This window comes from Serratia sp. T13T92, from assembly GCF_047530105.1.
In the GTDB taxonomy this organism is placed as follows: Bacteria; Pseudomonadota; Gammaproteobacteria; order Enterobacterales; family Enterobacteriaceae; genus Chania; species Chania fonticola.
In genome coordinates, this window is the sequence record NZ_JBLJAK010000007.1 from 1 (window position 1) to 57,671 (window position 57,671).

The following is a 57,671-nucleotide window of genomic DNA, read 5'->3' on the forward strand; positions in this document are numbered from 1 at the left end:
TGTGCGGCGATGCGAAAACTGCTGCAACTGGCCTATGGTGTGGTGAAATCAGGAAAGACATTTAATGCGGAAATACCGCTTGCCGGATAGCCGACAAGACGGTATCTCTCCCACAGGGAGAGGGGACCGATCGAGTGTGTTTTAAAGGTAGTGACTCACTTTGGCTAAGGACGATCAAGCTAGCTAAAATGACTTCTTTATTTTCAAACGAGTAGGGGCTAACAGCTCCCTCTCCCTGTGGGAGAGGGGACCGATCGAGTGTGTTTTAAAGGTAGTAACTCACTTTGGCTAAGGACGATCAAGCTAGCTAAAATGACTTCTTTATTTTCAAACGAGTAGGGGCTAACAGCTCCCTCTCCCTGTGGGAGAGGGTTGGGGTGAGGGAAACTACTCCATCACCCGGTGGATCTGCAAATACTGCAACAGCATGATGGTTTTACCATCCTTGAGGCGACCGTCGGCGATCATCGCGATTGCCTCACCAAAGGGCAATTCCACCACTTCAATATCTTCATCCTCAATGCCACCGCCGTTGGTTTGACGCTCGTCATCCTGATACTCGGCAATAAAGAAGTGGAGTATTTCCGTCACGCCGCCTGGTGACATGTAGGCCTCAAAGATCTTTTGCACCTTCGAAACCTGAAAACCAGTTTCCTCTACCGCTTCACGGCGGGCGCACTGTTCGGGCTGATCGTCATCCAGCAGCCCGGCGCAGGCTTCCAACAACATGCCTGTGGCATTGCCGTTGACGTAGGTCGGCATGCGGAACTGGTTGGTCAGCACCACGGTGCCCTTGGCGCGGTTATACAGCAAAATGGTCGCCCCGTTGCCCCGGTCATAGACCTCGCGCACCTGTTCGATGGTTCCGCCGTTTTTACGTTTTAACTCAAAGGTGTATTTATTCAATACGTACCAGTTGTCCGATAACAGCTGCTTTCTGATATTTTCAATTTTTGACGACATATTCCCTTCTTCCGTTAGCCAACGCACTGCAACCTTTGGCCACTAGCAAAGCGCAGCCACGGCGGATTTGCAACAAAAAACCCCGCAGGCCTTTCGGCACTACGGGGTTTTGTATCCACCAGAGTTAGAATCCGGTAGGGACTCCGTGCATGTCCGGCAGTTTGTGTGCGATCCCTTTATGGCAATCGATACAGGTTTTGCCTTCGGTTATTGCTTTATCATGCATCTTGGCCGCCACGGTTTTCTGCGCGGTGAAATCCATATACTCGAAGTTGTGGCAGTTACGACACTCCTGCGAGTTATTGGCCTTCATACGCGCCCATTCGTTGCTGGCCATGGTCAGACGATGCTCTTCGAACTTCTGCGGCGTGTCGATAATGCCAAACACCTTGGCGTAAAGTTCTTTACTGGCCTTCAGCTTACGTAGCATCTTTGGCCCCCACTCATGCGGGACGTGGCAGTCCGGGCAGGTGGCACGTACGCCACTACGGTTGTTGTAGTGCACCGTCTCCATATACTCTTCGTAGACGTTTTCACGCATCTCGTGGCAGCTGATACAGAATTTTTCGGTGTTGGCCGCTTCCATACCGGTGTTGAAACCGCCCCAGAAAACGATCCCGGCGACAAAGCCCAACAGCAGCAAAGTCCCCAGGGCCAGCCTGCTCGGCCTGCGCCACCAGCGCCATAGACGACGGATCGGTCCGGCCTTTTTCTCGGATGTTTCGTTCTTACGTTCGGCCATAGCTCCCCCGCTTAGTGCCCAAAGCCCTGCATAGGCTTGAAATCATTGCCGATGATTGGTGCCGCATCGGTTTGTGGTACGTGGCATTGCAGACAGAAATAACGGCGTGGAGCAACTTCCCCCAGCACCTTGCCATCGCTGTCCATAAAGTGTGTCGGGCTGATACGCGGTGCGCCAGTGGTGCGATAGTGTTCCACGCCGTGGCACTGCAAGCAGCGGTTAGTGTTTTTGCTAATCTGGTAGCCGTCGACGCTGTGCGGGATCATCGGCGGCTGGTTGACATAGTTTAGCGCCATCTTTTCCTGCTGCTTGGGCATTTTTATCTGCCCTTCAGCCGTGCCGGAAACCTCTGGCGATTGCTTGAGATCGACATCACTGGCGGCAAACGCGGCACTGGCAACTACCAGTGTTAACAGCGCGCCCCACAGGGAAAGCTGCTTTTTCAGGACATTGCTGGTCATTTTTTGGCTCCCGAATAATGAAATTTGCTCTTAATTTCGAATACGTTTTCTGCACAAACGTCGATACAACGTCCGCAGGCAATACAGGCATCACTGGCAACCCGTGGTGTACCTTTTTTTACTAATAACGGCTCACGCAGGATCTGCGGTTCTGGGCAAACATGAAAACAATCCATGCAGCGAGTACAGTTGTCACGCTTCTCCGCGCTGATCTGCACCACACCCTGGCTACCAATGACGCCATACAGCGCTCCCATTGGGCAAAGATGGCCACACCAGCCGTGTTCGACCACCAGCAGGTCGAACAGGAACAGCGCCACAATCAGCCAGATGCCAGCACCAAATGCGGCACCCAGCCCTTTCAGCCAGGCTAATGCCCCTTCCCCGCTGCTGCCGTGGATCAGCCCGCGCCCCATCAGGGCAACCGGATTAATCCATTCCCAGATCAGCGTGCCACTCACGGCACTACCAACCAGCACGACAAGCAAGATGCCGTAGCGCAGGGAGCGAGGCAGGCTGGCCGATTGACGCAGGCCTAACTTGCGCCGCAGCCAGGCAGCCAGATCGGTCACCGGGTTGACCGGGCAAACCCAGCCGCAAAACACCCGATTACCGATCAGGCCGTAGATCAGCACCACTACCGCGCCTACCCATACCAGCCAGGCTGGCCAATGCCCAGCCAACAGGCTTTGCAGCATCATCAACGGATCCGTTAATGGAACCGTCTCCGCCAATAGGCTGGCGCTGTAGTTGCCACGCAGGATCCAGATGCCCCACAGCGGCCCGGAGAGAAACATCAACAAGATCAACAGTTGGCTGCAACGGCGCAGGATCAGGAAGCGGTTGCTGCGCAACCAGCCATGGCGCAGACGGGCATCACGCCCGGCTTCAGCGACTGGATTAGCCATCATTCACCTCCCTTTACGCCGCGTGCCGGCAATGTGAGGCCTTCCGGCACCAGTGAATGCCCTGCACGCTGCTTTTCCTGCCAGCCCCAGCGATAGTGTTCCCCCAATTGGCCACGCGCCAGTTCCATCGGTAACACCTTGATCGCCGCCTGCTCAAGCACACAAGCCTGCTCACACTTGCCACAACCGGTACAATCCTGGCTGTGAACCGTCGGCAGAAACATGGCGTGCTTGCCGGTACGCTCGTTGTGTTGCAGATCCAAGGTGATGGCCTTGTCGATCTGCGGGCAAACGCGGTAACACACATCGCAACGCAGCCCCTGCCAGTTCAGACAGTTTTCATGATCCAGCAACACCGCCAGCCCCATCCGCGCCTGATCGATATCCGTCAGGTTCGGATCCAGCGCACCGCTCGGGCAGGCCACCACACACGGGATGTCTTCACACATCTCGCAAGGGATATCCCGCGCCACAAAGTATGGCGTTCCCGCGGCTCTCGGCGACAACAGCGTCGCCAGTTTCAGCGTCTGATACGGGCAGGCTTGCACACACTGACCACAGCGAATACAAGCGCTATCAAACGCCGCCTCGGCCAGTGCTCCCGGCGGCCGCAGGGCCAGGCCATCACGTGCCTGAGACTGCTTCTGTTGCAGCCCCAGCAGTACGCCTATCCCTGCCAACCCGGCCACGCTGCGAGCCGCATCCCGTAGGAAGCGACGCCGGGCCGGTGTTTTATCTCGTTGCTGGCTCATTCCGTTGGCCTTATACCTTCTCCAGTTTTACCGCACACTTCTTGTAGTCGGTCTCTTTCGACAGCGGATCGGTGGCATCCAGCGTCAAGTTATTGACCAACTGCGCGGCATCAAAGAATGGCATATACACCAGACCTTTCGGCGGACGGTTACGGCCACGGGTTTCGACGATGCTCACGACTTCACCACGGCGTGACAGTACCTTCACCTTGTCGCCACGGCGTAGATTGCGGCTCTTGGCGTCCAGCGGATGGATAAACAGCACCGCCTCAGGGAAGGCTCTGTGCAGCTCTGGCACCCGGCGCGTCATCGAACCAGTGTGCCAATGTTCCAGCACGCGGCCAGTGGACAACCACAGATCGTATTCCTGATCCGGGCTTTCCGCCGCAGGTTCGAACGGCAGTGCGAAGATCACCGCTTTGCCGTCTGGCTTGCCATAGAAGCGCACGCTTTCACCGGCCTTCACATAAGGATCGGTCCCTTCGCGGTAGCGCCACAGGGTTTCTTTGCCATCCACCACTGGCCAGCGTAAGCCGCGCGCCTTATGGTACATATCAAAGGCGGCCAGATCGTGACCATGGCTACGGCCAAACCCGGCATACTCTTCAAACAGCCCTTTCTGGATGTAGAAACCGAACTCGCGCGACTCGTCGTTTAACTGGTCGGCCGGGATCTCTTCCAGCTTGTACTTGTTCACTTCACCATTGACGAACAGCACGTCGTACAGGGTTTTGCCACGGTATTCCGGCTTCTGGTTTACCAGCTCCGCAGGCCAGACTTCTTCCACCTTGAAGCGTTTGGCAAATTCCACCAACTGCCACAGGTCAGACTTGGCCTCGCCCGGTGCTTTCACCTGCTGATGCCAGAACTGAGTACGGCGCTCAGCGTTGCCGTATGCCCCTTCTTTTTCTACCCACATCGCCGTAGGCAGGATCAGGTCGGCGGCCAATGCGCTCACCGTTGGGTACGGATCGGAAACCACGATAAAGTTGCGCGGATCGCGCCAGCCTGGCATGCGTTCTTCATTAATATTTGGCCCGGCCTGCATGTTGTTGTTACACATCACCCAGTAGGCATTCAGCTTGCCGTCTTTCAACGCACGGTCTTGCGCAACCGCATGCAGCCCGACTTTTTCCGGGATGGTACCCGCTGGCAGTTGCCATTTCTGTTCGGCAATCTGGCGGTGTTTCTCGTTGGTCACCACCATGTCTGCTGGCAGGCGGTGGGAGAACGTCCCCACTTCACGCGCGGTACCGCAGGCGGAAGGTTGGCCAGTCAGTGAGAATGGCCCACAGCCTGGCTTAGAGATCTTACCGGTCAGCAAGTGCAGGTTGTAGCACAGGTTATTGGCCCAGACGCCACGGGTATGCTGGTTGAAGCCCATCGTCCAATAAGACACGACCTTCACATTCGGGTCGGCATACAGTTTTGCCAGCGCTTCCAGTTGGTCTTTTGGCACGCCGCTCATTTCGGCGGTCTTTTCCAGCGTGTATTCCGCCACAAAGGCCTTGTAATCTTCGAAGCTCATCGGCTCAGAAGCATCGCTGCCTGGGTTCTTCGCCGCTTTCTCCAACGGGTGGGTTGGGCGCAGACCGTAACCGATATCGGTCACCCCTTTGCGGATATTGACGTGCTGCTTGAGGAAATCCTGGTCAACCGCGTTGTTCTGAATAATGTAGTTGGCGATGTAGTTCATGATCGCCAGATCGGTCTGCGGGGTGAACACCATGCCGTTATCCGCCAGCTCGAAGCTGCGGTGTTCAAAGGTGGAAAGTACCGAGACGTTGACCTTATCGTTGCCCAGGCGGCGGTTGGTAATGCGCGACCACAGGATCGGGTGCATTTCCGCCATATTGGAGCCCCACAACACGAAGGCGTCGGCCTGCTCGATATCATCGTAGCAGCCCATCGGTTCATCCATGCCAAAGGTGCGCATAAAGCCGACCACGGCAGAAGCCATGCAGTGGCGCGCGTTTGGATCGAGGTTATTGGAACGCAGACCCGCTTTGAACAGTTTGGAGGCCGCATAGCCTTCCCATACCGTCCACTGGCCGGAGCCGAACATGCCTACCGCCTCTGGCCCTTTTTCTTTCAGTGCCCCTTTGAATTTCTCTTCCATAACGTCGAAGGCTTTTTCCCAAGTGATGGGAGTAAACTCACCTTCTTTGTCATACTGCCCGTTCTTCATGCGCAGCATTGGCTGTGTCAGTCGATCCTTGCCGTACATGATCTTGGGCAGGAAGTAGCCTTTGATACAGTTCAGGCCCCGGTTAACCGGAGCATCCGGATCGCCCTGCGAAGCCACAATGCGGCCATTTTGGGTACCGACCAGAACGCCACACCCGGTGCCGCAGAAACGGCAAGGTGCTTTGTCCCATTTGATTTCGTCACCGCTGCCAACCACGGCTTGGGCGACCGTTGGGATCGTCAGCCCGGCTGCAGTGGCTGCAGCCACTGCGGCGTTCGCTTTCATGAAGTCTCGACGACTGAGTTTCATGGCATTACCTCACCTTGCTCATCCTGCTGGTGATAGACCAGCGACACTGCCAACACGCCTTCCAGATTGCGTACCGACTCAATTTTTTCCAGCAACGCATCGGAGCGCGCTGCTTGCATAACGACTACCAATTTGCCCTGCTGTTGATCCTGCGCCGGAATTTCCGTATCAGGGATTGCCAGCAGCGCCGAGATCAGCGCCGGGAATTTGTCAGGCCTGGCCTGCACCATCAACCCGCTTACGTGCCATTCACTGCTCATTATTTTCACTCCGGGTTATTGCAATCGCCGAGGTCGGGCAGCCAGCAACGCAGGCACCACAACCATTGCACGCCGCCGCCTCGAGCGCCGGTTGGGCTATGCCGCCTAACCGTGGCCGAAAACGGATTGCCTGCGTTTCACAACTGTCCTGACAGCTGCGACATTCTACCCCCTGCATCGCCAGGCAAACGGCCGAAAACGACGCCACTTGTTGCCAGGGTTGGTGCTGTGGTGGGTAAAACAGTGGGGCTTCGCAGGCATCTGCGCATTGTCGGCAAAAGGTACATTCCGCGCGTTGGAAATCGATTTCGGGATATCCGCCACTGCCGCTGATCAATACACCGGTTTCACAGGCGTTAACGCAGGCCTGACACCGGGTACAACCCGCAAGGAAGAGAGGGGCTTCACGCGACCACGGGGGACGGATCGCATCAGTTTGATGACGCCATTGTCCGCTGAGCAATCTGCGTCGCGACAATTCGGCCATTCGGGTTATCCTTCAAAGTTGGCAACACGCGCGCGTGTATAAAATTATTATAGTGTGACTTTATTATTGTTTGTCTCGCACCTCGGGTAAGAGGCAAGGATAAAATAGGCTTATCGGAGGGAGTAGATAATCACCCTTTAGGGGTAAAAGTGGGTATTACTTGCGCCAGATCAATCACTGATAGCCGATATAGGGCATTTTGCCAACAGTAGGTCACTCAATCGCTATTTACTTGATTATATAGCGAAGATTTGTTTTGGCTATGGATTGGTCTTTCGCTAAAAATCGCCATGCTTTTTGCCAGCAAAAGTTATAATTTGACGGCGCATAACACTCCGGCCAATAACCAGAAGGACGCTTAATTGCTCGTAAAACGCTCAGTGACCGGCAGCCTGGCGAAGGCGCTGATAGCCATCGTGATCCTTTCCGTGCTGTCCACCGGACTGGCACTGACCACCGTGGCCGGCAGCCTGCAAGATGCTGAAGCGATCAATATCGCGGGATCGTTGCGCATGCAGAGTTACCGGTTGGCGTATGAGCTCACTAACGGTTCCGCTGAAGTGCAGCAGCACCTGGTGCAGTATCAACAGTCGCTAACGGCTCCGGCCCTGCTTAAACTCGATCGATTTTATGTGCCTGACGATGTGCGGCAAAAATACCTGACGCTGCGCCAGGCCTGGTTGGTGCTGGAAAAACAGATCCTGGCCGGGAACCCGGAAAACTATCAGGCCAACGTGGCCAGCTATGTCAATCAGATCGACCATTTTGTCCTGGCTTTGCAGCGCTATTCCGAACAAAAGCTGACCATCGTAGCGACGATCAGCGTGATGGGCTACATCGCCATCATTGCCCTGGTGCTGTTCTGCATCCGCTTTATGCGCCGCCAAGTGGTCACCCCGCTCAAGCGCCTGGTGGACGCCAGCCTGCGTATGCAACAACGCGATTTTAATCATCCGCCGCTCGACGTTTCATTGCCAAACGAACTGGGCGTTCTGTCGCAAACCTTCACCACCATGTCTGGCGAATTGGCGAAGCTCTACCAGTCACTGGAACAGAAGGTGCAGGAAAAAACCGAGCGGCTACAGCAGGCCAACCGCACGCTGGAGGTACTTTACAGCTGTTCCCAGGCGCTGAGCGTTGGGCAGTTGGATCAGCGGGCCTTTGAGAAAGTCCTGCATATCATCAAGCTGAGCGAACAATTACATTGTATCCGGCTCAATGTGGAAGACAGTCTCAGCCAATGGCAGGTCAGCAGTGGTGAACCGGTGGCGGAACTGGCCTGGCATTCGCAGGTGATTATGCAAGACAACAAACCTTTGGGTAGCCTGAGCTGGCAACATGAGCAACAACCGCCCCACCCACACCTGATGCAAAGCGTGACCAATATGCTCAGCCGCGGGGTTTACTTTAACCGCGCACAAAAGCAGCATATGCAGTTCCTACTGATGGAGGAACGCGCCACCATCGCCCGCGAGCTACATGATTCGTTAGCCCAGGCACTCACCTTCCTGCGCATCCAGCTCACCTTGCTCAAACGTACCCTGACAGGCCATTCCTCGCAGGCAGATGAGATCATTGATGATTTTGATCGGGCGCTGGCGGATGCCTATCGCCAATTGCGCGAACTGCTGGCCACCTTCCGGTTGAGTATTCAGGATGCCGATCTGAATGCCGCGTTGCAGCAGGTATTGGAACCATTAAAACTGCTGACCAGCGCGCGGATTCAGTTACACTGTCGGTTAGCCTCACAGGCGTTGAATGCCCAACAACAGGTTCATGCGCTACAGATCGTGCGTGAAGCCGTGCTTAATGCCATCAAACACGCTGATGCGCAGGAAATTGTGATCCATTGCGAAGTCTCCCCCAGCGGTGACAACGAGATCACCATTTGTGACGACGGCTGCGGCATCGACAGCCTGGATGAACCGGAAGGCCATTACGGGCTAACCATTATGAGCGAACGTGCATCGCGTCTGAACGGTACGTTACATATCAGGCGTGGCGATGCCGGGGGCACGGAGGTCTGTCTTAGCTTCCCGCCATAAGGGCTAACAGCATTGCACGGCGGCCATTCGAGCCGAGCGACAATGCTAATTACTACTATATTTTAAGAGTCAGCTTTACTGCCGGCAGTACGCAGTGGCTTTACTCGCTACAGGGAGCACGTTTTATTGTGATGAAAAATTATCGAGTAATGATCGTGGACGATCACCCATTGATGCGCCGTGGCATCAAACAGTTACTGGGGCTAGATCCTACTTTCACCGTGGTGGCAGAAGCCAGCGGCGGTGCTGAGGCGATCGCCCTGGCTGCGCAGTTCACGCCAGACGTGATCCTGCTCGATCTGAACATGAAGGGTCTTTCAGGGCTGGATACGCTGAAAGCACTGCGCGATGAAGGGGTGGATGCACGCATCATCGTATTGACCGTTTCCGACTCCCGCAGCGACGTTTATGCGCTGATCGATGCTGGTGCCGATGGCTACCTGCTGAAAGACAGCGAGCCAGAACAGTTGCTGGAGCATATTCGCCAGGCCGCCGAGGGCCAGAACGTGATTAGCGATGCGGTAGCGGACTATCTTTCGTCACGCAGCGAACAACACGATCCCTTTGCCGCTCTGACCGAGCGTGAACTGGATGTCTTGCAGGAAGTGGCACGCGGCATGTCAAACAAGCAGGTCGCGGCGCAGTTGCATATTTCTGAAGAGACGGTGAAAGTGCACATCCGCAATATGCTGCGCAAGCTCAACGTGCGTTCGCGCGTGGCGGCAACCGTGATGTATCTGGAAGCGAAAAGCCAGTAATGCTTCCCCGGCACGCCGGGGAACTTTCAACCAATGGCCGCCAGCAGCATCTCATGATGCTGATTAATCCAGCTTTGGCTTAGCGGGCCCCAGTTTGCCAACTGGTAATAGCCATCGTTATTACGCTTCCCCTGCTGCACAAACTGCAACTCCAGGCCCAGGCCTGGCAAAGCTTTGAGTACATCCTGCAACGTACGGCGCGGCCAACCGGTCAGTTCCATCAGGCGCGGAACGTTAGGGCGTTCATTGCTGCTGATCAGCCAACACAGATAAAGACGACGAGCAAATACCGGGTTAATTTCCATGCTTAACTCCTGCTGAGGAAAACGTCCTGATTATTTCACCGTAACGCCATAAAATCGCCATAATGACGCGTTTCGTGGTGATGCAATGTGTAACTGTTGATTTCTACTACTGTTATTTACATTATCTCCTTTTTTTCTCCACGCTTTATCTGCGCTTGACGAGTAAAGTGCAGTAGCACCTTTGGGTACAATCAAATCCTGCAACAGCCCGGCCACCAGTCAGCGCCAGGCGTAAGCATAACTGATGCAGTCAAAAATAGAATAAGTCACAACGAGGTTCATGCCGCATGGCCAATTTTTTTATTGATCGCCCGATTTTTGCCTGGGTTCTGGCAATTATTCTTTGCCTGACGGGGACGTTGGCGATTTTTTCTCTGCCTGTCGAACAATATCCGAACCTCGCTCCGCCAAACGTGCGTATCAGCGCCTCCTATCCGGGGGCATCGGCACAGACGTTGGAAAATACCGTTACCCAGATTATCGAACAGAACATGACCGGCCTCGACAACATGATGTATATGTCGTCCCAGAGCACCAATACCGGCCAGGCCTCGGTTACGCTGACCTTTGATGCCGGCACCGATCCCAACGAGGCAATGCAACAAGTACAAAACAAGCTGCAGGCCGCCATCAAGCGGTTGCCACAGGCGGTACAGCAACAAGGCGTAACGGTGTCAAAATCGGGCGATACCACGCTGATGATGGTGGCCTTTGTCTCCAACGATGGCAGCATGGATAAGCAGGACATCGCGGACTACATCGTCTCCAACCTGCAAGACCCCCTCAGCCGTATTAACGGCGTGGGCAGCATGGACGTTTACGGTTCACAATACGCCATGCGTATCTGGCTGGATCCGAACAAGCTCACCAGCTACCAGCTCACCACTCAGGATGTAGTCAACGCCATCAGTTCACAGAACACTCAGGTGGCGGTGGGCCAGCTAGGCGGCTCCCCTTCCGTGGATCAGCAGGCGCTAAACGCTACCATCAATGCTCAATCCCAGCTGCAAACGCCGGAGCAGTTCCGTCAGATCACGCTGCGCGTCAATCGGGACGGCTCGCTGGTCACCCTGGGTGACGTTGCCACGGTGGAATTGGGCGGGGAAAACTATAACTACCTCAGCCGTTACAACGGCCTGCAGGCCGCCGGGATGAACATCAAGCTGGCCTCCGGTGCCAACGAATTGCAAACCGACCAGTTGGTGAAAGCCAAGATCGCCGAGCTTTCACAATATTTCCCCCACGGGCTGGAAGCCAAGATTGCCTATGAGACGACGCCGTTCGTGCAGGCTTCGATACATGACGTGGTAAAAACCCTGCTGGAAGCTATTTTGCTGGTGTTTTTAGTCATGTACCTGTTCTTGCAGAACTTCCGCGCCACGTTAATCCCCACTATCGCCGTTCCGGTGGTGCTGCTGGGCACCTTTGCCATCCTTTCGGCCTTCGGCTACAGCATTAACACCCTGACGATGTTTGCCATGGTGCTGGCGATCGGCCTACTGGTGGACGACGCCATCGTGGTGGTGGAAAACGTGGAGCGCGTGATGAGCGAGGAAGGTCTCTCACCCAGGGACGCCACCCGTAAATCCATGGGGCAGATCCAGGGTGCGCTGGTGGGGATTGCCATGGTGCTTTCAGCGGTATTTATTCCCATGGCCTTCTTCGGCGGCACCACCGGCGCCATTTATCGCCAGTTCTCGATCACTATCGTTTCCGCAATGGTGCTTTCGGTACTGGTCGCCATGATCCTCACCCCGGCCCTGTGCGCCACTATTCTCCAGCCGATCGCCAAAGGCCATCATCACGGCAAGCGCGGTTTCTTCGGCTGGTTTAACCGCATGTTCAACCGCAACACCGAACGCTATGAACGTGGGGTAGCGCGCGTATTGCATCACAGTGTCCGCTACATGGTGATCTACCTGTTGCTGTTGGCCGGTATGGCGGTGCTGTTTATCAAACTGCCGACCTCGTTCCTGCCGCAGGAAGACCGTGGTGTGTTCACCGTGCAGGTGCAGTTGCCTGCAGGCTCCACACTGCAGCAAACCACCAAGGTGGTGGAAAAGGTCGAGCACTACTTCCTGACCGAAGAGAAAGCCGACGTGCTGTCGGTGTTCTCCACCATCGGTGCCGGGCCAGGCGGCAACGGCCAGAACGTCGCGCGGCTGTTCTTGCGCCTGAAGGACTGGGATCTGCGCAGTTCGGGTGCCAATAGTTCGTTCGATATCATCGAGCGTGCCACCAAGGCCTTTAGCAATATCAACGAAGCGCGCGTGATCGCCAGCAGCCCGCCAGCGATCACCGGGCTGGGGAATTCTTCGGGCTTCGATATGCAGTTGGAAGACCACGCCGGGCTGGGGCATGACAAACTGATGGAGGCTCGCAATCAATTACTGCAGCTGGCTGGGCAAAACCCTCAGCTATCGCGTGTGCGCCATAATGGCCTTGATGACAGCCCGCAGCTGCAGATCGATATCGACCAACGCAAGGCACAGGCGCTGGGCGTGTCGATCGACGATATCAACAGCACCTTGTCGACCGCCTGGGGCTCCACCTACGTCAACGACTTTTTAGACCGCGGGCGAGTGAAGAAAGTGTACGTCCAGGCCGGAGCGCCCTTCCGCATGCTGCCAGAGGACATCAACAAGTGGTATGTGCGTAACAACAGCGGTGGGATGGTGCCCTTCTCCGCCTTTGCTACCTCCCATTGGGAATATGGTTCACCGCGTCTGGAACGCTACAACGGTAACTCCACGGTAGAAATCGTGGGCGAGGCCGCCTCGGGCGTCAGCACCGGTACCGCGATGGATGAAATGGAAAAACTCGTCAGCCAACTACCGACCGGTTTCGGCCTGGAATGGACCGCAATGTCCTACCAGGAACGCCTGTCCGGTTCCCAGGCACCGGCGCTGTATGCCATCTCGCTGTTGGTGGTATTCCTGTGTCTGGCCGCCCTGTATGAAAGCTGGTCGGTCCCGTTTTCGGTCATGTTGGTGGTGCCGCTGGGGGTGATAGGTGCCGTCACGGCCACCTGGCTGCGCGGGCTAGAAAACGATGTGTACTTCCAGGTGGGGCTATTGACGATTATCGGGCTCTCGGCCAAGAACGCCATCCTGATCGTGGAATTTGCCAACGAGCTGAACAATAAAGGCCAGGATTTGCTGGAGGCAACGCTGGAAGCCTCGCGCCTGCGTTTGCGCCCTATCCTGATGACCTCACTGGCGTTTATCTTCGGCGTTCTGCCAATGGCCATCAGTTCCGGTGCGGGTTCTGGCAGCCAGCATGCGGTAGGTACCGGGGTGATGGGCGGTATGATTTCCGCCACCGTTCTGGCGATTTTCTTTGTGCCGCTGTTCTTCGTATTGGTACGCCGCCGCTTCCCTGGTAAAGCGCAGCCTCACCATCACGATAGCCAATAGTAGGCGTAAAAAAAGCAGCTTCGGGAAACCGAGGCTGCTTTGCTAAAGACTTAATATTGTTACCCAAGGTGCTTTAAATAAAAACAAACCCAATAGCCTTATTCAAGCTTTAAACCCTATATGGTGTTAGTTACCTAACATCTCATCAATAAAGTCTTTCCAATTTTTTAACTCTCGATCAACCATGATACTTCACAACCTCCAGTTATTGGACGCAGAGATTCTACGCTGGTTTTTTGACCAAGTGAAGCCTTTTGGGAACGATGCCAGCCAAGAAAAACCAGGATGGAACATATTTTCAGATTAATCAAAAACCTACCCCGATGTTACATTTTCTTTGGCATCCTGGAACCTATGCATGGCAACGGATACCTACGCTAAGTTGAATTTATCCTACAAAATCAACACGACAATTTTAATGTGCCACAAACAAGATCATTCCAATACAGTTACCGGCATCATCCTGTTATTGGCACATTCCTTTGGTATGGCTTGAAATTGCACCTTAGGTAGCTATCCTAACGTTTCGTTAATATGACACAAGGAAGGATCTCATGGAAAAAATAACGCATAATAAAGCCACCAATGTCATTGGCGGTAATAATTTGGTGTGTGGTAACACACGCTATTTATGGATAAGAAATGACGATGGCAGTGGCAACTATATCTGCATACAGAGAGATGAGTGCAATATACCTGGCGATGATAAATTCGGTAACCCGCAAATCCACTTTAACAGAGTCGCCGCTTCATTCTGTGGGCGATAATTAACGCCCATTAATTTATCCGGTGTCCTTTTTATAGACACCGGATGATCAACGCTCAGCCTTACCCAAAAATGCGTGAGTGATTATTGTTTTAAAATAATCATGATGTGTCCCTATCCTTCTTTTTCCGGTTGCCTGCGCTTGAGAATACGCTGATACCATGGCTGGGGTACGGGGTGAACAATATGTCGCAGCGCTCGGGCGTAATCCATCACCAGCCCTGGTGTCCAGGCCATTGAGAGTGCCCGTCTGCGTACCTGCGCGGCAATCCACAATTCCGGCATGGTCAAAATGCGTAATGTGCCCAGCCAGCTTTTACTCTGTTTGGCAAGCACGCCATCCAATGAGGCTTCCAAGGCATAGGCAACACTACTGGAGCAGTTACGCGACGTCAGATTGTAGATTTTAGTCAGCTGATAGCCGCTCCAAAAACGTAGCAGTGCCGAACTGTTATAACAGTGAAACTGGATCTGCCGATTCGAATCGCACCAGTTGGCCGCCTCGGTAACATAGTCCGGCTGGAAAGTGCCGGGCACGTCATTTTCTCGCGTCGCCTTCAACACATTGAGAAACTCTGAAGGAGAACGATCGATATCTGCCGCTGGATACAGGCTGATGTAGATGCTCGGTACCAGTTCCAATGCAGCATGCCCGGTAGAGATAACCCCTTGAGCATCCACGGCCGCGATATAGCGATTAATGACTGGCCGGGGGATTGGGGCCGCACTCGCCGTTCCTTCCGGGGTCCAGATATGGACGGTTAAAGGCTGTTTAAAATCAATGCTAGGGGCAACCACCTCGGCTGGCCGAGCCGCCGATTTCTTTCCAAAGACGTAAAATATCTCGGTAGGTACCAACAATTCAAACACTGAGGTGCCGTCCCTTAAAAGGTTGGCCCGCCTGGCTAATTGCAGGATATTGATGCCACTGACAACCATCAATGTACCCAGGAAAAACGATATGGTGGCCTTGTAGTGCACCGGATAGGGGCTAAATATGAGCATGGCGAACAGTATCTGAGCAATGCCGCTGACCAGCGCATTCTTCCAGCGCGGAAACCGGACGATCCAGGCTGAAGCGATCATAAACAAGCCAATAACGAAATAGGAGAAACCGAATATGATTGCCAGTAACAGATTACTGTAGGGTTTGTTCGCCAGGATCAGCAGTGCGACAACACAAAAGATCCCGCCCTTGAAATAGAGCACCGCTTTCTGTGCCCCAACCCCGCTGGAGGCAATACTCAACGTGACCAAGCTCTCCAGAAGCATCAGAGCACCAAAAACCTGTAAGGGAAAATAGAGCACGCCATCAAGGCCATCGATAAAGATACCGATCCCCATCAGCCCCCAGATAATCCCGATTACGCCCAAAAATTTGGCTTTGGAGCGCACAAAATCAACGCCGAATAATAACAGGGCAATCTGGATCACTGCTGCAACTCTCCGCAATATGCAAATAATAGGTTCATTTAACTGTCCTGGTGATAATGGCTTGCTTGCCAGTTGCCGACAATAATGCTCTGTTCTTCCTCATCCAGCAGGACGCAGCTGTTATCCACCAACGTTAACCACTCTCCCTGTGGCATCTGGATACGGAATACCAACGGGGGGCGGGGTTGAGGACTTTCATTGAGGAGCCAATGGTCACGCAGCTTGCCTTGATCATGCGGGTGAACCCATTGCATGACGTCATCCATGGTGTCTAACTTACTGGGAACCTGCTGCTCAAACAAACTACCTAGCTCATCCTCCCAGTGCAAAATCCCGGTCCGTGGATTGAGGCTATAAATCACCCCCTTGCCGGTTATCCGGCCAGTATCTGGGTTAAAACTGTTGGTCGAGTGCTTCAACACCCTGATAAACACGATCAACAACGCCGTCGCGGAAAGGTAGCTCAAGGCTAATAACAGAGACTCATTAAGATGTAAGCCCTTTAGAAAAAAGGGCCCATGCTGATGATTGGTATAGTAAATCACTCCCAATCCAAGAGTGATAAGCGCGAGAGACCCCCCGCGATTCCCCCAGGCCACAGAAAGCATAATAGCCAGAATAATGGGGAGGCATGCCAAGGCAAAGTAGAGCGCAGCAGCGTTGTGTTGCAGCCAGAGAAGGGGGTAACCAAAGATAAACCAGATCGACACACACAGCAGCAGCCAAAGTGCCCCACCCAGAAGGCCAGTTTGCAGATTGCGACTGGCAGGTTCCAAGCGCCGATTGACAACCCCCATAATAACGGTTGTGGCAAAGATAATGCCGGTAACATCAGCGATAAAGTTCTGCCAGAACAAGCTGAACAAAGGCTGCTGGTGGATTAGGGCATAACCCCCACCAATAATTAGCGCATCCAGCCCGCTGAAGACCAAGGTTGCAGTGATACAGACTAAAATAGTATGGAGATCGTCATTAAGCCGTGCAAAGCGTCGAACGGCCCAGGCGACCGCTACATTGGCTGGCATGGATAGCAGGGCATCGATCAGCGATAGTAATGGTTTATGCTGCCAGCCCTCCGTCAACAACAAGCCTGCCAACGTCAAAATGACGAACAGGGTTAAATAACTGCGCCAGCGGGACAAAAGAAAGGCGGCAACCGCAACACCAGAGGGAAACCACACGATTGCGATCGGCGAGTTAGGGTCGTCAAATTTTAATGAGATCAATCCGGCGAGGTAATAGATTATCCCCCATAGCAGCAGGGTGAAAAGTTGTCGAACATACGATGGAACGTGGGGTGTCATTTTTTACTCACTGGTATGCACGCGGGCATTTTGTGAAAAATATCACGTGTTGCCGTCAAGAAAAGCCTGATTAACTATAGGACATTCTACATCAGCATGATGTGAACGTACTATTTCAAACTCATCGGAGATCTATCCAGGCATATATTTCTTTGCGGATGAATAGTGAAGGAGTAACGTTGCTACAGGATTTAGCGAAACACCGTTGAAAGGGAAAATCATGTCTTCGAGTATCACCATCGAGCAGTTGAAACAACAAGGTCGCTATCCAGAAGCCACCGAACTGGCCCAACAGATGCTGCAACAGGCACCGTTGGATGGCTCGCTGCATTACCAGCTGGCGTGCCTTTACGATGTACAGGGCTTTGAGCAGCAGGCGATCCCCTGTTATCTCGCCGCCTTGCAGCAAGATCTGCCCGCACAGCTTCGCCAGGAAGCCTGGCTGGGCCTGGGCAGCACCTATCGCGCATTGGGGGAATATCAGAAATCGCTAGCCGCTTTCGACGACGGGCTAAACGAGTTCCCGCAGGCCAAAGAGATCACGCTGTTCCGCGCCATGACGCTCTACAATCTAGGGGAAACCAAACAGGCGGTGGCGGATCTGCTGATCCTGTTGGCGGAGACCTCTGCGCATACGGAAATCAGCAGTTACCAGCGTGCTATCCAGCAATATGCTGCAGATTTGGATCGTATTGGCTGAGGGGAAAATTATGGAGATCATCACCGATCCGCGTAAATGTAATATCGACTGGCAACAGTTGGGCGAATTGCTGGCCGCTGCCGGACTAGGTGAGCGTGATCAACAGGTCTTACAGAAGGTGTACCAAAATAGCCAATTCTGCTATTGGGGCTTTATTGAGGGAGAGCTGATGGCCACCGCTCACGCCATCAGTGACATGACCTCGGTAGCTTATCTGGCCGATGTCGCCATCCATCCGCGCTTTCAGGGGCAAGGTTATGGTCAGCAGTTGATGGATCGCGTCATGCAAGATCTGGCACCGTTAGGTAAAGTGTTTATTTACTCGGTGCCGGACAAATTGGCATTTTATAAGCGATATGGCTTCCACGATCTGACTACCGGCATGGTGTATGCCGATGGGAGCGCGCTGGAGCGATTACAAAATAGCGGGTATGTGCGTTGAACCCCAAACTGCTAAATAGCGATTCCTAATAAACCTAGTGTATGGATAGCATGTCAGAAAAAACCATCAACCTACTTTCTTACAGCTTATATCAGTTTCAATGCCTAGCTCACATTGACGTTTAGCATTTTCTCCTTAATGAAAAACCACATCGATTTAATATAGAACCTCATTGGTGTTATATAATATGATGGGATGATTAACATAAGGAACATGAGAATGATAATCCCTAAGGCTGGGACACCATTTTTAAGCGTGGTACCAATCGTGAAGATTGTTAATATCACAGTTAAAATAACGCTCGCCCTGAAGGTTCTTTTCCCTACATCCCTTACCGAATAGATAAAATCAAGGTTGAAAATTTTAGCATTGGTTTTTGCCTGCCTGATTTCATGCCGAGTGAAACCTGACTCCAGCAGCAATCTACTCGTCGTTTTAGTTTTTCCATTAATCGATTTCATTTCTAATACATCTTTGGTTAATTAATTTAAAAAAATCACATTATAAGCTTATTTATGTAAAGTCTAATGCTAAATCTTTATGGTATGGCGGTACTTGTGAGGCCTCTAAGACAAATTTAGCGTTCTGGGATCCTAAGCTAAATAACCTTACCTAATACCGTACCACTGAAGCCTGAGGCAGTACGGTTATAAGCGATAACTTCCCCACCTTATCAATACACCCCATGAATGCATCCAAACCAATTTAATCACATGGCAAATACATAGCATGCTTTAGATACTGGATTTAAAATCAGATCCTATGTATTATAAGTTTTTCTGTACTTAATGTAAGGGATTTACATGGCTAATATAATTTACGGAACCATCCAGGGTGACAAGCAAGGGCTGATCTCTGCGGGATGCTCAACTCCAGATTCAATAGGCAATAAGTATCAAAAAGGACATGAAGATCAGATCTTCATTCTCGAATTGCTCAATCTTATGACCCGTGAGAGCAATGTACAACTCCATCCGTTGCAAATCAGAAAACCCATTGATAAAGCTACTCCACTCCTAGCCTTGGCAATGAACCAGAATGAACGTTTAACTTGTGAGTTTGTGTTTTACAGAATGAATGCATCTGGTGGGCTGGAAATTTTCTTTAAAATAAAACTAACTGGAGCGACGTTAACTGAAATCAGAATGTTTAGCCCTAACTCATTAACGCATAATGAGGTTCAATCTGATGAAAGTATTTCCATCAAATATGAATCTATCACTTGGGAACATGTTATGGCGGGAACAAGTGCTTATAGCATCTGGGATGATAGGGTGTATTAATCATGGGAACTACTGCAATAGCTCACTTGAAGTACGATTTAGATAGGCATGCTACTGACCTAAGACGTATTGCTACATTAGCCTCTGCTTACTTTATGCCTGATTACCAGACAAGAAGAGAGTATCTCAGACAAGTTGAGGAGTTTATAAACAACATCAATCGTAAATTTAAAAATACATTTGATATAAATGAACGCATGAGACTAATATATGAAATGCGTGCTGAAAGTGAATTAGCAAGTCAAGAATATCAGATTTTAAGACAAGGTAATTATACAAAATATCTTATTACCGATATATATGAAGATCAGGGAGTGGTTAAGTATGCCAAAATAGGCTGGGGAGTTGTCACTGGTTCAGGTCAAGCTGTGGGTGGTGCATTGATGGCCAACCTTGGCCGTAAACTTCATTCAAGAAAATTGAAAGGTTATGGTGCTATATTATTTGCTTATGGGCTAAACAATGCATATGAGTCTATATCTCCTCTTATTTATGAACATGAGCATAAGGACTCTGGTTTACTCAGAGATGCTTATAGAAAAGGAGCTAAATTAGCTGGCTTGGACCAAAAATATGGTGGCTTAGCTTATAGCACTGTTGATTTCGCTATAACTGCTTATGCTGGGTATCGTGGCTTAGTTTTAAAGAACAATGCTAATAGACTCGCGACAAGTGGATTGTTTGAAAAACCCGGTACTGGCATGCTATTCAATAATCTTAAACCTGATTATGGGACTAAGTGGGATACTAAAGGTGTTCCAATGAGAATTTTCATGGTAGGTACATCCATCGTTAAAGCTAAGATTCTTTTTGTCAACGGTACATATGAACTAAATGATGAATGAAAAAATTCATTTATCAATGTATTCTACTTTTGGAGGTGAAACTCGATATAAAAACATACGGAATCGAAGTCTAACCAATTTTGCTGTTAACAAGAGACTTAGCTTCATTCCTCTGCTATTAATCCAGATATAAAATAAAACAAAAATAATGAACAATACAAAATAGAAGATAGCCTGCTTTACATCATCACTAAAGAAGTAAGCTCCAAACATCATCACAAAAAAAACAGAGGAAAGAAATATCATATTTCCACCGCATAGCTCAGCAACTAGCAGAATGTAGTTTTTTAATGATTCATCATCTGTCGTTTTTACTCCTTTTCCATAGGTTTCATTCTTTTTATCTCTATACTGATTCTTTAATTTTAGTAGCTCTTGGTAAGTGAATCCATTTTTCAAAATTAATTCATTGATTTTCATAGCATTACTGTTATCTTATTGCAGCTGATATTTCTCTTATTCTAACTTAATCGATTACTATAGAACAAGCAAAACCTAAAGATTCAATTATTTTTTAAAACAAGCATTCATCATAATAGTCGTTTATGCACAATAACCACATAGTGTCAGTATAAAAACCTGTACCATACTGTAACTTTCGCTAACTGCGATACAGGTCGAACAATTCAGCAATAAGTACTGAGTGGAGCTTTACCTTTCACTCTAACAAACAAGTAAAAAAACCGCCTAAACCAGACGTATTCTGTACGTATTTTTCTTATTCTTAAAATAAAAGACTACTGACTTAGCATACCTTGGGATGTTAGTAAGGAAACATGAGAGTAATAACAAGAGCACCCAAAAAATAGAAAAAGCCAGCACTACCTTAAGTGATTTTTGTAAAAAAAGTGTAATAAAAAATGCAAAAAAAATGCCTCCAAAAATTATTATCGCCCTTAACATTCTTTTACCTACATCACTAACACCTAAAGTTAACTCTATTCCGAAAAGTTTAGAGTTTTTCCGCATCTCCTTTATCTCTTTCCTCGTAAAACCAGACTCCAAAAGGAGTCTGCAGTCACTTTTTATCTTTTTCATTAGTAAACTCTATCATCCCAAATACTGTAACCACTGGTTCCAGAAGTATGATGCTGCCAAGAAATACTCTCGTACTTTAGAGATATGCTTTCTTGCGGTTGCGATTCATTATGCGTTGAAGAATTAGGGTAGAAAATGTTAACATCTATAATTGTTACATTAGTCATGTTTGATGGTGTAAAACAACTCTCGACCACCATTTTGGTTGGTTCGATATATATCTATAATTGCATCCAAACGCTCATTGTTAGATATTTCGATACCAATTAAAGGTGAAGACTTATCGATTGGCTTAACGATAACGAACGGATGATGGCTAACATGCTGCTCTCTACTCATAGAATGATTGAGTTGATGAAGGTAAATTTGATCTGTATGCCCCGCTTGGTATAAATTTCCGATGGAGTCCTTCGTGGAACACCCCGCAGAAATCAGCCCTTGCTTTGCACCTTTCAAAGTTAGAAAAATGTCATTAGCCATATCAAAATCCTTTTTTATAAATTCACTACGCAAACATCATATAATATTCAAGTTTATATACAAAAAAATGATTTTTAACACCACCATCATAAACAATCAAGTGTAAAGACAATGACACGACCATTAAAAATCACCAATACATCACCAAAATCAATGTAAAGAAACCATTTACCCATATCTTATGAATGTAATTCATCCAATGTTACTGACGCTGATTAAAACTGTAGGCTCACCCTATTATTTTACAGAGGCGGTTTTAACCGCAACCATACCAAGGATTGGTAAAACAGACTCATGGCCCTTACAAAACAAAGCTCTCCATCTGCATGATAACCCCCTACCCGTCTGGATCTAAACCCCGTTTTCCCGCATTATCTGTGCTATCACCGTGCGGTATAAGTTAGTGATCTACTCTATGTGCCGCTCAGTACCGATTTTGACGATTAAAAGGTAGCTTTTACGCCATGACAGACAAACCGCAGCACACCTCGCTGACCATGTTCGGCATCAACATTCCCTGTGCGTTACACTAACTTTAATCATGAAGATAGAAGTCCTCCTCTCCCATCATCTAACCACACAGTCATCTCGCATCTTGCCCCGATAGCACCAAGTAACGAGCTTCAGTTCTACATTTGTCTCTAATACAAGCTTTACGATCCCGTAATCTCCACAACTAAAACCTTACTCACTGATTTTGTTGTAATAAATACAAACAAACCACAATAATCGATAGATTCAATCGTATCGATCTATTTTATTGATCAATTTAATTCCAGTTGCTATCATTGATTTTCAAACTTATCAATAAAAATCAACCAAGTAAGGTGAAAATCATGGCTTATGCTTCATATACAGTTACATGCCCTCACTGCCACTCCACCACATCAGTTAACACAGGAATCAAGAATGGAGGAACCGGCGTTGGTTCATGCCGTGCTTGTGGCAAAAGAGTACGAGTAGAAGTTGACTCGAAGGGCAATATCATTCGTGTTTTGAAGTAATTACTGTTAAAAAGTTCATGGAAGGAAATCAACATGCAAGAATTAACATTAGTTTTCTTAGTTATTGCTATCGTACTAATCATTTTTCTATTCAAAAAAAGAAAGGAACTACATTTAGGTAAACCACAGCTCTTTTTATACTCACTGATAGGTTTAGTTATATGCATACGTTCTCTATATGCATTCACAGACATAACATCTCCCGGTGTTGATTTCCTTACTGGGGTACTAATTATTGTATCTGCAATACTATCCTTATTAGTGGGAGTGTTTTTTTTCATATGGGCATTAATGATCTACCCGACAGTTAAAGCTAAGTTGCCATCAATCGTAAATCATAAACTATTAAATAATTACACTACCCCTGTCATTCTAATAATTATCATGGCAATTTCTAACTCTACGCAGTCACTTGCTGATAATAAACAATCAAAAACTCTTGGGTTCAGTACTGAAAATGATTTCAAAGATGCAAAAAGAAATAACATTTATAGCCCAGAAGAGTATTCGAGTTACTTAGCCGACAAGAAAGCAATAGAAGAAAAAAAAGAAGAAGATAAAATTGAAAAAGAAAGAGTTGAATCAAATAAAAAAGCACAAAAGGATGCAGAGTGTAACGCAGATGCTTATTGCTACTCCATGAAAAACAAAGGTGGTGATTATATCTGCAAGAAAGCAGTAGAAAAATCAGCAAAGTATGATTTCCAATGGACTGATGGTGTTACAGAACCTAAATTCTCATCCTATAACTGGTATGACAAAGGCGGGAAATTGGTGACACTATACGGACATAGAGCAAAAGCACAAAATGGTTTTGGTGCGTATAAAAATGTAACATATTCATGTACATTTAACGCTGACACTGGTGATGTAATAAATGTGAGCATTCAATAAAGATAATTGTATTAAAATTTAACTCAATAGATTGGTAACGCCATCATTTAATTGAATACTTATAGCAATAGAAATTAATTATAGAAGGTAATAGTAATGATAAAGTCAGTAATAGCAACAGTAATACTCACAGCATTAATTTTTTCAGGTGGTGTTATGTCAAGTACATTAAAGCAGTTTGTAATCGAGTATAGTGTCTCAGGGAAAATTGGGAAAAACGCCGAAATAGTCTTTGCCAGCAATATTAATGAGGGTTATACAAAATTAAAAAATAAAAAGAAGAGTAATGGTGAAAGCATTGTAATTCATTCTGCAAGGGAAATTAAAAATTAATATTATTCAAGGAGAAATCATGAAAAAGAATTTGATTATTGTTGCTTGTAGCTTCATCTTATCTTCGGGTGCATTAGCATCTGATGACATTAAAACCTACTCATATTGCTCAGGATTGTACCAAGGCATTTATGAATATCAGCCAAATTCAAACATTGGTAAAGAAGCAAGACCAGCAGTAAAATACTTCCAACGGAAGATCAACGATACGGGAAGTTTAGATAAAGATAGCTTTGAATCAGGAAAATCTGTTGGACTAAAACTATGGAGTACTAAAAACGGATATAAAAATAGGCCCAAGATGTTCGATACATGCTTTGATAGCTATAGTTCCTACATTCAAACTTTGAGTACAGATGAACTAATGAAACTTGAAGAGTAGACATTATTAAGCCAGCACCAGGGAAATGTAGTCATAAAATTAATAATGCAGTATACTTTAATGCAGAGAACTTTTTTCAGTCTCTGCATTTTTTGATCTTTTCAACCATCGAGATATCGAACGGATTCAGTAAAAATATTGCAATACAATCAATGTGTTACCATATCATCAAAGTATACAATCTGAAATTACTAGTTTGGTTCAGTACTTAATTTCTTGGATACCTTGGCAATTGTGGCCCTCGAGCATCCAATAAGATCTTGAATCTTATTCCAACTTTTCCCATCAGTGAGCAATTCTTCAACCTTCCGATGCAACTCCTGATCGACAGGACGACCCTTATAGCTATTGTTGGCTTTCGCCTTCTCAATTCCCTGTTTCTGGCGTCGGCGGCGATCTTCATAATCTTTGCGAGCTATAGCTGCAAGCATATCTAACATCATACTGTTTAAAGCTTCGAACATACGTTGGGTAAACTCATCCGTACTATGCAACAGCTGGTGGCTTGTTGGTAAATCGAGAGAGACGAGCCTAACTCCCTTGCTTTCAATAATCCGCCTTAAACTTTTCCAATCCTCATTGGTCAATCTTGATACACGGTCGATCTGCTCACACAGTAGAACATCGCCTCGTTCTGCTATATCAAGTAAACGGAAAAGCTCAGGACGTTGCAAACTAGCACCAGATTCATTCTCGATGAAGAACTTCGAGATTCGGAAGTTGTTCGACTGTGCAAACTCTTCAAGCTCAAATTGGGCTCTTGTTGCATCTTGTTCCTGAGTAGAAGCACGGAGGTAAGCATACACACGCATATTGAATCACCATACGGTCTGTTTTATATGGTTCATTATATAAAGTCTGTTTTAAGTTGTAAAGAGTATTTAATGAACCAAAATGGTTAGTGATTCTACTGGTCCCTTTTGGGTATACTCAAAAAGACAAAAAATTCATAAAAGTAGAGTCCATTGTTAAAGGATTTGACACCTACTAGAACACAGAAGGAAGATAAAATGGAACCATCTATTCCTATTGGTTTTTTGGTAAACCCAGTTATAACTTGGCTTTCCAAGTTTTTCTTCTATGAAACATATTTAATATCGAACGAGTACTACTTAAAACAACGTAGTTTTTTACAAGATTGGGAGAACTTGACTCCAGAGATTGAAGTGAGTGTGCATCAAGCGTCCATTTTTGACAACGATTCACCGCCTTTCTCAAAAGTCGCTATAAGAACCTCTGATAAAAACCATGTGATAAAATGCGTTGAAATAATTGTAGAAGCAAAAGCCCTCAGCAATACATATCAGAATGAAACATACCAGAATAAGATATCCGCTTACAATATTACAAATACACCAACTATATTAGTGACACCATCTATCCCTATAAGAGAACTTCATCATACTAAAGAAAGAGGCTATTACTTCTCATACCACGACTTCTCAATTTGCTTGCTGAATACAACATCTAAGACAGTTATTATAAAAAATGAAAAACAATATAGTGTTAACTATAAATATAGTTTTTATAATGATGATCTTTTGAATAGCCGTTTTGTTAAAAGGTGGGGTATGTATTGGAATATGGATGAAATAGACTTTACTATAAAAAGGCTCAAAGACTTTTTGTATTATCACCTTGTTCAAATTCACCACTTTTATCCCAAAGGGTATAAGATCCCCTTCAAATCAAGACTGAGATATTATTTCATATCTACCGTAGGTAAAAGTATCTATTTCATTATAAGTAAAAAATGGTTTTTAAATTTATTTTTTTGGACACCTATAATATTAAAATTTAAAAAATTCAAAGCAATAGATTGAACTCTTATAGTCAATCTGAATTTGGAGCATTGAAAATGTCAAACTCAGAATCATCAAGCACGGGAGTTAGACTCTGAATTTTTTCTTGTAAAACTATTTTATCTTCCGTCATTATGGAAATTAGGTCTTTCAATTTTGGTCCTGATAACCCCATATTTTCTACGAAAGAGAAATTCCAGAGTTTTACCACTTTCTGTCCCTCACCTTTCTTACATGTCTCATTAATTAGTTCACATAGCTTATCATCACTTTTGAAAATACCACTGACTACATCATCAGTTAACTCATCAATGTAAGGGATAATTAACCTCTGAAACCAAATATTAAAATAATATGTATTTGGAAGTTTAGAAAGTTTGCTGTGCATTAGTCTGATAGCTTTAATTCTAAAATCTGGCTCCGAAAGATGCAAAATGTAGCTCAATAACCCTATTGCTGATTGATATACTGATGCGTTAAGCACAATAAGATTAACTATAATTCCACACATTGCATCATAAGAGTTGAATTTCTGATCAGCACCATTCTTCTTAATATACTCTATTATATCATTTAAATATCTATTAATAGACTTAGGATGATTCATTTTGATAGATAACGTATACACAAAGAAAATCATTTTCTGCACAGAAATATCTGTTCTTATTGGATTGTAAATAGTATCAATTTTATCTGACTTTACTGATGAGATTATGATATCATCTGAAATAGAAGTTTTTGCTGCATTTAGTGACATACCATAAGATTGCAGTATCTCAGATAGAGATTTCAAAATAATCTGACAAACAACTTCATTATTAGAAAAAATTCTATAATCATCTCTATATCTTAATATTTTATAATCGTCGATACCAAGCTCATTCAATCTATCTGCAAGTTTAAGGTCAACATCCCCAAGTACTAGTTCAGCAAATAGATTACAGATTTCGGAACCTGTAAGAATTCCGTTTGTTTGACCTTCATTCATTCGTTGTATCAAAGTATCTAAATCACCACCAACTTTATTCTTCTTTCCTTTTTTAGCATCCTCTTTAGAACCAAAAACCCATTCTAATGAATGGCTATAAATTGAGTCATAGCAATTAGATATATCAGTTTTTGCAATATAATCATATTCCATAGACAAAGCTATAGAACCATTTTCAAAGCAGCTCCACCAATTTCTTATGATTTGTGCAGTTCCATTTTGCTTAGGATCACTTTTAATAAATGGTAAGTTTAAAGTGGTTATCTTTTCGTTGGCAAGATAGGATCTTAACTTCTCTTGTATAAAAGGCCACATCTCATCACTGGTTATCTCGATCACACAGTAAACATAGTAATAAGGGTTAATTAATGTAATTTTACGCCATGAAAACCCAGAGTTCTTATTGCATATGATAGCATGGTTCATGTTGGCGGCTTTTGCATCAACTGACTTAACACGCTTTCCGTATAATGGATGTTTTTTATCAGATATAATATTATATACCTCATTTAAAACTTTCTCAAAAGAGATATATGGAGGCAATGGTAAGTTGCAATAAGCTTCATCACTTAGAAAAAATGCCACAGCCTCTTCCCTACTTACCTCTGATATTAATTTCATTTCGCCTCTTGCTTTTATTTAAAAAAGAAAAAATACATTGGGTTTTCTTGTCGTACGCATGCTCACCTAATTATAACATCATCATGATATCTAACTCAATTATTGACTTCGCCACTGATGTGGCGATCAACCGTCGTATGTTGAAGACGTAATACCTGAACAATCAGCCACTATGCTCGAACCCACTGAACCGAGAAGGATGGCTTTAATACAATCACACAAATACTGCCCTGATAGAGCTCATATGATCGTTCGAGTTCGACTGCTTGTTTGGCGGTGATAAATTTTTCATGCTGGAAATCATGATCCTCAACTTGGATAAATTCAGGCATCTTCAATGGCCATTGGTATAGACATTTTTGATCTATCAGCAGAATAAAAAGAGTACAAATCATAAAATTAGCACTCTTTCACAAATTATTGAAAATCATTTTGTTCCAAAACTCTATTCATAGGATGAATTTTACTGTTAGTTTTCAACCCTAAATAGAGGAAATTAAAACATTTTTTCGGTAATGACTGATATCGAGAGACTAAATTCATCTTGTTAATTTTATCAACTGATAACATATAACATTTTCGAAAATCTCTACTTTTAATTAATGGGTGACTTAGATAACTATAAATTACTTGGCATTCATCTTCATTACTCAATAGTTTCAATATTCGTATTTTATCTGTGTTACCAATTTTTGTCGTTGTCTCGAAGTACGCATCCCCATTAATTTCTCTTCCATAAATAACTTCAATGGCTTCTAGTTTAGGCATTAATGATTTTAGTACACTAGTGATTTTTTGTATTGCATCATCCGTATATAAGACACAACAAATCTTTATCTTACTCATTTTCAATAATTTATCTTTGATAGCACCTTTACTTGCTGGTTCAAAATAACAATTATTCTCACCGGTCTCTGTTAAATAAAACTCCATTGCTTTACATACTTGACTACCACTAATAATAACATCAGCAATAATGCATATATCCTCAGACCTGTTGGTATCTATATTATTAGGATACAATCTCTCCAGTTTTCTGCTCAATTCATTGTTTGTATGAAAACACCTGATCGTTCCATTATAATCCTCAACCTTTTTAAGTATCATTGCATTATCTTTATTATTGATACTATTAAGTACAACATTACAAAAGCCATTTATTTCATCTAAGGTCATATATTGATGAGATGCTATGATTAAAACAAAAATATCGCGAAATCTTTCAGGAAAAGTAGATAGCCATCGAATTAAAAGTTCATAAGCTGCTCTATATGTAATTGCATTGTGAGCCTCAATAACACTTACAGCATCCTCAAATCTATCAAGTTTGGTTATATCAACTTTATTAATTTGATATGGTATATAAGTCATAGTAACTAACGTTGTTAATTTTTTTCGCTTGCTATCTATATAATCAAAGGCTTTAGATAGGGAACTTGGTAACGCAATAAGATATAGAATTCCCTGACTCTTACTTTGATACTTATGTGAGGCCGTATTGATATGATGTGAATTAGAATGTGACAGGCTATCGATTGAGCCACTAATTACATTGATTATTTTAACATCTGAATAGTTGAATTTATCTCCGTTACCTAACTCAGCCAACTGTCTAATTTGATTTAGCTTAATTTGACATTTTTCAAATGAACCAGTGTTTAAATTAGAGGCAGCCTCTTCCCTTGATATTACTTTCCTTAAAGCGTTTAAATAATCAACTATTCCGTCCTCTATATTTAATATTAAAAATGGGTTCGCCTCTGATTTCGTGATGATAATAGAGTCAATGATTGTTTTTATGAGATTCTCTGGGCTAGAATCGCTAATATATTGATCACTATTAACAGAAAACACATGTAGATCACATTCAGTATTATTATTTGGAAAATAGAAGTCTGCAAACTTATCAAAGCAATCAATTACATTATACTTCTCTTCAAGACAACAATATAATGCTGAAGCCACAGATAAATCAATTAATATTGATGAGTTTGAATCATCAATTTCATGGAATTCTTTAAATTGACGAGAAAGATATTTGAGAAATATACCAACATCGATATCAGCAGGTAGTCTAGATATATATTTTTCGTAAATTTCAACAGATTGCTGATTTGTTGCTTCAGCATACTTACCGAACATCAACTCAATAAATCTATCTTTTGAGTAATTTATTACGTTTACTGATTTATTTCTTTCTTCGCAAATGAAATATAGTGGAGCGTATAGTTCCACTGTAAATGGTTCTAAAGAATCCACTTTCAAAAGACGACTGTTTGAGAATATATTTGGATATCCATTTGCATTACATCTAGATAACTCATTAGTTAGGAACTCTACAAATTTCTCTAGATTCATATTAGAAACAATATTTTTTAAACTATCCAGCTCTCTAATATTATAAGTTTCAATAAGTTCGCTATAATCATCTTCGCATGAATTACTTACCGTTTCCCCTGTAAAAAATTCATGAGGTTTTCTTATAAGAACTTGGTTATCTCTCCTTAACATAATTGTATTATTATAAATGATGTTGTTATCAAACCATTCTCTAGTACTTGGAAGGAACTCCGTATGTTCTCTATCAATTATCCATTCATAAAATTTCGACTTACACTTTATTTTATTGAGCAACGCATCGATATTGTCAATTTCGAATTCTGGTAGTTTGTCTGATAAAAGAACTAATAGTAATGTGTGATATGTCTTAAAAACTGATTTATTATCAAGAGTCCCTCTAAATATATCGCCATCAATAATGGCAGATAGTAACAAATACAATTTCTTTGTATCCATATCTAAGCATGTTATTTTATGCAACCAATTATAATCTATTTTTTCATTAATATGAAAGTTGAAATTATTAAATAGGCAAGCACAGTATTTCCACATACTCACGAGCAACTCATGGGATGAGTTTGTTTTAGATAAAGAAAATAATGACACAAGGTAATGATATTTAACCGTATACGTTAATGTTTCTGTTATTAACTCGTCTTTTTTTGTAAATTCATTTTTATTCATATGCAATGATAGGTATGAATAAAATATTGAAGAAAGCCTTGTTAACTCTACCTTGCTTATGCGGTTGCTATGGGTAATTGCATACATTATATTTATAAACTTGTATTTATCATGCATGCTATTGAGTTCGGTGTTGATATAATCAAGTAGCCTCTCAGTTGTTTCTATATTCAACTTTGAAGGAAAAACACTTATAATCTCTATTATGGTATTAGCATTCAATTTTTCGTAATCAACCTCTAACCCCATTAACAAATTCATATGGAGTAAATGCTCTTCAACCATTTTAGTTGCCGTAAGTTTGCCAATGATATTATTCATAAGCTCTATAAACTTGTTATGGCTACTTTTCCCCTCCTCTATAAAGTTGATAATTGTGGAGGTCAATACTTCAGACTGAAGTGAGTTAAAATATTTTGTATCTATCAAAAAATGCCAAAGACTTTCGTTTTCCAAAATATGGGTGAATAGATTTCTGTATAAACTTCCTCTACCAACTCCACTTTCAAGAATGCCTGGTATTTCATTATTTTTAAACGGTTCAACCTCTTGCACACCTTTAAGATGTGAGAAAATGAAAGAATAATCTTCTTGTTTAGAATCGGATAGTATTAAATTAATGAATTCATCAATAGCATAGCTTTTTTCTTCATCTGTAGCAGTTGGGTACTTACTTGAAATCCTATCAACCGAATACTTCGATTGTGATCGGTATTTATCATAATCAGGAGAAAAGTCCTTCACTTTTTTTATTAGTGTCTTTGAACGTTTTAGTTCTAGCCCAAGATAGCTAACTTCTTGAGTTAAGTATTCAAGTTGAACTTTTGCTTCATTTTCATTTTTGCATACAATGAATATATCATCGACATAACGCTGATAAAGTACAATTGAGTCATTATTTAATAGTTTATCAAACTTGTTATCTATATCAGCAAGGTATAACTCAGCAAAAAACCTTGCATATGCAGGCCCTTGAGGCAGTCCTTTATCTGAAGCAACAGTTTGCTTAGCGATATTTAAACAAATAGAAATTAATTTCTTATAATTGGCAAGAGATTTATTATCTAAAGTAGATAGCTTTGACTTTACATTGTCTAATGGAGAACTTTCCAATAATATTCTTTTCAACTTATCATGATCTATTTTATCATAAAAAGACGTAATGTCAGTTTTTATTATATAATACTCACTATACTCAACATTAGTGATTGCCGTTGATATATTTGATAAAAACTTTATCCATAGGTAGAGCCATGGTTCGAATATATAGCCGTCTTGGAAACCTTTTCTTACCTGGTAACCATGTGTGGAATTGCTATTAGGTAAATCGAAGAAGTGATGTATTTGTTTAAGCACCATGCTTGTAGTTATTCTTTCCATACACTCAAGACTAATTAAATTACGTACCTTTTCGTTTTCCTTTCGCTCATGATTGTAATATTTCACATTTCTTTGGTCAAAATTTTCTATAAACTTGCTTACATGAATTAAATACTCATTGGATTTAATGCTATAAAGTTCATTAAATACTTTACGTGATTGAGCTTCATCATTTTGGATGAGATACTTCATTTCTGCATTTCTTGCTATCTCAACGTCCGTGATACAAAAATCAAAATAACCTTGGTCGTAGCTGATAACATTACTAAATATACAATTCAGCAAACTAATATTATTGAGTTCAGTGCTAAATCTTTCTTTCATAATATCCTCTATTTGCTCTTTACTAGGAAAATAAAAAGAAGATAGTGAATGCATTGCTTTTTGAGTAATATTTGCATCATAATTTTTTTGTTTTTCAAAAATTTTTGTTAAAATTGCTCTTCCAATATTTTTTGAGTTCTCTCCAACAACATTGATGAGTAGACCAACTAATAACTTTCTTTCTTGGTTATTGAGAGTCCCTTTCAATATGCCTTCTTTAAGTTTTTTTAATGGAGGTTCGCTTTCCCAATGCTGTAATAACGATTCCATATTTAAACTGGAGACTACAACTTCTTTAATTCTTTCTTCGTAATAATATGAATTGTTTTGCGATAGAAATACATTAAAGTTTTTTTCTATTAACTCAAGTGTTATTGAGTTATGCATATCCAATATGGTTCTCTGTTTAGATATAAAAACAGGATCTAGTGTTGATATTTTTTTTATTTCATTTAAATCATGCACACTATCAAGAAAAAATGAGTAAGCATTTGATTTTTTGTGCTTAGATAAAGGCAACTTTACACAAAATCCTACACTATTGGTGATCTTACTTGAATGGGGAAACAAATCGATAGCTATTAAATCTGAATTATAGTTAAGCTCAGCATGTTCAAGAATTAATCCGGTTATTTCATATCCCGTTTTAAATGGAACCTCATTTTGAAATGTAATCCAAATATGAATCCCTCTATTCCCTGAGTATTCAATGAGATAAGATATTTCTTTTTTATCTAAAAAATTGCAAAACTTAGTAACCGCAGATTTTAGCTCCAACTCAGCAAGATGTCTGTTATTACCCTCAAGTTGAGACTTGATAATATCAAAATCGTAACAAATCCATTTGATTTTATCATTAATATTTCTCTGATAAACGGCAAGTGAGCCATCATTGTCCAACATATGCTGTATCTTACTGCAATTAACTCTTCCTGCTTTTTTTAGGTATGCTCCATCACTTTGCTGTTCAGCATGATAGTCTTGATCTGTAGAGAATAACCCATTGATTTTTATTGATATTTCTTTAATCATACTCACTTTAAACGATCCTCTACTGAGTTTTGTTTGCCACTTAATAATATAATGACTAAAACTTAAACATCATGCAAGAGCGATTTTACTTTTCTGGGTAATCCTTTCCGTACTCACAAACATAGTTACAAACTCGCTATTAGACATGAATCATACTGAGTATTTGTATAGCAAAAAAACTATGAGTTACTCCATTCTTTCATGTAATATTCTTATTTCTGCTTGTTGATATAACTATTTGATTTTAACTAATCCATCTGACCGTTCTCAGTAATCTCGTAAATCAATTAAGTAGGTTATTATAATTAAAGTAATCACAAGTTCCAATTGAAGATACTCAACACTTCGTGTTTCGTATTTCAATAAAACTGTTAAGTTATAATTTAAATTTCTTCATACGTTTTACTTCGTAAAACTTTTCAGAAATTATAAATTAATTCAGTTATTACTTTTGAAAGGATTTAATATACTTCATAATCTATTGTCGAGGTTTTCTGAGAACATTTCCATCCCCCCTCAGGGGGATAGAAATTAATTTTGTCGATGGTATCTATCGAACATTTTATGTAGTAAATTTTGGACGGATCTATATTGTATAAATCGTTCAAGCGGAAGCGGGTTGCCCTGTTTCTCCCTATCACTGTTCTATTGCAACGGTCGCGGTTTTAATCGCACTTCATGTTTCAGCTACATAAACAACTAAAACATGTGTCTTCAAAATTTGGACGGATCTATATTGTACAAATTTATTCAACTCCCTTTCGCATGGTCAGGTGTGAACCTATATGTCTATCAAGGAATTCATCTGCTAAGAATTCTTTATTGTGCCGCATTGCCGTGGTTCGTGTGACTGCATATAGCTTTTATAACCGCATTGGATTTGGTTTCACCTAAGTTGTATCACGGGTCTCATTTGCACATCGTACTGATTGAACTACTCATCTGCCATCTACTTTTCGATAGGATCAGGATTCAACTATTATACCAAAGATAAATTATCACTTTAATTTATCTTTGGTATATCAATCAGAGTTTTAAAATGTATTAGCTACACCTATAGTATAGCACACAAATTTAGTTCGTTTCAAAAATAGCAAGGATTATTTTATACTTCTGTAGTATTTTATTGCTTATTCAGACTATCTATTTAGTATTTAAACATGAGACGTCATAGATTATTTCATTATTAAACTATACCTGCGAACATTTGCTATAGTATAGCTTACAACATGATTTAGTTCCAAAACTGCCTAACAATATTTACATATGATTATGTTATTTTTAAAACAGACATGTCAACACGGTAACTTTTGGGGCGTTTTATCCCCAGTTAAATTACAATGAGTAGCCCCTTATCCTGATGGCTATAAGCTTCTACAGCCCTCAACTTCCCAATTAATCTCTTGGCTATTGTGCCTAGTCTGTATTGGTTTGAACACTCTTCATTTCACTTGCTACTTTCATCATAAGCTCCCCCCATAACCCCATCACTAATGTATCTATTTCAGTAGGTTCTCTATAATAAACAGGCTCTTTGGTATCAAGATTAATATCACAAAACGAGCTTTTAAGCCATGTAACACCTTCAATGTCCTCCAATGAGGATTGGTTTAGTAACTCACCGGTTTTTTTATTTATTATTAACATATGCAATAGTACATTACTAAAATAAGAGATAGTTATTGCTAAAAGATTACCGTCTGCATTCATGATCCTTATTTTCTCTATCACTTTACAGAGTTCAATCTCTAACGCCCCTCTCTCCTTGATATTTTTAACATCAAATATATCACTACTAATATTAATGTTGCTGATACTAACAGCACCTTCCTTTTCCAACAAAACCTGTCTTAATTGTTGTAACTGTTCTTCTGCAACGGCTTTTTGATCCATCATTTCAAATGTTGGCGTTCTCCCCGAATCCCTTAATCGAGCAAAACCATCAGTAAATGATTTAACATACCTTTCTAAGTCTGCCACCTGTCCTTTTATTGCATCTAACTCAGTGATATCCTGTTTCTTAGCTATCTTTTCAAAATCAACGTTTTTAATATGCGTTAGTATTGCCTTTTCAACTGTATCATAACTCATCATAGTACCTATACAACCTAGTTTTTCTCTTGCAGAAAAGCATTTTAAGTATCTGTACTTTCCCGAAGTCGATAGAACTAAAGCTGCTCCACATAGGCTGCATTTAAGTAGGCTATTAAATACTGTTTTTTTAGAGTCCCCTCTTATTCTTCCCATAAAGTTGTGTTTGTCCAATCTCCTTTGGACTTCTGAAAACTCATGCACAGATACGATAGCTGGATATAGGTTAGGAATCGTTATTTCAGATATGCTTACTTCATCATTATCTAAGTCGCGTTCGATAATGTTAGATATGTAATCTCCCCGACACCTCACATTTCTTAAGATACGACAGATTTTTGCTGTATCCCATTTAAATTCAGAAATAAACTTGCCTTGCTTGTTCAACATCTGTGCAATAGTAAACGAACCTATACCGGTAAGATATAAATCAAATATTTCTCTTACTATCTTATGGTTATCATTGAGCACATATTTTTCATCTGATACAGAAATCCATGCTGGCGTATTTTTAATCATATAATCGCCATCATCTTTTGCTTTCGTTCTACGTCGGTTCCAACCTTTCTTTACCCGGTCGGATTTCAAACAGCTTTCATCATATGCTCGTTGTGCAATCATCGTTGCAAAGGTCAAACTATTAGGGACTTTTCTTGAAATGATCAGTTTTTTATCTACGTCATGCAATTCGACCTTATGTTCATCAAGTACGGACAAATACTTCATGCACAAGAAGGGATTCTGACGTGAAAACCGGTCTAACGATTCAACAATGAGTACTGAGTGGGGCTTTATCTTCCCCTCTACTAAGCGAGTAAAAAACTTGCCTAAACCAGAGGTGTTTTCCATGTGCTGCCCTTTAAATGCGGACTTCCCCCGGTCAACTATGAACTCATAGTTGTCTGGATCTAAGCCTAGTTTTACCGCATTATCTTTCACATAATCCAGTAGCATAGCCTCCTGACGGTCTAAACCATCACCGCTGGCTTGCTTTTCTGTACTGATTCGAAGATATAGGTAGCACTTTCTCATGGTAAATATGGACTCAAAAAGTTTGTTTAAGCTCTATGGTATCAAAAATTGTGACACCATCAAAAAAGCACGCCGCTGGCTGGAAGAACAGGGAGTGCCTTACCAATTCCACGACTATCGCGCAGACGGGCTGAACGAGCAGCTGTTGCGTGATTTTGTCGCGCGCCTGGGCTGGGAACCATTGCTGAACACCCGTGGCACTACCTGGCGTAAACTGGATGAAGCCCAGCGCAATGCCTGCGACAATGCCGATGCCGCCATCGCCCTGATGCTGGAGCAACCGGCCATGATCAAACGCCCCTTGCTGGATGATGGTAAAGGACATGCCCTGCTAGGCTTCAGCAGCGAAAGCTATCAGCAATTTATTACCGAGGTTAACTCATGATCTGCCCTGTTATCGAACTGGCGCAACAGCTTATCAAGCGCCCTTCCCTCAGCCCGCATGACGAAGGCTGTCAGGAGCTGATGATCGCTCGCCTGAAAGCGATCGGCTTTACCGTCGAACCGATGAACTTTGGCGATACGCAAAACTTCTGGGCCTGGCGCGGCCAGGGCAGCACGCTGGCGTTTGCTGGCCACACCGATGTGGTGCCAACCGGCGACGAGAAGAATTGGGATAACCCGCCGTTTGAGCCCGTCATCCGCGACGGCATGCTTTATGGTCGCGGAGCCGCCGATATGAAAGGCTCCCTGGCCGCCATGGTGGTGGCCGCAGAACGCTTCGTTGCAGCCAACCCCAACCATCAGGGCCGCCTGGCGTTTCTGATCACCTCAGACGAAGAGGCCAGCGCCACTCATGGCACCGTGAAGGTGGTGGAAGCCTTGATGGCTCGCAACGAACGCCTTGATTATTGCCTGGTCGGAGAGCCTTCAAGCACCGAGCGGGTCGGAGACGTAGTGAAAAATGGCCGCCGTGGCTCGATCACCGCCAATCTGCGTATCCATGGTGTTCAAGGGCACGTCGCCTATCCACATCTGGCGGATAACCCGGTTCACCGGGCTATGTCTGCGTTAAACGAGCTGGTCACCATTGAGTGGGATCAGGGCAACGAATTCTTCCCGCCAACCAGCATGCAAATTGCCAACGTGCAGGCCGGTACCGGCAGCAATAACGTGATCCCTGGTGAAATGTTCGTGCAGTTCAACTTCCGCTTCAGCACCGAACTGACCGATGCCCTCATCAAGCAGCGGGTGCAGGAACTGTTGGACCGCCATAACTTGAATTACAGCATCGACTGGTGGCTGTCTGGCCAACCTTTCCTAACTTCACGCGGTGCCTTGGTAGATGCCGTGGTGAATGCGGTGGAACACTATGCCGAGCTCACTCCGCAACTGCTGACTACCGGCGGTACCTCTGATGGCCGCTTTATCGCCCAGATGGGAGCACAGGTGGTTGAGTTGGGGCCGGTCAACGCCACTATCCATAAAGTGAATGAATGCGTACATGCGGCCGATCTGCAGTTACTGAGCCGCATGTATCAGCGTATCATGGAGCAACTGGTCGCATGATCAGCGCAGAAATGCTCACCGGACGCTCGACGGAGCACCTCGCCGTGCTGAGCGGCAATCATCGGCTGCAACCCGCTGCGGTGGTGGCCTTTCAGGCCATGCAGCAGGCGGCTAAAGCGGCAGGCTTTGATCTGCAACCGGCCAGCACCTTTCGCGATTTCGACCGGCAACTGGCGATCTGGAATGGCAAGTTCTGCGGAGAGCGGCCAGTATTAGATCGCAATAGCCAGCCGATGGATATCCAGCCATTGTCCGCCGCCGAGCGTTGCGAAGCTATTTTGCGGTGGTCGGCCCTGCCGGGGGCCAGCCGTCATCACTGGGGCAGCGATCTGGATGTTTACGATCCGTCGCTGTTACCGGAAGGTCAAAAGTTACAGTTGGAGCCGTGGGAATATGAAGCTGGTGGTTATTTCCATCCGCTAAATCTTTGGCTGACTGCACATATGGCCGAGTTTGGTTTCTATCGCCCGTTTACCGCCGATCAAGGTGGAGTGGCGATGGAACCCTGGCATTTAAGTTATCGCCCGTTGGCGCAGGAGGCCGAGCATTTACTGACGCCCGAGCTGCTGCTGGCGGCCTGGCGAGATAAGGACGTTGCTGGCGCAACTTGGCTCGCAAGCCATCTGCCCGCGATATTCTCGCGTTTTGTTCGCCCTGAAGGAAAGGTGTAAACATGCATTGGTTAGCTGACTACTGGTGGATAATCCTGGTGATATTGGCAGGCATTATCATTAGCGGGATCAAGGAATTACGCCGCCTGGATCATCGAAAATTCCTGGCTAACAAGCCTGAGTTGCCGCCCCACCGCGATAACAACGCCAAGTGGGACGACGAGGACGACTGGCCGAAAAAGCCATAACTTCAGGGCGCACATCAGCGCCCTGCTGTTTATTTAAAGGCAATCAGATCGCCCCGTTTACCAAACATCGCCTCTTCCCAATAGCGCTGCGGCACGTAGTAATGCAAACGCTCCAGGGCAGCGTTCATCATGCCCGAACTGATTGCATGCCCGACGCCTGGTTCAATATCCAACGTCACATCTGCGCCAACAGCCTGTAGCTGAGCCTCAGCCGCTTGTGCATATTCCACAGCAATAACGCCGTCCGTCTCACCATGGATCAGGTGTACCACGCTGTCACCAAAACCGGCTTGCGGTAACTGGGCAAAACGGCCGCTGAAGGCTACTACCCGCCCGGCCAGTTTGGCTTCGGCTTTTAACCCTTCCAGCGCCATAATCGAACCCTGCGAAAAACCAACCAGCGCAGTGCCCGCGTAGCTCACGCCGCTGTGTTGCTGCCAGTAGCGTACGGTTTCAACAAAGGTCGGCATCACTTCGGCAATACGCTGCGCGCGGTTGTCTTCGGTGATCCCCTGAACCGAGAACCATTGGCGCCCCTCACCGTTACCAAAAGCGAATGGGCCACCAATGCTTACCACCAAGGCCTGTGGGAAATCTTTGGCGAAGTAACTGCCGATCTCCCCCATCGCCACCGGGTTATCCCCCACGCCATGAAACAGCAGTATCAGTTGCTCTGCCGGAGTTGCGGGGCTTTGGACAACGAAATGCGAGTGTTTCATAGGGGACTCCTCAGGTTAGAGACATCCGGGACAGACCCGGTAACTGCCCCTTACTATACGCCGCGGAGAAATCAGGAAAATCGGGTTTTATTGAACAACTCTTTCCATTTATTGCAACGACTGCGCCCACTCCTGCCAGTAACGACAATGTTGCGCATTAAGTTGTTGCAACGCCTGCCCAGCCTCTTGTCGCCAAAGCCGCAGCAAGGCTTTTTGGCCACTCAGGCCATATTGGGCTGTGCACTGGGCCATGGTTTGTTGTTGCTGCAAATGCGCGCGCAATGCCGCACAGGGCAATGGGCTGGTCAACAGCAGACGTTGTAGCGCCCCCAGGCTAGCCTCCAAGGGCCGATGGGCAAAGGCAAAACCGGCCAGCTCGCGCCAATCTTCCTCATTTAATAGCGGATCAGTATCATCGTCGAACTCCAGCAACAGGTCGCTACGTTGCCGCAACCAGCGCCAATCCCGTGCCAGGTGCTTATGCGCCGCATGGCACAGCGCCTCCCCTTGCTCGCTAATGGCCAGCAACGCCATGGCGGTGTAACAGCCGCTGCTGGCCTCCGGTTTGTTGCCAATACGCACCAGGGTGAAGCCACAAGATTGCCAGAACCGCCACAGCAGCTCGGTATAGCCGAAGCTGACTGAAAGAAAATCCAACCCCTGCGAAACGCGATTTTGCTGTTCCACTAACCGGCTGGCGATCCCTTGCTGACGTAACTCCGGCAATACAGCGATACGGGTAATGCGACGGGAACGCAGCGTAGGTGCCCACCATTGGCCGCTATGTGCCGCCAAAGATTGAGCGACCAGATTGCCACGTGGCCTTCTGCGGCCAGCCCAAACCTCGTGGGCCAGTTCAACCGATAACCCGCCCTCGTCCACCAGCCACAGAGCCCCTACCACCTCATCCCCCTGCGATGCCGCACTGAAGTGCATCCCGGGCGCATCCATCAGACGGCGTAAATCCAACGGTGAGGTTCTATAGTGTGCGCTACAGAGCAACGCATAGAAACGCCGTAACCGTTGCGGATCGGCACACAGTTCAGCCTGTTCAATAGCGCCAAAAGTGGGTGACTGCCCGGCCACTGCCCATACCGGTTCCTCGTTGAACAGCAAGGCATGATCGATAATCCGCTCCAGGGCATCGCCCGCTGCCCAACGCATCGGTTGCTGCAAGCTTAGCGGCTGCCACTGCGGCAAGGTGGTGCAGAACTTCAGTAAAAAGCCGCGCCCCGTTCCTTCGTAACCCTGCACCGTGGTTGTCAGTAATACGCGTGGGAAATAGTCCATTAGCTGTTGCAGTAAAGGACCAGGGATTGCTGCGGCCTCATCCACCAGCAGCCAGCCAACACCCTCTGCACCCTGTTCAGAACAATGCTGTAGCAAAGCATCCGGTGCCCAAAACTGGGCCCGTCCGGCGGCCCACTCGCTGGCAACGTCGGTAGCGGCGCGGCTCGGGCCGGTGATCCAACAGGTTAGCGGGCTGCTGGCCATCAACATCCCTGCCACCGTCGATTTCCCCCGGCCACGGGCCGCGGTTAATACCCAGATCCCAGACTCGGCCGCTAATAACCGGGCCAAAGTGGCCTGCTGCTCATCACTCGGATTACCCTGAGGAGCTTGCCAATCTGGCCGTGATGGTAAGGAAGCCAGGCACAACGGTTCACCTTGCCGCCAGATAGACACTTCGCTATCTGCCAGCAACCGTTGTTGCAGATGGTGGATAAAATGAGGCGTGGCGATCGGCTGTGGGCAATCGCTCCAGCGCAGGCTGTCGCTATCAGGCTGCTGCGGCCAACTTTGCCAAGGTGGAACCAGCAACAGTAACCAGCTACCGGCTTGTAATGTCCCGCAGAGCTGGGCCAGCGCTTCAACGTCCAGCCCCGCTAACGCATCAAATACCGCATGCAACCGCTCTTGCCCCAACAGGGTTTTGACCGCGCTACTCGCCAACGCATCGATTCCTGCGGGCGCGTCATTACCGACCCAAGGCCAGTCACCCGGCAGTTGTTCCACCAGTTGCTGCGCCTGATCTCGGCACCATTGCGGTTCGCCGCTGATCACCAACAGCCGCCGAATACCCTGCTGCTGCATGCGTTGTTGCATTTTTTGTAACATGAATATTGAGGCCTGAAAGCAGAGTGCCGGGCTCTAGGCACCGGCACTGAGTAATATCAACGGGAGGCGAAGGTGTTGCAGGTGTTAGGGTCGCCGCTATCGAACCCTTGCTTGAACCAGGTATAACGCTGCTGCGAGGTGCCATGCGTAAAGCTGTCTGGCACCACTCGCCCCTGGCTTTGCTGCTGCAAACGGTCGTCACCAATCGCCTGCGCGGCATTCAGCGCGGCTTGCAGATCGCCCGCTTCCAGCATCTGCTGTTTCTCGGCGTAATGGCCCCAAACGCCAGCAAAGCAGTCGGCCTGAAGCTCCATTTTCACCGACAGGCGGTTAACCTCTGCCTGGCTAGCCCCTTGCTGCATCTGGCGAACCTTGCGCTCAATCCCCAATAGATTCTGCACGTGGTGGCCCACTTCATGCGCAACGACATAGGCCTGGGCAAAATCACCGCCCGCACCCAGCTTGGTTTTCATATCCTGGTAGAACGAGAGATCGATATAGACCGTATCATCTGCCGGGCAATAGAACGGCCCCATTACCGATTGGCCAGTGCCGCAGCCGGTACGCGTCGCGCCCCGGTACATCACCAGTTTCGGATCCTGATAGTTTTTCCCCATCTGCTTGAAGATGCCCTGCCAGTTATCTTCGGTAGACGCCAGCACCACCGAGGTAAACTTGGCCAGTTGATCGTCTTGCGGGCTGATGCTGGCGCTTTGCTGCTGAGACTGTGGCGAAACATCTCCACCATTCAGCAGCGGAGTCAGGTCTACCCCGTAGTAACCGGCAACCAGCACCACTACCAGAATGATCAGGCCACCTTTGCCGCCGATAGGTATCCGGGGGCCGCCACCGCCGCCGCCCAGACCTGAAGACTGCCCACGACGATCCTCGACATTGTCACTTTCACGACGCCCTTGCCAACGCATAAATAAACTCCAGAGATGATTTTTAATAATCGTAGGAAACTTGCCCTGGTTACTATTATAAGGCGTTCGTGGCGGAGGGAATGCAGTAATTTTCTGGAAAGTGCTGAATGAGGGATGAAAGGCTCGGTTCGATGCTTTGCCCCTCACTCTAGCACTCTCCTATAGGGAAAGAGTTAGAGTGAGGGGCATGATTTAACGATTAGTCCAGCTTCACGCCGATACGGCGAGCGACTTCTTCGTAGGCTTCAATCAGGCCACCCAGGCTCTGGCGGAAGCGGTCTTTGTCCATCTTGGCCAGGGTATTCTTGTCCCACAGGCGGCTACCGTCCGGGGAGAACTCATCGCCCAGCACCACTTCGCCGTTGAACAGGCCGAACTCCAGCTTGAAATCGACCAGGATCAGGCCTGCATCGTCAAACAGTTTGCTCAACACGTCGTTAGCCATGTAGCTCAGCTCACGCATCCGCGCCAGATGCTCTTTGCTCACCCAACCGAAGGTTTCGCAATAGGATTCGTTCACCATTGGGTCATGCATCGCGTCGTTCTTCAGGAACAGATCAAACAGCGGCGGGTTCAGCGGCAAGCCTTCTTCGATACCCAAGCGCTTGACCAAAGAGCCCGCAGCGCGGTTACGGATCACGCACTCAACCGGGACCATCTCCAGCTTTTTCACCAGCACTTCGTTATCTGACAGCAGGCGTTCCATCTGCGTTGGGATACCGGCCTCTTCCAGCTTGCTCATAATGAAATGGTTGAACTTGTTGTTCACCATCCCTTTGCGATCGAACTGCTCAATGCGCTGACCATCCAGTGCTGACGTATCGTTACGGAATTCCAACACCAGCAGATCCGGGTTTTCGGTGGTGTAGACGGTTTTTGCCTTGCCGCGATACAGTTCAGCTAGCTTTTGCATCTTAACTTACTCCAATGAGATGGTACCTTCCGGCTGCCAGACAGCCTACTGGGCACAAAATTGACCTGATAAGTTCTTTGGTTTGCTGATAACTATTGTGCCAAATCTGCGACGCAAACGATACCGTATCAGCAAAACAAAAAGGGGCCATAGCCCCTCAGACCGCTGACATAGTCCTCTGACGTTAAAAGCCCCCTGTTCAGGGCTGATAAATACCAAGGATGCTGTCTTTGAACTTCGCCAAACAGTCGAAAACCACGTTTTTCGGCTGTTTGTCACCAGTCTAAAAGGGGGCCGTAGCCCCTAGATGTATTTATTTAACGCTGGTTTTACTGAAAGCCGTCTGGAGCACCGCTACCAGCGCATCGTTCTGCGACTGGGTCAACGGCTTACCTTTGGAATCGATAAATTGCAAACTGGTACGGTTATTCAAATCACCGACCTGCAGTTTGTAATCACCTTCTTTCAGTTCAGGATCTTTCGCGCCCAACGCATCCCAATCACTGCTGCTCAGGGATTTGTAGGTTACGGCGACGCTACCCTGCGGACGGCTGCGGTCACCCACTTTCATCCCCAGTTTTTCCAGTGCCGGTGGCAAACGATCCCACACTACCGTGTACGGCGCACGCACGATCAGCGTCGGCAGGCCGGTGTCATCCGCACCGCTCTGCACGTCCAATACGCCAATACGGTTGGCGGACCGGCTGCTCGACAGGCTGTCCTGCTTATCCAGGCCTTCAACGATGGTGTTCATCATCATACCGTTGTAGCGCTGAACTTCAGAAGGATCGGTAACCTTGTCGGTTTGCCCCTGCTGACGCAGTTCAAGAGTTTTCACCACCAGCGCTTGCTGGTAACCCTGTTTCTGTACCGTGATCTGGTAACGACCTTCGTACTGGTTGTCTTCATCCAGACGGTTCCACTTCACCCAGTCGGTGGTCAGCGTTTGGCTGGCATCCGTACGTGAGGCGATCGGAATGTTTTTGCTCTGTAACAGACTGGCTACGCGCGACCACAGGTTATCGTTCTGCGGGCTGCTTTCCAGCAGCAGCGTGCCGCTGTCACCCGCATATTGACCACGGGAACCGCTCAACAGTGCCAGCGGCTGTACCGGTGGCCGGATATCCAGTTGCTTGCCAACAGCGCCTTTCTGCGCGTTTGCCGGAACTTCATAATTACCGGTTTGTACCGGCAGGATCAGGCCGGACGGCGCGCTCAACGGTTTGAGCGGTGCGGCGTCAAGATAGGCCTCATCGCCGCTAACCTGGCGTTTGTAGCGCTGATCGGTAGAACAAGCCGCCAGCGTCATCACCAGCGCTAATCCCACGACCGTTGCTAGCGTCGACTTTTGCAATGAATAAGCCATCAAATCTCCCTAAGAGTTACAGCAAACCGGCGCTTTTCAACGCACGCTCCACGACAGGACGGGCAGCGTCGGTCAACGGCGTCATAGGCAGACGCATCGTATCGGTTGCCATCAATCCCAATGCCTTACAGGCCCATTTCACCGGAATTGGGTTTGCTTCTACGAACAAATCCTGATGCAAAGGCATCAAGCGCTGATTCAAACGGCGGGCTTCGGCAAAATTGCCTTGCGCCGCCAGGCGGCAGAGTTCGACCATTTCACGCGCTGCCACGTTGGCCGTCACGGAAATCACCCCTTTGCCACCCAGTTGCATGAAGTCCAGACCGCTGGCGTCGTCGCCGCTCAGCAAAATGAAGTCTTCATCATCAACCAGCACTTGGATCTGACTAACACGACTTAAGTTCCCTGTTGCCTCTTTAACGGCAACAATATTCTTAATTTTGGCCAAACGAGCAATCGTTGGCGGCAGCATGTCACAACCGGTGCGTGAAGGCACGTTATAGAGGATCTGCGGCAGATCGGTGCTTTCGGCAATGGCTTTGAAATGCTGATACAGACCTTCCTGGGTCGGTCTGTTGTAGTAAGGTGTGACTGACAGGCAGCCCACGACACCGGTATTGCTGAAACGCTGCGTCAGTGAGATAGCCTCGCTGGTAGCGTTGGCACCGGTGCCGGCGATCACCGGAATACGGCCTGCGGCCAGTTCCAGCGTCTGCAAGACCACGTCCACATGTTCGTCATGGGGCAGCGTGGCGGACTCACCGGTAGTTCCTACGGAAACGATCGCCGCAGTCCCACTGGCTACATGATAATCAATCAGTTTTTTTAGGCTCGCACGATCGACAGCACCTTTGGTGTCCATCGGCGTAACCAGTGCAACAATACTTCCCGTAAACATTGGCCGTCCCCTTCACAAACAAGTTACCCATGGTACTTTTGTCACCTATCCAAAAGCAAGCAAACAACGTGTCTAAGCGCTTGGCAGGCGGTTTTTTTTGTGTTTACCATGGTAACCCCATTCAGTACGACAGGAAGCTGCATTTTGCCTAAGCCTGATGAACACTATCTGGTGATCACCGCACTGGGCGCCGATCGCCCCGGTATCGTCAACGCCATCACCCGCCACGTCAGTAGCTGCGGGTGCAATATCGAAGATAGCCGTCTGGCCATGCTGGGTGAAGAGTTCACCTTCATCATGCTGCTTTCAGGTAGCTGGAACGCGATTACCCTGATCGAATCCACTTTGCCGCAAAAAGGCGCCGAGCTGGATTTACTGATCGTGATGAAACGCACAAACTCGCAAGAAAGACCGCCAATGCCCGCTACAGTGTGGGTACAGGTTGAGGTAAAAGACTCCCCGCATATCATCGAGCGGTTTACCGGCCTGTTTGATTCGAGCCAGATGAACATTGCCGAGCTGGTGTCACGGACTCAGCCAGCAAAAGGTGAGCAGCCCTCGCAGCTCTATATTCAGATCACCGCTCACAGTTCCGGCGGTCAGGATGCCACAAATATTGAACAAGCCTTTTATCGCCTATGTACAGAATTGAATGCGCAAGGCAGTATTAGCGTGGTGAACTATCCACAGCATGATGAGAGAGATGGAGAGTAGTTATGAGCCCATTGAAAGCCGGTGATACAGCGCCGAAATTTAGTTTACTCGACCAGGATGGCGAGGAAATTAACTTGGCCGACTTCCAGGGACAACGAGTACTGGTTTACTTTTATCCCAAAGCCATGACGCCAGGTTGCACCGTGCAAGCCTGCGGGTTACGGGATAACATGGATGAATTGAAAAAGGCGGGCGTCGAAGTGCTGGGCATCAGCACCGATAAACCCGAAAAGCTCTCGCGTTTTGTTGAGAAAGAACTGCTCAATTTCACGCTGCTATCCGACGAAGATCATCAGGTAGCTCAGCAGTTTGGCGTTTGGGGCGAGAAAACCTTCATGGGCAAAACCTATGACGGCATTCACCGTATCAGTTTCCTGATCGGCACCGACGGCAAGGTTGAGAAAGTGTTCGATGATTTCAAGACCACCAATCACCACGAAATCGTTCTGAACTACCTGCAGCAGTAAAAAGTAAAGCGCAGCAGCATCGGTTGCTGCGCTTCATTTCCTCACTTCACCTCGTCACCCACATCCACCAGCATGTCATCCGGCCAGGCGTGGATCACGGCTTTCACCAGCGTCGCCAACGGGATGGCGAAGAATACGCCCCAGAACCCCCACAGGCCGCCGAAGATAATCACCGAGAGAATGATCACCAGCGGATGCAGGTTGACCGCCTCTGAGAACAGGATCGGCACCAGCAGGTTGCCATCCAACCCTTGCACCACCAGATAAGCGATAATCAGCGTCCAGAAGTCGGCACCAATGCCCCACTGGAACATGGCCACCACCACCACCGGGATCGTCACCAGCACCGCGCCGATGTATGGGATCAGCACCGAGAGGCCGACCAACACCGCCAAGAGCAGGGAATAACGCATATCCAGGATGAAGAACACCAGATAGGTCGCCACCCCGACGATCACCATCTCCAACACCTTGCCGCGAATATAGTTGGTGATCTGCTGGTTCATCTCGATCCATACCTGCCCTGCCAGCCCACGGTTGCGCGGCAGCACACGGCGCACCGCATTGATCATCTGCTCTTTGTCCTTCAGCAGGAAGAACGCCATCAAAGGGACCAGGATCAGGTAAATGGCCAACGTCAGCAGCCCAACCAGTGAGGCCAGTGAGAATTTCACCACCGATTCTCCCATGCCCGACAGGCGCTCACGCAGGTTCTGCGCCATCATATCAATGATGCCCGCATCCACCAGCGCCGGGTAGCGTGTCGGCAAGGTCGCCGCATAGTTGTAGAACTGATTGAGCATGCCCGGTAAATCGGTCATCAGGTTGATGCCCTGCTGCCAGGCGGTTGGCGCGACCACAAAGACCAACAGCATGGCAATACCGCCAAACACGATCAGCATGATACTTGCCGCCCAGGTGCGCGAACATCCCAGGCGCTGAAGGCGTGCGGTAGGCCACTCCAGCAGGTAAGCAAGCACTAGCGCCACCAGCAAGGGGGTCAAGATACCGTGAAAAAAATAAAGGATGCAGAACCCGGCAACCAGGATCACCAGCAACGCAATAGCCTGCGGATCGGTGAAACGACGTCGGTACCACTGTAATAACAACTCCAACATCAGAGATTGCTCCTTATTCCATCAATGGGGGGTGAGGCTCGCCAATCCCTATGCGGCCGAGCAGGTATGACATGATTTTTAAATAATTTTAGCCCGGTTATCACCGTGCAGCGTTTCAATGTGGGTTGTGGCTGGCTATGATGTGATAGCGTTTTGCCGCTCAGGCGCACGATCCCCTGAAAATGCATTTTTGTGAGCCAACGCACTTTCGCGCTGATTGTACTGGAGAGTCTGGCACGGAAGAAGAACTCTTATCTGATACTGACGTCTTACTTGATGACTTTATTGAGGGAATGACCTGACTATGACCATCCGGTTGACTAAAACAGCGTTAACAGTCCTGCTGCTCGGCTCGCTTTGCACCTCTGTGTTGGCGCCGGTTAACGCCCAAACGCAAGACCAACTGCCGGATATGGGGACTTCCGCAGGGGGGACGTTGAGCATCGGCCAGGAACTGACCATGGGCGATTTTTACGTGCGGCAGCTACGCGCTAGCGCCCCGTTGATCAACGATCCGCTATTGACCCAGTATATCAACCAGTTGGGTAACCGGCTGGTCGCCAGCGCCTATTCGGTACGCACCCCGTTCCACTTCTTTCTAGTCCGTAACGACGAGATCAACGCCTTTGCCTTCTTCGGCGGCAACGTGGTGCTGCACTCAGCCCTGTTCCGTGAAACCGACAACGAGAGCCAACTGGCCTCGGTCCTGGCGCACGAAATCTCACACGTGACCCAGCGCCACCTGGCCCGCGCAATGGAAGACCAGCAACGCAACGCGCCACTGACCTGGGTGGGCGCACTGGGTTCTATCCTGCTGGCGATGGCCAACCCAACCATGGGCATGGCGGCGCTGAGCGGTACGCTGGCAGGAACGCAGCAGGGGATTATCAGCTTCACCCAAGCGAATGAACAAGAGGCTGACCGTATCGGTATTCAGGTATTGCAGCGCGCGGGGTTCGATCCCGAAGCGATGCCAGACTTTTTGCAAAGGCTGGCCGATCAGTCCCGCTACGCCTCAAAACCACCGGAAATGCTGCTGACGCACCCGTTGCCAGACAGCCGGCTTTCCGATGCCCGCAACCGCGCCAACCAAATGCCACGCCAGTTGGTGCAATCCAGCCAAGACTATCTGCTAGCGCGGGTCCGTACGCTGGGCATGTACAGCTCGGAAGGCTATGGTCTGAGCGAGGACCTGCTGGACACTTACAGCAAAGGCAACATTCGCGAGCAAATAGCCGCCAAATATGGCCGGGCGATCCTGTTCTATGAAGCCAAGAAATACGACGAAGCGCGCAATCTTATTCAGCCACTGCTGGCAAAGGATCCGAAAAACGTCTGGATGCTGGACCTGCTGACCGACATCGATCTGGGTCAGAATAAAGCCGCTCAGGCCATTGCTCGCCTTGAGGCGGTCAATGCGGCGCAAAGCAATAACCCGGTGTTGCTGCTCAACCTGGCGAACGCCTACGTTGAGGGCAATCAACCCGCTCAAGCATCAAAAATCCTCAACCGTTATACCTTTGCCCATCCGAACGATCCGAACGGCTGGGATCTGCTGGCTCAGGCCAGTGCTGCCCAAGGTCTACGCGATGAAGAACTCTCCGCCCGGGCAGAAAGCCTGGCGCTGGCAGGCCGTCTGGATCAGGCGATAGGTTTGCTCAGCAACGCCAGCTCATTACAAAAGCTGGGCAGCCTGAAACAGGCTCGCTACGACGCGCGGATTGACCAACTGCGTCAGTTGCAAAGAACCTTCAGCAAGTTCCAACGCACTTGATTTGAACAAGGAAAGAGAAAAGATGAAAAACGTCACTATTTATCACAACCCACGCTGCTCGAAGAGCCGTGAGACGCTGGCACTGCTGGAACAGCATGGCGTCGAACCGCAAGTGGTGCTGTATCTGGATACGCCTCCTTCCGTCGCCGAGTTGAAAAAGCTGTTACAAGAACTTGGTTTCACTTCTGCCCGCGAATTGATGCGCAAGAAAGAAGATCTCTACAAAGAGCTGAAACTGGCGGATGAAACCCTGAGCGAAGAGCAACTGTTGCAAGCGATGGTGAGCAATCCGAAACTGATCGAACGCCCAATAGTGGTCAAAGGCGGCAAAGCCCGCATTGGCAGGCCACCAGAGCAGGTATTGGAGATCTTGTGATGGCAAGCCGGGCGTTCATCCGCCCGGCTGCTGAATTTACAACGGTTTATGCGCTGTTTCCCGGGCGGCGAGCAACGCCCACAAGGTAATTAGCAATGCCAGCACAACGTAGGCCGATATCGCCAGCGTGCTGTCAAAAGAAGTGAATAACGAAGCAATGATCAACGGCGCAAAGCCACCACCCACGATCCCCGCCAGAGTATAAGCCAGCGAAGAACCAGCATAGCGCACCCTAGTCGGGAACTGTTCGGTGATAAAGGCCGCCTGCGGGCCGAACATCGCCGCATGGATCAGCAAGCCAATCACTACTGCGGTACATATCAACACCGGCTGACTGCTATCGAGCAACACGAAGAAGGCAAAAGCCCAGACTATCCCCGCCAGTGCCCCGCCGATATACACTGGCCGGCGGCCTAAGCGATCGGATAAGGCGCCAAACATCGGTACGGTAATCGCGTTGCCGATCGCTCCCAGCATGGTGGCCGTCAGCGCCAGTGGCCGTGGCAGGTTCAGCACCGTGGTCACGTAAGTCAGGGTAAATACCACCACCAACGCGTACAGCACGTCGGAGCCAATGCGCGAACCACCGGCGATCAGCAGCGAACGTGGGTGTTGGGTGAAAACCTCGCGGATCGGCGAATGGGTAACATCCTTCGACGCTTCCAATTTCAGGAACGCCGGTGTTTCCCCGACCCCACGGCGCAACCACAGGCCAAAGACCACCAGTACCAGGCTCAACAGGAACGGAATACGCCATCCCCACTGTTGGAAATCGTCTGCCGACATCGCCATGGTCACCAACGCGATCAACCCGGTGCCAATCAGCGAACCACAGGAGGGACCGACCTGCGCAAAAGAGGCGTTACGCCCACGCTGATGTGGCTTACCGTGTTCCATCGAAAGCAGCACGGCTCCAGCCCATTCCCCACCCAGCGCAATGCCCTGGATGAAACGTAGTGCCACCAGCAACAACGGACTCCAAATCCCCCAACTTGCATAGCCGGGCAGTAACCCCATCAGCGTGGTGGTCACGCCCATGATCACCAGCGTGGCAACCAACACAAAACGCCGTCCAAGTACGTCACCAAGATGCCCGAACACGATGCCGCCGATGGGCCGTGAAACATAGCCGACCGCATAAGTGGAAAACGCCAGAATGGTGCCGACCAGCGGATCGAATGACGGGAAGAAAACATGGTTGAAAATCAAAGCAGCCATGATGTTGTAAACGGTGAAGTCATACCACTCCAGCGCGGTGCCTATCGAACTGGCTGCCGCCAGCCTGCCGGTTTTAGGAGGATCGACGGCGTGATCTTTCACCGATAAGTCCACAATCGGCGTTTCAGTGGTCGACGTATTCATGATGCCAGCTCCTGTGAGGTCAGTTGCCAGCCAAGTGCGTAATGCACCGCCTCGCCAGCAGGGATTTTCAACGTGCGGTAAGCCAGCTCACTCAAACGCTGCCCCGCCTCTGCGCTACTGCTTTCGATCAACACCATCGGTAACAGCTGACGATTTTCCTGCGACTCTTGCGGAAGCGGTGAACTGAGCTCGGCGTTTGGCAACAGCAGGCTGCTGCGCACAAAGCCCGGCTGTTCAGCCAACACGGAACCCATGTGCTTAACATCGTTTTTCAGAACATCCTGCTCACTCACTGCCAGCGTGATGATGCTCAGATGGCTACCACTGCCCTGGCCGGTGACGGCTTCAACCGTGCAAACCCGGCGCATGGGATCGCGCATCTTGCCAAGGCAGGCAACCGACCACGGCGTCTGTTGGGTAAAGGCGTTGCGATAGGCCTGGGAGGTAAAACTGGCCAGAGAGGCGGTTTTATACAGCCCGAGGTATTTGCGCCCACCCTGTAGCGCCTGATAGCGCGTACCGGAGAGAAAACCGGGAACACGCACCCGCTCCTCTACATGTTCACGGTCGTACCACTGATTGAAATCCGCCTCATCCTGCGCGGCGACATCCGTTGCAACAAACAGCATTCCGTTCGGGGAACCGGTCATGGGTATTCTCCTGGTAGAGTCAGTAAGGCAAGGTGGCACCCTGCCGAAAAATTACGCGCCGGCAAGGCAACGTTCGATCGTTAGCGCCCAGCCCAGCAGCGCCTGGTCATTCATGGGTAACCCGGCCACCATCAGACCAACGGGGGCCTCACCTGGCCGTTGGCAGGGTAGTGATAACGCACAGCCGTCGAGGAAGTTGACTACGGAAGGATTACGCAGCGCGGCACCGTTGGCACGGAAGTAGGCTTCGTCGTCCTCTGCCAGTTCGGTAAGGGGTGGTGCTATCAGCGGCGCGGTTGGCATCAACAAGGCGTCAAAGCCCTGCACCCTGGCCGTCACCCGCTGTTGCCAACTGGCACGCAACTGCCGTAGCTGCTGAAGATCGCTCTCGCCCAACGGCTGGCCACGACGAATACGTGACAGCACTCGCGGGTCATAACCCTCGGCATTTTCAGCAATCAACGACTGGTGCCAATGCCAAGACTCCAGTGCGGTAAAACCACCCGCAGCGTTGATCTCCGCCAATTCGGCAAATTCACTACAAGGGATAGCTTCAATCCGCGCACCTGCCTGGGCCAAACGTTTCAAGGCACGCTGAAACGCCGTGGCAACCTCTTCGTCCAACCCATCCAGCACTAGCGTTTGCGGAACGGCAAAACGTGCCTGCGCCAAGGAGGGTGACTCAAGCCGTAGCGCTTGTTCGGCGATTGCCGCATCCAGTGCGATACAGCTGGCAACGTCATGAGCAATCACCCCGATAGAGTCCAGCGAAGGCGATAACGGCAGCAGTCCACCGCTGGCAATTCGACGGGCGGTAGGCTTATAGCCGGTCAAACCACAGAAAGCGGCCGGAATACGCACCGATCCCCCGGTGTCACTGCCAACGGCACCGCAGCACATACCGTCAGCTACCGCGACAGCCGCACCGGAAGATGAGCCACCGGGTATACGCTGGGTAGCGCGATCCCAGGGGTTAGCTGGAGTGCCAAAATGCGGATTGATACCCAGCCCGGAGTAGGCAAACTCGGTCATGTTGGTTTTACCGATCACCACCGCTCCCGCCTGCAACAGACGCTCAACTATCGCAGCGTGCTTCTTGGCCACCGCAGCACCAGCCAGCACCCGAGAACCGGCAGTAGTCACCTGTCCACTCACGTCAAACAGGTCTTTGATTGAGATCGGCACGCCATCCAATGGAGACAACGGTTTGCCTGCCGCGCGACGTTGGTCGGCCGCCAGCGCCTGCTGTTGTGCCCAATCGGCATACACCTGAGTAAAAGTTCGCTCCCCTTCCCCCTGCGGATCGGCGATTTTCGCCAAGGCATCGGCGATCAACTGCCTAGAGGTAAACTCTCCACTGGCCAACCCGGCGACGGCCTGCACAAGCGTTAACTTAGCCATCACGCCACCACCGGCAGTTCGATACTGCGATAGCTATGGGCAATGGTGCGCCCCAACACCTCATCCACCAGTTCCATACGGAACTCGGCTGATGGCCGGATCCCCCCGATCGCCGCCACCGTGCCGCAGGTCATTGCCAAGCCGTCACTCGGTAGCTGGGGGAGCGTCATGCCACTTTCTGGCAGTTGCTGCCCGCTCAGATAGCGTTCGAGCAAGTCACCGGGGGTGCGCAGGCTGGCGAGAGTCCCCTGCTGATAAAGCTGAAACGCGCCGTTTTCCTTTATCCATGAACGCAAGATCAAGGAGTCCCAGTGATCGCTCACTTCGTGTAACGGCCAGGCAGCACGTGCTACCGGTTTAACGCAGATCTGCTTGGACAGTGCTACGCTGTGTACTTCCAACTGACGATCGGTATGATCGGACGCTAATGAGACATACAGTTCGCCGCCATGGCTGAAAATCAGCGGTTCCGCTTCGCCAGAGGTCGCCTCGCCGATCACTTCGATGCATTCGCCTTGGCTGAGTTGATTAACCGCCACACGGTAAAACAGCGGGACGCTGCTGGGTTGAGGGACGCCCAGCTCGGCCAGCTCCTGGATATGATGTTGAATTGCCTTATAATCACGACCGGTCCAGCCAGCGATGACCAGATGATCGATGTCAGCATCCAGCGTCTTGGCACTACAGGTTTCTGGTAAAGTAAAGGTCAGCCTCATGGCAATTGTGTCCCTTTGGTTAAAATAGTGTGAAATTTCACTATATCTTCAGTTAACAACTAAGCGACTGCCATGTGACGTTTTTGTGTACCATGTCTAAAAATTTCTTCTTGCAGGAGTAGTATGTGAAGACCATTGACGCAGAAGATCGAGGGTTCCCGGTAGCAGAGGAAGCCGGTTTGTCACTCAATGAAGTGGCCTACCGCCGCTTCAAGCAGGCATTGGTGACGTTAAGTTACAAACCGGGTGAATACCTCAATACCGCGCAGGTAATGGGTGAGCTGGATATGGGCAGAACGCCGATCAATCAGGCGATCCACCGTCTGGCGAATGAGGGCTTGCTGCAGGTGATCCCGCGCAAAGGGGTGATGGTCTCGCCGCTGTCGATAGACGATGCGTTAGAGTTGATTGATGTCCGGCTGGCCAATGAAATGCTGTGTATGCGCCTGGCCAGTGCCAAGATCACCCAGCCACAGGTTGCCGCACTGAACGCGCTGAATCAGCAGATCGAAGCCGCCAGCCTGGATCGTGACCGGGTACGGATGATGACGTTAGATCATCAATTCCATCAGGAGCTGGCGCAGATCGCCGGGAATAACATGTTGACGGATATTCTGAGCGTACTGCACGCCAGAGCCCAACGTTTCTGGGCCAGCACGCTGTCGCGGGAAGGGCATATGCAGGAAGTTATCGATGAACACCGGGCGATTATCAGTGCGTTGGCCGCACAGGACAGCGACGCCGCCGCCAGTGCTGCACAGGCGCACATCCTGTCATTCCGCAGTGCGCTGTTACACGAAGGCTGAATAGTCTAAAAGTGGGAATGGGGAATAGTGGCTAGCTACAGCCCCAGAATTTCCTTCACAAACGGAATGGTCAGCTTGCGCTGTGCCGTGATCGACGCGCGATCCAGCTGATCGAGCGTCATAAACAGCGTGCGCATTTCACGATCCAGACGCTTGAGCAGGAAACGGCCCACGTCTTCCGGCAGTTCGAAACCACGCAGTTTGGCGCGCAGCTGCAACGCCTGTAGTTTCTCTTCGTCCGACAGTGGCTGTAACTTGTAGATCTGCCCCCAATCCAGGCGCGAGGCCAGATCCGGCAAATGCAGATTTAGCTGGCGCGGCGGACGATCGCCAGTGATAAACAGGCGGGTGCGGCCGGTTTCCAGAATGCGGTTATAGAGATTGAAAATCGCCATTTCCCATTCCTCATCACCGGCAATGCACTCGATGTTATCGATGCAGACCAATGCCAGCTGTTCCATGCCGTCCAGCACTTCGGGCACAAAATAGGCCCGCTTATCCAAGGGCACATAGCCTACCGCTTCGCCACGCTGCGAGAGTTCGGCACAGGCCGCATGCAGCAAATGGCTGCGTCCCCCGCCTTCGCGTGACCAGAAATAGATGTAGCTACCATGCTCCTGACGGACTGCGGATTGGATCGCGGCTAATAAGGATGGGTTCTCACCCGGATAAAAACTGGCAAAAGTTTCATCATCGGGTAGATAAAGTGGCAGTGAAAGCTGTGCCGGCGTATTCAGAAAAGCACCTCAACCAAAACTGGCAGGAAAACGCGAAGAGTCTACCACAGAAAGCAACCGCTGTTGAACCCGCCATGAGAACAACGCGATTTAGTTGCCAAATTTGTCTTATACGGCAAAGCTGTTCTAAGATAAATCGCACAAATTGAAGATGACCGAAAGGAGCTAGACCGTGAAAGCGTGGAATAAAGTGCTATTGGCCTCAATGGTAGGTTTACTGCTGGTGGGCTGCGATGATGCCAAGGTCGATTCCCATCTGGATAAGGCCAAAGACAGCGCCGAACAAATGAAAGATGCGGCGGAAAAGAAAGCGGATCAACTGACCGACGATGCCAAGGCCAAAGCGGAAGAGATCAAGCAGGCCGCGGCGGCCCAGACGGAACAGTTGAAGGACCAAGCTTCCGCCATTAAAGATGACGCCGCCAAGCAGGCGGATGCCCTCACTGATGATGCCAAGGCCAAGGCCGCAGCAATCAAACAGGATGCTGACAAACAAAGCCAGCAGCTGATCGATCAAGCCAAAAACATCAAGGCCGACGCGATTAACGGAGCGAACGATCTGGCGCAACAGGCCAAGGCAAAAACCGAACAGCTCAAGAACAGCATGGACAATAAGGCTCAACAAGCAGACGGTAAAACCGAACAACCGGCTCAGCCCGCTAATCAATAAACAGAATTGCTCTGTATGGGCGCAGCATGCTGCGCCCGCTTGGTTACCCGCCCTTCATTTATTTCCTGCTTTCCCACCACCTCGATTCAGCAAAACCGTTGATAAAGTGTCTGATATGCCCTCCATCAAATAGGCCTGGCCAACCCCATTGATAGCGAATGACCCAAGAGTTGTCATTAATGTGAACTTTAACACTTCATTAAGATTTTTCTGGTTAATGAGGTGCTATCGATTGCAGCTAAATATCCCAATAAAAAACAGCCTAAAAACCAAAAAAACAACATTATAAATGCAATTTATTTACACCAAGATCCTATAGGATAGTTAGGCCATCTCATTGAGATTGAATGATAAACTTTGAGTTTTATACCGCTGGATACTCCGTAATATGAACCTGGCAAACGGGGGTCACAGCTTGAACAGGTTCAGTATTCTCTGATGAGCCAGAAATTAAAATGGCTATAAATTTTCCAAGATTATTGGCCACAAAATAAGAATCAACGCAATTGCATATTTACATGCAAGTCGATGAATTAATTGAACTTACAAAACAAAAAAGAATTTTATGCCAATGAAAATTTATTTTTAAAATTTCATGCTAGTATAAAAAACCCGATCAATTGTAGCACAAAATTTACGTTTCCGTGTTTTTATGGTCATTATATCCAGAAAAATGAAATTATTCAGTCAAAAACTCCATTTTGTTACAAAGTGGAAACCCTAAGATCAGGATATTAAACGTATTGTTTTATATGGGTAAGAACATAGAATTGTCTTAC

51 protein-coding genes and 1 pseudogene are annotated in these 57,671 nt (G+C 47.8%); 22 read left to right on the forward strand and 30 right to left on the reverse strand.

Annotation, left to right across the window (positions count from 1 at the left end):
- Positions 1–387: 387 nt before the first annotated feature.
- The 8 genes from nudK to napF form a co-directional block, all read right to left on the reverse strand.
- Entirely contained in the window at positions 388–963 is a 576-nt protein-coding gene (gene nudK / locus ACMV5I_RS09580; protein ID WP_414824205.1) for a GDP-mannose pyrophosphatase NudK, read from the reverse strand.
- Between the two features lie 124 nt (positions 964–1,087).
- On the reverse strand, positions 1,088–1,705 hold the full coding sequence (gene napC / locus ACMV5I_RS09585; RefSeq protein ID WP_024484507.1) for a cytochrome c-type protein NapC: 618 nt from the start codon (positions 1,703–1,705) through the stop codon (positions 1,088–1,090).
- Positions 1,706–1,716: 11 nt separating this feature from the next.
- A complete protein-coding gene (napB, locus tag ACMV5I_RS09590; RefSeq protein ID WP_021178725.1) occupies positions 1,717–2,166 on the reverse strand; it encodes a nitrate reductase cytochrome c-type subunit in 450 nt (149 codons plus the stop codon).
- Positions 2,163–3,074 (reverse strand): quinol dehydrogenase ferredoxin subunit NapH, encoded by a 912-nt coding sequence (gene napH / locus ACMV5I_RS09595; protein ID WP_024484508.1) that lies wholly within the window; start codon positions 3,072–3,074, stop codon positions 2,163–2,165. Before napH ends, napB begins: the two co-directional genes overlap by 4 nt.
- A complete protein-coding gene (gene napG / locus ACMV5I_RS09600) occupies positions 3,074–3,826 on the reverse strand; it encodes a ferredoxin-type protein NapG (RefSeq protein WP_024484509.1) in 753 nt (250 codons plus the stop codon). The genes napH and napG overlap by 1 nt, the downstream gene beginning before the upstream one ends.
- Positions 3,827–3,836: 10 nt before the next feature.
- Positions 3,837–6,323: a nitrate reductase catalytic subunit NapA gene (gene napA, locus ACMV5I_RS09605; RefSeq protein ID WP_414824206.1), complete on the reverse strand. Its 2,487-nt coding sequence runs from the start codon at positions 6,321–6,323 to the stop codon at positions 3,837–3,839.
- Entirely contained in the window at positions 6,320–6,586 is a 267-nt protein-coding gene (napD, locus tag ACMV5I_RS09610) for a chaperone NapD (RefSeq protein ID WP_024484511.1), read from the reverse strand. Before napD ends, napA begins: the two co-directional genes overlap by 4 nt.
- Positions 6,573–7,070, reverse strand: coding sequence for a ferredoxin-type protein NapF (gene napF, locus ACMV5I_RS09615; protein ID WP_021807093.1), 498 nt, complete (start codon positions 7,068–7,070; stop codon positions 6,573–6,575). The genes napD and napF overlap by 14 nt, the downstream gene beginning before the upstream one ends.
- 362 nt (positions 7,071–7,432) lie before the next feature.
- Between napF and narQ the strand changes: the two genes are divergently transcribed.
- Together narQ and narP are read left to right on the forward strand one after the other, a co-directional pair.
- On the forward strand, positions 7,433–9,115 hold the full coding sequence (gene narQ, locus ACMV5I_RS09620) for a nitrate/nitrite two-component system sensor histidine kinase NarQ (protein WP_261169669.1): 1,683 nt from the start codon (positions 7,433–7,435) through the stop codon (positions 9,113–9,115).
- A 125-nt stretch (positions 9,116–9,240) separates the two neighbouring features.
- Positions 9,241–9,873 carry a nitrate/nitrite response regulator protein NarP gene (gene narP / locus ACMV5I_RS09625; protein ID WP_024484513.1) on the forward strand — a complete coding sequence of 211 codons (633 nt, stop codon included), beginning with the start codon at positions 9,241–9,243 and terminating at the stop codon, positions 9,871–9,873.
- A gap of 26 nt (positions 9,874–9,899) precedes the next feature.
- Here narP and ACMV5I_RS09630 read toward each other — a convergent pair whose 3' ends face one another.
- Complete coding sequence (locus ACMV5I_RS09630; protein WP_024484514.1) at positions 9,900–10,178, reverse strand: winged helix-turn-helix domain-containing protein; 279 nt, start codon at positions 10,176–10,178, stop codon at positions 9,900–9,902.
- Positions 10,179–10,465: 287 nt separating this feature from the next.
- Here ACMV5I_RS09630 and acrD point away from each other — a divergent pair, with 287 nt between their 5' ends.
- Positions 10,466–13,594: a multidrug efflux RND transporter permease AcrD gene (acrD, locus tag ACMV5I_RS09635; RefSeq protein ID WP_414824207.1), complete on the forward strand. Its 3,129-nt coding sequence runs from the start codon at positions 10,466–10,468 to the stop codon at positions 13,592–13,594.
- A gap of 126 nt (positions 13,595–13,720) precedes the next feature.
- Here the strand turns inward: acrD and ypfM are convergent, their stop codons facing one another.
- On the reverse strand, positions 13,721–13,780 hold the full coding sequence (gene ypfM, locus ACMV5I_RS09640; protein WP_137751254.1) for a protein YpfM: 60 nt from the start codon (positions 13,778–13,780) through the stop codon (positions 13,721–13,723).
- A 368-nt stretch (positions 13,781–14,148) separates the two neighbouring features.
- Here ypfM and ACMV5I_RS09645 point away from each other — a divergent pair, with 368 nt between their 5' ends.
- Positions 14,149–14,361 carry a DUF4762 family protein gene (locus tag ACMV5I_RS09645; RefSeq protein WP_202811245.1) on the forward strand — a complete coding sequence of 71 codons (213 nt, stop codon included), beginning with the start codon at positions 14,149–14,151 and terminating at the stop codon, positions 14,359–14,361.
- Between the two features lie 113 nt (positions 14,362–14,474).
- On the opposite strand, the gene ACMV5I_RS09650 is transcribed toward ACMV5I_RS09645, so the two are convergent.
- On the reverse strand, positions 14,475–15,794 hold the full coding sequence (locus ACMV5I_RS09650; RefSeq protein ID WP_414824208.1) for an HdeD family acid-resistance protein: 1,320 nt from the start codon (positions 15,792–15,794) through the stop codon (positions 14,475–14,477).
- A gap of 38 nt (positions 15,795–15,832) precedes the next feature.
- On the reverse strand, positions 15,833–17,098 hold the full coding sequence (locus ACMV5I_RS09655) for an MASE1 domain-containing protein (RefSeq protein WP_414824209.1): 1,266 nt from the start codon (positions 17,096–17,098) through the stop codon (positions 15,833–15,835).
- A gap of 220 nt (positions 17,099–17,318) precedes the next feature.
- Between ACMV5I_RS09655 and ACMV5I_RS09660 the strand changes: the two genes are divergently transcribed.
- The 4 genes from ACMV5I_RS09660 (at position 17,319) to ACMV5I_RS09675 (ending at position 20,368) form a co-directional block, all read left to right on the forward strand.
- Positions 17,319–17,798 (forward strand): tetratricopeptide repeat protein, encoded by a 480-nt coding sequence (locus tag ACMV5I_RS09660; protein ID WP_024484518.1) that lies wholly within the window; start codon positions 17,319–17,321, stop codon positions 17,796–17,798.
- Between the two features lie 10 nt (positions 17,799–17,808).
- Positions 17,809–18,240, forward strand: a complete 432-nt coding sequence (locus ACMV5I_RS09665) for a GNAT family N-acetyltransferase (RefSeq protein WP_024484519.1) — start codon at positions 17,809–17,811, stop codon at positions 18,238–18,240.
- Between the two features lie 803 nt (positions 18,241–19,043).
- Positions 19,044–19,523, forward strand: a complete 480-nt coding sequence (locus ACMV5I_RS09670; protein WP_024484521.1) for an Hcp family type VI secretion system effector — start codon at positions 19,044–19,046, stop codon at positions 19,521–19,523.
- Positions 19,524–19,525: 2 nt separating this feature from the next.
- Entirely contained in the window at positions 19,526–20,368 is an 843-nt protein-coding gene (locus tag ACMV5I_RS09675) for a DUF4225 domain-containing protein (protein ID WP_414824210.1), read from the forward strand.
- Positions 20,369–20,374: 6 nt separating this feature from the next.
- Here the strand turns inward: ACMV5I_RS09675 and ACMV5I_RS09680 are convergent, their stop codons facing one another.
- On the reverse strand, positions 20,375–20,788 hold the full coding sequence (locus tag ACMV5I_RS09680) for a hypothetical protein (RefSeq protein ID WP_202811250.1): 414 nt from the start codon (positions 20,786–20,788) through the stop codon (positions 20,375–20,377).
- Positions 20,789–21,405: 617 nt separating this feature from the next.
- Positions 21,406–21,886: pseudogene (locus ACMV5I_RS09685) on the reverse strand (Hcp family type VI secretion system effector).
- A gap of 1,037 nt (positions 21,887–22,923) precedes the next feature.
- On the opposite strand from ACMV5I_RS09685, the gene ACMV5I_RS09690 reads away from it, so the two are divergent.
- From ACMV5I_RS09690 to ACMV5I_RS09700, 3 genes are all read left to right on the forward strand, one after another.
- The gene (locus tag ACMV5I_RS09690) at positions 22,924–23,784 is read left to right on the forward strand and encodes a hypothetical protein (RefSeq protein ID WP_414824211.1); all 861 of its coding nucleotides are present in this window, start codon (positions 22,924–22,926) and stop codon (positions 23,782–23,784) included.
- 96 nt (positions 23,785–23,880) lie between these two features.
- Positions 23,881–24,117 (forward strand): hypothetical protein, encoded by a 237-nt coding sequence (locus ACMV5I_RS09695; protein WP_414824212.1) that lies wholly within the window; start codon positions 23,881–23,883, stop codon positions 24,115–24,117.
- A gap of 19 nt (positions 24,118–24,136) precedes the next feature.
- Positions 24,137–24,499, forward strand: a complete 363-nt coding sequence (locus tag ACMV5I_RS09700; protein WP_414824213.1) for a hypothetical protein — start codon at positions 24,137–24,139, stop codon at positions 24,497–24,499.
- A 191-nt stretch (positions 24,500–24,690) separates the two neighbouring features.
- Here ACMV5I_RS09700 and ACMV5I_RS09705 read toward each other — a convergent pair whose 3' ends face one another.
- On the reverse strand, positions 24,691–25,311 hold the full coding sequence (locus tag ACMV5I_RS09705; RefSeq protein ID WP_414824214.1) for a recombinase family protein: 621 nt from the start codon (positions 25,309–25,311) through the stop codon (positions 24,691–24,693).
- 198 nt (positions 25,312–25,509) lie between these two features.
- On the opposite strand from ACMV5I_RS09705, the gene ACMV5I_RS09710 reads away from it, so the two are divergent.
- Complete coding sequence (locus ACMV5I_RS09710) at positions 25,510–26,322, forward strand: hypothetical protein (RefSeq protein WP_414824215.1); 813 nt, start codon at positions 25,510–25,512, stop codon at positions 26,320–26,322.
- A gap of 10 nt (positions 26,323–26,332) precedes the next feature.
- Here the strand turns inward: ACMV5I_RS09710 and ACMV5I_RS09715 are convergent, their stop codons facing one another.
- The 3 genes from ACMV5I_RS09715 to ACMV5I_RS09725 all read right to left on the reverse strand — a co-directional run bounded on the left by ACMV5I_RS09715 (position 26,333) and on the right by ACMV5I_RS09725 (position 36,793).
- Positions 26,333–27,910, reverse strand: a complete 1,578-nt coding sequence (locus ACMV5I_RS09715; protein WP_414824216.1) for an RNA-directed DNA polymerase — start codon at positions 27,908–27,910, stop codon at positions 26,333–26,335.
- Between the two features lie 417 nt (positions 27,911–28,327).
- Positions 28,328–33,670, reverse strand: coding sequence for an RNA-directed DNA polymerase (locus ACMV5I_RS09720; RefSeq protein ID WP_414824285.1), 5,343 nt, complete (start codon positions 33,668–33,670; stop codon positions 28,328–28,330).
- 1,416 nt (positions 33,671–35,086) lie between these two features.
- A complete protein-coding gene (locus tag ACMV5I_RS09725; RefSeq protein WP_414824217.1) occupies positions 35,087–36,793 on the reverse strand; it encodes a recombinase family protein in 1,707 nt (568 codons plus the stop codon).
- Positions 36,794–36,800: 7 nt separating this feature from the next.
- Here ACMV5I_RS09725 and ACMV5I_RS09730 point away from each other — a divergent pair, with 7 nt between their 5' ends.
- Genes ACMV5I_RS09730 through ACMV5I_RS09745 form a run of 4 tightly spaced genes read left to right on the forward strand, consistent with a single transcriptional unit; the run spans position 36,801 to position 39,161 of the window.
- Positions 36,801–37,178: an ArsC family reductase gene (locus ACMV5I_RS09730; RefSeq protein ID WP_414824218.1), complete on the forward strand. Its 378-nt coding sequence runs from the start codon at positions 36,801–36,803 to the stop codon at positions 37,176–37,178.
- Positions 37,175–38,302, forward strand: a complete 1,128-nt coding sequence (dapE, locus tag ACMV5I_RS09735) for a succinyl-diaminopimelate desuccinylase (RefSeq protein ID WP_024484525.1) — start codon at positions 37,175–37,177, stop codon at positions 38,300–38,302. Before ACMV5I_RS09730 ends, dapE begins: the two co-directional genes overlap by 4 nt.
- Positions 38,299–38,973 (forward strand): M15 family metallopeptidase, encoded by a 675-nt coding sequence (locus ACMV5I_RS09740; RefSeq protein ID WP_202671309.1) that lies wholly within the window; start codon positions 38,299–38,301, stop codon positions 38,971–38,973. Before dapE ends, ACMV5I_RS09740 begins: the two co-directional genes overlap by 4 nt.
- A gap of 2 nt (positions 38,974–38,975) precedes the next feature.
- On the forward strand, positions 38,976–39,161 hold the full coding sequence (locus ACMV5I_RS09745; RefSeq protein ID WP_021178743.1) for a YpfN family protein: 186 nt from the start codon (positions 38,976–38,978) through the stop codon (positions 39,159–39,161).
- Between the two features lie 29 nt (positions 39,162–39,190).
- Here ACMV5I_RS09745 and ypfH read toward each other — a convergent pair whose 3' ends face one another.
- From ypfH to dapA, 6 genes are all read right to left on the reverse strand, one after another.
- Positions 39,191–39,880, reverse strand: coding sequence for an esterase (gene ypfH, locus ACMV5I_RS09750; RefSeq protein WP_414824220.1), 690 nt, complete (start codon positions 39,878–39,880; stop codon positions 39,191–39,193).
- A gap of 108 nt (positions 39,881–39,988) precedes the next feature.
- Positions 39,989–41,998, reverse strand: coding sequence for a tRNA(Met) cytidine acetyltransferase TmcA (locus ACMV5I_RS09755; RefSeq protein ID WP_414824221.1), 2,010 nt, complete (start codon positions 41,996–41,998; stop codon positions 39,989–39,991).
- Between the two features lie 56 nt (positions 41,999–42,054).
- Positions 42,055–42,924, reverse strand: a complete 870-nt coding sequence (locus tag ACMV5I_RS09760) for a neutral zinc metallopeptidase (protein WP_046807978.1) — start codon at positions 42,922–42,924, stop codon at positions 42,055–42,057.
- 199 nt (positions 42,925–43,123) lie between these two features.
- Positions 43,124–43,837, reverse strand: a complete 714-nt coding sequence (gene purC, locus ACMV5I_RS09765; RefSeq protein ID WP_021178747.1) for a phosphoribosylaminoimidazolesuccinocarboxamide synthase — start codon at positions 43,835–43,837, stop codon at positions 43,124–43,126.
- Positions 43,838–44,150: 313 nt separating this feature from the next.
- The gene (bamC, locus tag ACMV5I_RS09770) at positions 44,151–45,203 is read right to left on the reverse strand and encodes an outer membrane protein assembly factor BamC (RefSeq protein WP_414824222.1); all 1,053 of its coding nucleotides are present in this window, start codon (positions 45,201–45,203) and stop codon (positions 44,151–44,153) included.
- 16 nt (positions 45,204–45,219) lie between these two features.
- A complete protein-coding gene (gene dapA, locus ACMV5I_RS09775) occupies positions 45,220–46,101 on the reverse strand; it encodes a 4-hydroxy-tetrahydrodipicolinate synthase (protein WP_021807111.1) in 882 nt (293 codons plus the stop codon).
- A gap of 108 nt (positions 46,102–46,209) precedes the next feature.
- On the opposite strand from dapA, the gene ACMV5I_RS09780 reads away from it, so the two are divergent.
- Both ACMV5I_RS09780 and bcp read left to right on the forward strand, forming a co-directional pair.
- Positions 46,210–46,815: a glycine cleavage system transcriptional repressor gene (locus ACMV5I_RS09780; RefSeq protein WP_071784392.1), complete on the forward strand. Its 606-nt coding sequence runs from the start codon at positions 46,210–46,212 to the stop codon at positions 46,813–46,815.
- A 2-nt stretch (positions 46,816–46,817) separates the two neighbouring features.
- A complete protein-coding gene (gene bcp / locus ACMV5I_RS09785) occupies positions 46,818–47,282 on the forward strand; it encodes a thioredoxin-dependent thiol peroxidase (protein WP_021178751.1) in 465 nt (154 codons plus the stop codon).
- Positions 47,283–47,323: 41 nt separating this feature from the next.
- Here the strand turns inward: bcp and ACMV5I_RS09790 are convergent, their stop codons facing one another.
- Positions 47,324–48,400: an AI-2E family transporter gene (locus ACMV5I_RS09790; protein ID WP_121607508.1), complete on the reverse strand. Its 1,077-nt coding sequence runs from the start codon at positions 48,398–48,400 to the stop codon at positions 47,324–47,326.
- 304 nt (positions 48,401–48,704) lie between these two features.
- Here ACMV5I_RS09790 and ACMV5I_RS09795 point away from each other — a divergent pair, with 304 nt between their 5' ends.
- Entirely contained in the window at positions 48,705–50,174 is a 1,470-nt protein-coding gene (locus tag ACMV5I_RS09795) for a M48 family metalloprotease (protein ID WP_414824223.1), read from the forward strand.
- Between the two features lie 22 nt (positions 50,175–50,196).
- Entirely contained in the window at positions 50,197–50,550 is a 354-nt protein-coding gene (gene arsC / locus ACMV5I_RS09800) for an arsenate reductase (glutaredoxin) (RefSeq protein WP_065686532.1), read from the forward strand.
- Between the two features lie 36 nt (positions 50,551–50,586).
- Here the strand turns inward: arsC and ACMV5I_RS09805 are convergent, their stop codons facing one another.
- Genes ACMV5I_RS09805 through ACMV5I_RS09820 form a run of 4 tightly spaced genes read right to left on the reverse strand, consistent with a single transcriptional unit; the run spans position 50,587 to position 54,679 of the window.
- Entirely contained in the window at positions 50,587–51,912 is a 1,326-nt protein-coding gene (locus ACMV5I_RS09805; RefSeq protein ID WP_074031441.1) for an MFS transporter, read from the reverse strand.
- Positions 51,909–52,562 carry a hypothetical protein gene (locus ACMV5I_RS09810; RefSeq protein ID WP_414824225.1) on the reverse strand — a complete coding sequence of 218 codons (654 nt, stop codon included), beginning with the start codon at positions 52,560–52,562 and terminating at the stop codon, positions 51,909–51,911. Before ACMV5I_RS09810 ends, ACMV5I_RS09805 begins: the two co-directional genes overlap by 4 nt.
- Positions 52,563–52,613: 51 nt before the next feature.
- A complete protein-coding gene (locus ACMV5I_RS09815; RefSeq protein WP_414824226.1) occupies positions 52,614–53,963 on the reverse strand; it encodes an amidase in 1,350 nt (449 codons plus the stop codon).
- Positions 53,963–54,679 carry a DUF2848 domain-containing protein gene (locus tag ACMV5I_RS09820; protein WP_024484903.1) on the reverse strand — a complete coding sequence of 239 codons (717 nt, stop codon included), beginning with the start codon at positions 54,677–54,679 and terminating at the stop codon, positions 53,963–53,965. Before ACMV5I_RS09820 ends, ACMV5I_RS09815 begins: the two co-directional genes overlap by 1 nt.
- A gap of 125 nt (positions 54,680–54,804) precedes the next feature.
- On the opposite strand from ACMV5I_RS09820, the gene ACMV5I_RS09825 reads away from it, so the two are divergent.
- Positions 54,805–55,485 (forward strand): GntR family transcriptional regulator, encoded by a 681-nt coding sequence (locus ACMV5I_RS09825; protein ID WP_024484904.1) that lies wholly within the window; start codon positions 54,805–54,807, stop codon positions 55,483–55,485.
- Between the two features lie 35 nt (positions 55,486–55,520).
- Here the strand turns inward: ACMV5I_RS09825 and hda are convergent, their stop codons facing one another.
- Positions 55,521–56,222 (reverse strand): DnaA inactivator Hda, encoded by a 702-nt coding sequence (hda, locus tag ACMV5I_RS09830; RefSeq protein ID WP_024484905.1) that lies wholly within the window; start codon positions 56,220–56,222, stop codon positions 55,521–55,523.
- A 172-nt stretch (positions 56,223–56,394) separates the two neighbouring features.
- On the opposite strand from hda, the gene ACMV5I_RS09835 reads away from it, so the two are divergent.
- Positions 56,395–56,892, forward strand: coding sequence for a hypothetical protein (locus ACMV5I_RS09835; protein WP_046807980.1), 498 nt, complete (start codon positions 56,395–56,397; stop codon positions 56,890–56,892).
- Positions 56,893–57,671: the final 779 nt, after the last annotated feature.

Excerpts from the sequence above, each read along its gene's own strand:
- nudK (WP_414824205.1), bottom strand. The coding sequence starts at position 963 with ATGTCGTCAAAAATTGAAAATATCAGAAAGCAGCTGTTATCGGACAAC.
- napC (WP_024484507.1), bottom strand. The coding sequence starts at position 1,705 with ATGGCCGAACGTAAGAACGAAACATCCGAGAAAAAGGCCGGACCGATC.
- napB (WP_021178725.1), bottom strand. The coding sequence starts at position 2,166 with ATGACCAGCAATGTCCTGAAAAAGCAGCTTTCCCTGTGGGGCGCGCTG.
- napH (WP_024484508.1), bottom strand. The coding sequence starts at position 3,074 with ATGGCTAATCCAGTCGCTGAAGCCGGGCGTGATGCCCGTCTGCGCCAT.
- napG (WP_024484509.1), bottom strand. The coding sequence starts at position 3,826 with ATGAGCCAGCAACGAGATAAAACACCGGCCCGGCGTCGCTTCCTACGG.
- napA (WP_414824206.1), bottom strand. The coding sequence starts at position 6,323 with ATGAAACTCAGTCGTCGAGACTTCATGAAAGCGAACGCCGCAGTGGCT.
- napF (WP_021807093.1), bottom strand. The coding sequence starts at position 7,070 with ATGGCCGAATTGTCGCGACGCAGATTGCTCAGCGGACAATGGCGTCAT.
- ACMV5I_RS09630 (WP_024484514.1), bottom strand. The coding sequence starts at position 10,178 with ATGGAAATTAACCCGGTATTTGCTCGTCGTCTTTATCTGTGTTGGCTG.
- acrD (WP_414824207.1), top strand. The coding sequence starts at position 10,466 with ATGGCCAATTTTTTTATTGATCGCCCGATTTTTGCCTGGGTTCTGGCA.
- ACMV5I_RS09645 (WP_202811245.1), top strand. The coding sequence starts at position 14,149 with ATGGAAAAAATAACGCATAATAAAGCCACCAATGTCATTGGCGGTAAT.
- ACMV5I_RS09655 (WP_414824209.1), bottom strand. The coding sequence starts at position 17,098 with ATGACACCCCACGTTCCATCGTATGTTCGACAACTTTTCACCCTGCTG.
- ACMV5I_RS09660 (WP_024484518.1), top strand. The coding sequence starts at position 17,319 with ATGTCTTCGAGTATCACCATCGAGCAGTTGAAACAACAAGGTCGCTAT.
- ACMV5I_RS09665 (WP_024484519.1), top strand. The coding sequence starts at position 17,809 with ATGGAGATCATCACCGATCCGCGTAAATGTAATATCGACTGGCAACAG.
- ACMV5I_RS09670 (WP_024484521.1), top strand. The coding sequence starts at position 19,044 with ATGGCTAATATAATTTACGGAACCATCCAGGGTGACAAGCAAGGGCTG.
- ACMV5I_RS09675 (WP_414824210.1), top strand. The coding sequence starts at position 19,526 with ATGGGAACTACTGCAATAGCTCACTTGAAGTACGATTTAGATAGGCAT.
- ACMV5I_RS09680 (WP_202811250.1), bottom strand. The coding sequence starts at position 20,788 with ATGAAAATCAATGAATTAATTTTGAAAAATGGATTCACTTACCAAGAG.
- ACMV5I_RS09690 (WP_414824211.1), top strand. The coding sequence starts at position 22,924 with ATGCAAGAATTAACATTAGTTTTCTTAGTTATTGCTATCGTACTAATC.
- ACMV5I_RS09695 (WP_414824212.1), top strand. The coding sequence starts at position 23,881 with ATGATAAAGTCAGTAATAGCAACAGTAATACTCACAGCATTAATTTTT.
- ACMV5I_RS09700 (WP_414824213.1), top strand. The coding sequence starts at position 24,137 with ATGAAAAAGAATTTGATTATTGTTGCTTGTAGCTTCATCTTATCTTCG.
- ACMV5I_RS09705 (WP_414824214.1), bottom strand. The coding sequence starts at position 25,311 with ATGCGTGTGTATGCTTACCTCCGTGCTTCTACTCAGGAACAAGATGCA.
- ACMV5I_RS09710 (WP_414824215.1), top strand. The coding sequence starts at position 25,510 with ATGGAACCATCTATTCCTATTGGTTTTTTGGTAAACCCAGTTATAACT.
- ACMV5I_RS09715 (WP_414824216.1), bottom strand. The coding sequence starts at position 27,910 with ATGAAATTAATATCAGAGGTAAGTAGGGAAGAGGCTGTGGCATTTTTT.
- ACMV5I_RS09720 (WP_414824285.1), bottom strand. The coding sequence starts at position 33,670 with ATGATTAAAGAAATATCAATAAAAATCAATGGGTTATTCTCTACAGAT.
- ACMV5I_RS09725 (WP_414824217.1), bottom strand. The coding sequence starts at position 36,793 with ATGAGAAAGTGCTACCTATATCTTCGAATCAGTACAGAAAAGCAAGCC.
- ACMV5I_RS09730 (WP_414824218.1), top strand. The coding sequence starts at position 36,801 with ATGGACTCAAAAAGTTTGTTTAAGCTCTATGGTATCAAAAATTGTGAC.
- dapE (WP_024484525.1), top strand. The coding sequence starts at position 37,175 with ATGATCTGCCCTGTTATCGAACTGGCGCAACAGCTTATCAAGCGCCCT.
- ACMV5I_RS09740 (WP_202671309.1), top strand. The coding sequence starts at position 38,299 with ATGATCAGCGCAGAAATGCTCACCGGACGCTCGACGGAGCACCTCGCC.
- ACMV5I_RS09745 (WP_021178743.1), top strand. The coding sequence starts at position 38,976 with ATGCATTGGTTAGCTGACTACTGGTGGATAATCCTGGTGATATTGGCA.
- ypfH (WP_414824220.1), bottom strand. The coding sequence starts at position 39,880 with ATGAAACACTCGCATTTCGTTGTCCAAAGCCCCGCAACTCCGGCAGAG.
- ACMV5I_RS09755 (WP_414824221.1), bottom strand. The coding sequence starts at position 41,998 with ATGTTACAAAAAATGCAACAACGCATGCAGCAGCAGGGTATTCGGCGG.
- ACMV5I_RS09760 (WP_046807978.1), bottom strand. The coding sequence starts at position 42,924 with ATGCGTTGGCAAGGGCGTCGTGAAAGTGACAATGTCGAGGATCGTCGT.
- purC (WP_021178747.1), bottom strand. The coding sequence starts at position 43,837 with ATGCAAAAGCTAGCTGAACTGTATCGCGGCAAGGCAAAAACCGTCTAC.
- bamC (WP_414824222.1), bottom strand. The coding sequence starts at position 45,203 with ATGGCTTATTCATTGCAAAAGTCGACGCTAGCAACGGTCGTGGGATTA.
- dapA (WP_021807111.1), bottom strand. The coding sequence starts at position 46,101 with ATGTTTACGGGAAGTATTGTTGCACTGGTTACGCCGATGGACACCAAA.
- ACMV5I_RS09780 (WP_071784392.1), top strand. The coding sequence starts at position 46,210 with ATGGTAACCCCATTCAGTACGACAGGAAGCTGCATTTTGCCTAAGCCT.
- bcp (WP_021178751.1), top strand. The coding sequence starts at position 46,818 with ATGAGCCCATTGAAAGCCGGTGATACAGCGCCGAAATTTAGTTTACTC.
- ACMV5I_RS09790 (WP_121607508.1), bottom strand. The coding sequence starts at position 48,400 with ATGTTGGAGTTGTTATTACAGTGGTACCGACGTCGTTTCACCGATCCG.
- ACMV5I_RS09795 (WP_414824223.1), top strand. The coding sequence starts at position 48,705 with ATGACCATCCGGTTGACTAAAACAGCGTTAACAGTCCTGCTGCTCGGC.
- arsC (WP_065686532.1), top strand. The coding sequence starts at position 50,197 with ATGAAAAACGTCACTATTTATCACAACCCACGCTGCTCGAAGAGCCGT.
- ACMV5I_RS09805 (WP_074031441.1), bottom strand. The coding sequence starts at position 51,912 with ATGAATACGTCGACCACTGAAACGCCGATTGTGGACTTATCGGTGAAA.
- ACMV5I_RS09810 (WP_414824225.1), bottom strand. The coding sequence starts at position 52,562 with ATGACCGGTTCCCCGAACGGAATGCTGTTTGTTGCAACGGATGTCGCC.
- ACMV5I_RS09815 (WP_414824226.1), bottom strand. The coding sequence starts at position 53,963 with ATGGCTAAGTTAACGCTTGTGCAGGCCGTCGCCGGGTTGGCCAGTGGA.
- ACMV5I_RS09820 (WP_024484903.1), bottom strand. The coding sequence starts at position 54,679 with ATGAGGCTGACCTTTACTTTACCAGAAACCTGTAGTGCCAAGACGCTG.